Source organism: Staphylococcus sp. GDY8P126P (assembly GCF_017891965.1).
Classification (GTDB): domain Bacteria; phylum Bacillota; class Bacilli; order Staphylococcales; family Staphylococcaceae; genus Staphylococcus; species Staphylococcus saprophyticus.
This window is the reverse complement of record NZ_JAESKG010000006.1, coordinates 1-57,671: the sequence shown is the minus strand read 5'-3', so window position 1 is coordinate 57,671 and position 57,671 is coordinate 1. Positions and strand designations below refer to the sequence as shown.

Below are 57,671 nucleotides of genomic sequence, written 5' to 3'. Positions count from 1 at the left end.
TACCTGGGAAAATATAAGCATAAATATTAGTGAAATCAAAATCACGAATATTAAACACTAGAAAAATAATGATTAAAACGATATTTTGTTTGATTGCTTCGATCACACCCGTTATATATGAAATTGGATGTAATTTTTGAGGACTATACATCATAATCAGCTCCTCTCAAATAATCAAGACTTATCGCTTCAAATGTTTCTGCATCTTTAATGCTAAGTAATGGGAATGTTACATGATGACCAGCAGTCACTAATGATGCTTTAGCTAAACCTAACCTTTTCAGTATTGGATTATATTTACGTTCTATATATTGCATACGTTCTAATTTTACGAATTTTTGTGATTTGAAGAAAAAATCATATTTAACTTCTATATCATTTTCACCAATTCGATAATATGTATAATGGTACTTAATCCAAGGTCCAAATGCAGCATAAACTATATCTATTAAGATAAGAAAAATGAATATATAAATTAAAAAGTGCCACCAATTAAAATGGCTCCATAAGAATATTAATACCATCATAACGATCAAATGCACTATAAATTCTAGTCCTTCTGTTAAATAATAATATTTTATAGCTTCTTTTGGACTTTTTTTAAAGAGCTGGTCGTTTATCATAAATACACTCCTTCATTAAGATTTCCCCCATTATAACACAGGGTATAGTGCGCATTCATCCTCACTTCAAAATATGTATCAACACAATTAAAATATTAAAGTATTTTATTCTTTCATTCCCATCTAAACTCCATTTAACATAAAAAATCACCCCAAATAAATGGAGTGATTAAACCTAAATTTCATATATGATAAATCGTTTTATTTTTTATGGTCTGCAAACGTGCGACCTTTCATTGATTTCTTGTTATTGTTTCTGTCAGAAGAAGGTCTATCATTTTTCTTCTTATTGTTGAATCCGCCTTTACCTGAACGACGGTTCTTGTTATCAAACTTGCCGCCACCACGTTTATGGTTACCGCCACGTTTTGGTCCACCTTTACCTTGACGACCTTTACCGCGAGATAATGGTTTTTCAAATGTTAATTGAACATCAACTTCGTCGTTTGATTCGACTAGCTCTTGTAATAATGACGCGATTAAATCCACATCATTATATTCACCAAGTAACTCTGTAGCAATACGTTGTAATCTTGGTTCATTGTCTCTTGACATCCAGTTTTGTACTTTACCTTTAATATCGTTTTCACGTGCTTTTAACACTTCTTTACGATGAGGCGGTCTTAAAGCTGTCATTTGGCGTTTGTTTGCTTGTTCAATTTGACGAATATAATCCATCTCAATTGGATTTACAAATGTGATTGCAACACCTTTTTTACCAGCACGACCAGTACGACCAATTCTGTGCGTATAACTTTCAGTATCTTGAGGGATATCAAAGTTGTATACGTGACTTACACCTGAAATATCAAGTCCTCTTGCCGCAACATCTGTTGCAACTAAAATATCTAATTGATCATTTTTGAATTTTTTCAATACTTCTAAACGTTTAGCTTGAGTGATATCACCATGTAATCCTTCAGCTTTGTATCCTTTTGAGATTAACGCGCTTGTTAATTCATCAACACGACGTTTTGTACGTCCGAATACGATAGCTAATTCTGGTTGATGTACATCTAAGAAACTTGTAAAAGTATCAAATTTCTCTAATTCTTTTACGATAGTATAATATTCTTCAATTTGTGGATCTGACATTTCATTATTCATCGTTTTAACGATAACTGGTGATTTCATGAATTGTTGAACCAATGTTTGAATTGCTTTAGGCATAGTAGCTGAGAACAACATTGTTTGACGTTGTTCAGCTGGAATTTTGTCCATGATGAATTTCATATCATCAATGAATCCCATATTCATCATTTCATCCGCTTCATCTAAGATAAGCGTATGAATATCATTCGTTTTTAATGTACGACGGTTTAAATGGTCAATTACACGACCTGGTGTACCTACTACGATTTGTGGACCTTTTTTAAGTGCTTTAATTTGACGGTCGATTGGCATACCACCAAATACAGTAACAACTTGAATATTTTGTCCTTTAGCGAATGCTTTTAATGATTCAGCAACTTGCATTGCTAACTCTCTTGTTGGTGCAAGGATTAATGATTGTACACCTTCTTGGTCTGCCACTTTTTCAATTAATGGAATACCAAACGCACCTGTTTTACCTGTACCTGTTTGCGCTTGACCAAGAACATCTTTGCCTTCTAAGGCAAGAGGGATACTCTCTTTTTGAATAGGAGTGGCCTCATTGAACCCCATGGATTGTAGGGTTTCTGCCATCTTATCTGAGATCCCTAATTCTTTAAAATTTTGCAATATAATTCTCCTTTATTTATCTGTATTTCTATACATATATGTTCACTTAAGTTTCTTCAACTTCTTTATAGTACCACCTCAAGTGCATAATCGCAATAAACCAAATTAGAATAAATTGAGTGAATCTCTCGTAATCATCACGTTTTCTCAGCTTATAAACGCCGAAATACATAGGTTGTAAGCGTTTAATTTTATTTTTTCATATTACTTTTTACTTTCTGAAAAAAATTTGTTAATTTATTTATTCTGTTAATGATTAGATTATTCCAATTAATTATTATGACTTAAGCATTTTTATAAAATGATATTATGAAGTATGATTCATAAACCAAACTATTTTCCATACAAATCTTTTAGCCTATGCAAATTTTAAAGAAAATAATAATTAAGCATGACACTTTAATAAAATGAAATTTTTGATTCACCTTATCTTAGTAAAATAATAACTGATTAATATAAAAGCACTTAGTTTCATAAAATATCATTTTATATTTAAAACTGTCTACCGCATTATTCAGTTGATTTGGTCATTATCTCATATAATAAAGAACCCAAGACGATTGTACGTCCCGGGTTCTTTGAGCTCAATAATATATTGATTCCATATTTATGGTAGTTAATCGTTTTAAATTAACGCTTCTACCACTTCTTCTAATTTCATTCCTCTTGATCCTTTGACTAATACTTTGTCATTCGCTTGAACATAACCTTTTAATGAACGAATAAGGTCTGCTTTTTCTTTAAAAGCTTCAGACTTTTTAACGAAAGCTTTACCAGTATGACTAATGTGAGCCGCCTCATTACCAAACGTAAATAATGCGTCAATACCTTTGTCTTCAAAATATAGTCCTACAGCTTCATGCATGATTTGACTATCAGGACCTAATTCTAATACATCGCCAAGGACAATAATTTTTCTACCTTCCATGCCAGAAAGTGTGTCTATGGCCGCTTTCATACTCGTTGGACTTGCATTATAAGCATCATTAATGACAAGTATTTCATCTTTTGTATGATGTTGTTCCATTCTCATGCCAGTAAGCACGACATTTTTCAAATTATTGAAAATAGTTTGGTATGTTAAATTTAATCTCTTACCTACTGCAATAGCAATCGTAGCATTTTTCATATTATGTTCACCTAAGATAGGAAGTTCATAATGTTCATCATGATTAATTGTGAATGCAATACCATGATCTTTGATTGTTTCAATAGTACTTACCAGCGTATTATCAGAATTTTTACCAAAACTTACTAAATCAGCATTTTGTATTTCGTTAGCATACGGTTCTAGTAATGGTTCGTCACCGTCATAGATAAATAAGCCTCCTGGTTTTAAACCAAGTGTAATTTCTGATTTAGCTTTAGCAATACCTTCTCTTGACCCTAAATCTTGCATATGAGACTCACCAATATTAGTGATTATGGCAATATCGGGTTGAGCTAATTTAGATAATAATTCAATTTCGTGGAAACCTGACATGCCCATTTCAAGAATGGAAATTTCAGTATCAATATCTAATTGTAAAATAGTTAATGGCATACCTATTTCATTATTATAGTTTCCTTGCGTCTTTTTGACTTTGAATTGTGGTTTCAAGACGCTTTCAATCATATCTTTCGTTGTTGTTTTACCATTAGAACCAGTAACTGCAATGACTTGTGGATTAACAAATTCTAAATATGCTTTTGCTAAATGTTGTAAAGCTTCTAATGTGTCATCGACCCAAATAATAGGTCCATCAATATTTTCGTCTAACGGTTCACCTTTTTGATAAAATGCAGCACCTGCACCATCTTTAAGTGCTTGTGCTACATATTTATGACCATCTACATGTTCGCCTTTAAATGGAATAAATAAATTTTGATTGTGAATGTCACGTGAATCAATAGAAACACCTTTAATACCATGATCCATAAATTCATTTTCTATTTCACATGGAATCCATGTTTTAATTTGTTCTAACGTTACCTCTATCATAATTTATTCGCCTCAGTCAATTTTGTATTTATTTTGTTTTTTATCTTCATGTTTTTCTTTAGCTAACTCAATTAATTTCTTAATTAAATCAGAGTAACTCACACCCATATTTTCCCATAAGCTTGGGTACATGCTAAATGCAGTGAATCCAGGCATCGCATTAGTTTCATTTATAAAAATTTGATTATCGTCTGTTACAAAGAAGTCAGCTCGTAGTAACCCTGCACAGTCTGTTGCTTTAAAAGCTTCAACAGCCATATTTCTTAACGTCATTTGAACCTCTTCGTCTAAGTCAGCTGGAATATCTAATTTTATTTTTCCGTCTTTATATTTTGCCTTATAGTCATAGAAAGCTACTTCTTTGATAACTTCTCCAGGCCATGTCGTTTCTGGATAGTCATTTCCCAATACAGCAACTTCAATTTCACGCGCCTCAATACCCTGTTCGATAACTAACTTGCGGTCAAATTGGAAAGCTTCTTCTATACCGTTTTTAAGCTCTTCTTCATTATTACATTTACTAATACCTACACTAGATCCTAGGTTAGCTGGTTTTACAAATACTGGATATTCTAATTTATCATGTACTAATTTTAAGATGTTACCTTCATATTTGTGATACTCACTTCTTAAAAAGCTAACATAAGGTAATTGTGGTAAACCTCTATGCGCAAAGAGTTGCTTCATTACTAATTTGTCCATTGAACTTGAGGCAGCTAAAACGCCATTACCTACATACGGTATATCTAAAACTTCAAATAAACCTTGGATTGTGCCATCTTCACCATTAGGCCCATGTAATAATGGAAATACTGCACTATATGCATTTCCTGTACTTCCTTGACTTAATAATTTTGAAATTTCACCCGCTTCAACATCTATTAAGCGTAATGAGTCGATATCGTTGATCGTATCTACGATGTTTTCTTTCTTTTTCCAAGCACCATCATTAGTTATGTAAATAATGTCTATTTGATACCGTTCCTTATCAATTGCGTTCAAGACATTTTGTGCTGTTAATATTGAAACATCGTGTTCTGCACTTTTTCCTCCGTATACGATACATACATTTTCTTTAGCCATTTTTTAGCCTCCATATACAATTCTTAAACTACATCATATCACGATTTAATATTTTTTTGCATTTGTTAAGTGGTATAAAAAGCATTTATTTTTTGTTCTCTTTTATCATTCGTAAAGACATATCATAAAACTTCATATTTATAATTTTTTAAATCGACACCCTACTTCTAGCAAAATATGTTAAAGTTCGGTAAAATCTATATATAATACTAAAGATAGAGAAATCTAGCTGTTTAAAGGAGTAAGAAATGAGTACTTCACGTCAATTAAAAAACAATCATTGGATACGGCGGATTGACTGGGTTTTAATAGGCATCCTCGTATTATTAGCATTCGTAAGCGTCACGATTATCAATTCAGCTATGGGTGGCGGTCAATATAGCGCTAACTTTAGCATCAGACAAATTTTATATTATGTTTTGGGCGGTGCCATTGCATTACTCATTATGCTGGTTTCACCTAAAAAGCTCATGAAATATACATATTTATTATATTTTATCTTATGTATTGGACTGTTCATATTAATTATTATCCCTGAAACACCAATCACACCAATTATTAATGGTGCTAAAAGCTGGTATAAACTAGGGCCTATCAGTGTACAGCCTTCAGAATTTATGAAGATTGTGTTGATACTAGCACTCGCAAAATTGATTTCTAGACATAATCAATTCACGTTCAATAAATCATTAGAAACCGATTTTAAATTATTACTAAAAATTGTAGGTATTTCGATTGTACCTATGGGATTAATTTTATTACAAAATGACCTTGGTACTACACTAGTTATTTGCGCTATTATTGCTGGTGTCATGATTGTTAGTGGTATTTCATGGAAAATATTAGCACCGCTTTTTATTGCGGGTATCGTAATAGGTTCAACTTTAATATTGTCTATTATTTATAAACCTTCACTTATAGAAAACACATTGGGAATTAAAACATATCAACTAGGTAGAATTAATTCTTGGTTAGATCCTTATACGTACAGTAGTGGTGATGGTTACCATTTAACAGAATCCCTTAAAGCAATCGGTTCTGGTCAGCTATTTGGTAAAGGATTTAATCACGGTGAAGTATACATCCCAGAAAATCATACCGATTTTATTTTTTCAGTTATTGGTGAAGAATTTGGTTTTATTGGCTCAGTAATTCTAATATTAATTTTCTTAGCCTTTATATTCCATCTCGTACGCTTAGCAACTAAAATTGAATTACCTTTTAGTAAATTATTCATAATTGGATATGCTTCACTCATTTTATTCCACGTATTACAAAATATTGGAATGACTGTCCAATTACTACCTATCACTGGTATTCCACTACCATTTATTAGTTATGGCGGTAGTTCATTATGGAGTCTCATGTGTGGTATTGGTGTACTTTTATCTATTTACTATCATCAGCCCAAACAATACTCTGGTGATAAACAACAATTATGAACAACAGAATAATGTATGATGACCTGTCATACTAAAAAGCTGGGACATCGATGTCCCAGCTTTTTATATGTATACTATATCATTAAACAAATTAATCTATATCTTATGCGTTTTAAACATTTATAAAAGTTTATACTACACTTACACTAATATCTTACCCTTAAAAATTATTTCAATTTTTAAATGTGTATCATTATCTAATGTACCTTATACATTGGCTTTGACCTTTTTTCTAAACTATTATAAGGCAAAATAAAAAGTGACCAGAACAATGGGCTCTAATCACTTGATTGGGTAACTTGACTATTTCAATTCGTTAGCGGCTTTCACAGTCGTTGGTAAAGTGTGCATAACTTCTAATCTTGATTTGGTTTTCTTTATGTTTACCCCTAATGATGATAATAGTTTAACTACATTTTGAATTTTTTCGTTATCCTTACTCATATCATCACTCCTAATCTATTGCTTCTACTACATATTACCCTATTTAAATGTAAAATACCACATTATATTCAATTTTTTATTTTAATTCAAAAAAAACAGAGTTTTTAATGTGAAATTTCACTAATTATAAACTATCCTTTGTAATGTTATATATGAAGAATTAATTCATTACATTTTATATAGCCCTACAATATATACCCTTTAGATAGATTAATAAATTATTTTATAACCTAAATCGTACACTTCTTTTTCTAAATTATTCAAATTTGCAGGCGTTTCAAAATCTACAAAGATTGCGCCTTCTTCTATATCTATACTAACTTTAAACACACCATAAAGTTTCATTAGTCTTTCTTCAATTTGTAATTTTTGCTTCTCATTATAAAGTTCAGCAATATAAATAACTTTTGATTGCATATGTTTCACCTTACTTAATCCTTCATCAATTTTTGAAAAGTTACAAGTAGTTCTTCCATCGCTTCTTGTTCATGACCCTGTTCAACTTTATCCATAATACAACTTTTCATATGATGATCTAATAATTTAGTAGCGACACTATTTAATGCGGATCGCGTAGCTCTTATTTGTGTAAGCACATCGTCACAGTACACATCTTCCTCTACCATACGATTTATGGCTTTAACTTGACCTTCGATTCTATTAAGTCTTGATTTTAAATTTGCTTTTATTTCTTCTGAATGATGCGCTTTTTGTATTTCAGTCATTTCTCAAACGCCTCCTATTCTATACCCATCATATAATATACCCCTGTTAGGTATTAGTCAAGTGATAAAACATGTTCTCCATGTTACAATAGTGGAGACTTTTACATTATTTAATTACTGTGCTATTTGTTGGAGGTTTAATATGATAGATATCTTTTCAATTATGTTTAATCACACGAACGTCATCATTAATATTATATTAATTGGCGCGTTTATATTAAACCTAATCTTTGCTTTTACAATTATTTTTATGGAACGTAGATCTGCTGGTTCAATTTGGGCATGGCTACTAGTACTTGTGCTGATACCAATTTTAGGATTTATCATTTACTTATTCATTGGCAGACAAATTCAGCGAGACCATATATTTTCCTTAAATGATGAAGATAAAATTGGCATTGAAATGATTGTTAATGAGCAATTAGAAGCTTTAAAAAATGATGATTTTTCAAAAGGCAATCATCAAATTGTGAAATTTAAAGATATGGTACAAATGTTGTTATACAATAATGCTGCGTTCTTAACAACAGATAATGAAATTAGTATCTATACAGATGGCAAAGAAAAATTTGATGCACTGCTAAATGATATTAATAATGCAACAGACTATATTCATATCCAATATTATATATTTAGAAATGATAATCTCGGGAAAAAGATACTATCTGCACTTGAGCAGAAACTCGAAGAAGGCATTGAAGTGAAAATGCTATACGACGATATGGGGTCTAGGGGTTTATCTCTAAAACATTTTAAGAACTTTAGAAAAAAAGGTGGCCATGTTGAAGCATTTTTCCCTTCTAAATTGCCTTTAATTAATCTGAGAATGAATAATCGGAACCACCGTAAAATCGTGGTTATCGATGGTCATATTGGTTACGTAGGTGGATTCAATGTGGGTGATGAGTATTTAGGTCTTAAGAAAAAATTTGGTTACTGGAGAGACACACATCTAAGAATTGTTGGAGATGCTGTGAATGCCTTACAATTACGTTTTATGCTTGATTGGAATTCACAATCAACACGTGATCGCTTATCTTATGCTGAACGTTATTTCCCTGATGTTGATTCAGGTGGTACAACCGGTGTACAAATCGCTTCAAGTGGTCCCGATGAAACCTGGGAACAAATTAAATACGGTTATTTAAAAATGATTGCTTCAGCAAAAAAATCTATTTATATTCAATCGCCCTATTTCATACCTGATCAAGCATTTCTAGATGCTGTCAAAATAGCTGCACTGGGTGGTGTTGACGTAAATATTATGATTCCAAACAAGCCTGATCACCCTTTTGTTTATTGGGCGACTTATAATAATGTAGCTTCCCTTTTAGATGCAGGTGTCAATATCTTCCATTATAACAATGGCTTCCTACATTCTAAGACACTCGTTATAGATGATGAAGTAGCAAGTGTAGGTACAACTAATATGGATCATCGTAGTTTCACATTAAATTTTGAAATTAATGCATTTATCTATGATACATACATCTCAAAAGCATTAAGATCCGCTTTTGAAAGTGATTTACATGTATCTTATCAATTAACAAAAGAAATTTATGAACAAAGAAGTTTATGGATTAAATTTAAAGAAGGTATTTCACGACTATTGTCACCGATTTTATAAAAAATCAGGTCTAACGTAACAATTTCCCTACTGTTGCTTAGACCTTTTATTTTATGAATTTATTTAATATGACTAAACTGAGAGGTGTAGCTAATTTGAAAGAAACTGAAATACTAAACCGTGCATATAATCACATGTGTACATATCATAAAGATGACGCGACTGGCCATGATATTGCACATATTAATCGTGTATTGCGTTTAGCAACTTATATAGCTGAACAAGAACAATCGCAACACATGTTAACAATTCAACTAGCAAGTTTATTACATGACACTGTAGATAGTAAATTAACCAATCATGAAAAAGCGTTAACTAAGTTAAAAAGCTTTTTGAAAGACTTACAATTACCTAAAGAACAGCAACAACATATATTACATATAATTGAACATATAAGTTATAGACATGGTCAAAATAATGAAGTTTCATTAACACTTGAAGGACAAATTGTGCGTGATGCAGATAGACTAGACGCAATAGGAGCGATTGGTATTGCACGCACTTTCCAATTTGCGGGTCATTTTAATGAACCCATGTGGGTTGAGCATTCAACAAAGCATATAACAGAGACGGATGACACACATTATGATCAATGGTCGCCATCAGCGATCAAACATTTTTATGAAAAGCTTTTGAAATTAAAGTCATTAATGCATACAGAAACAGCAAAACAATTAGCAGCGCAAAGACATCAATATATGGAAAATTTTATCAATCAATTTTTCGAAGAATGGTATTTTTAGATAAAACATTGTAATCATACAAAAAAGCACAACCTACTGAGTAAATTGTGCTTTTTTAGTTCTTAAAAATAGCTTAACTTATTATTTCTTTTTATTTTTCTTAGAAACAACTTGCGTATTTTTACCTTTACCTGATGCTTCAGCTTTATTTTTCTCCATAGCTTCAATCATCGGTGCAACTTCTCTTTGTGCAAGTTTAGAGTAGTACATATTCGCTACTTGCGTTTGTACAATCAAGAATGCCGCACTGACTGACCAATATAGACCTAATGCTGAAACAGATGAGAATGAAATCCACACAATCATAATTGGTGAAATGACCATCATCATGTAACCCATTTGACGTTGTTCTGCTGGCATACTCTTACTTGATACGTATGCTTGTAAGAAGTATAAGATACCTGCAATAATTGTAATCCAAATGTCTGGTTTCGCTAGGTTAAACCATAAGAAATAAGGATGTTCTGTAAATCCACCGCTTGATGGATATTTCAATACGAAGAATAGTCCCATAATGATTGGCATTTGAATAAGGATTGGTAAACATCCTAACATGCTCTTCATCGGATTCATATCGTATTTTTTATAAACTTCCATCATTTCTGAGTTTGCTGCCATTTTTTCTTCTTGTGTACGCGAACGCTTAACCTTCTCTTGAATTGCATCAATATCCGGTTTTGCAACTTTCATTTTTTCACGCATCATATGACTATTTTTATAGTTTGATAACATGAATGGTAACAATACGATACGTATTACTAACACAAGTACTACGATTGCTAAACCATAGTCATTATTAAAACTAGTTCCCAACCAATGTATTAAATTATCCATTGGCACATAAAACGTATTATAGAAGAAACCGTCTCTATTTTCAGGTTTAGAATAGTCACAGCCTGCTAAAAAGACCATTACACCTAATAATAAAGGTAGTAGTGCTTTCTTTTTCATTTTTCCACCTCTAATGATATATTCACATAGAATTTATTTTATCATACTCAAAGGGAAGTAGAAAACAAAAAAAGAAATATTTATACTTTATTCAACATTTTGTAAGAATTGTCTAACTGTATTTGAAATATTTTCACTCTTTGTAATAGCTGAAATAATGGATATACCGTCTGCACCAGCTTGCATAACTTCCCTCGTATTTTCAACATTTATACCACCGATTGCTACGATTGGAAAATGATTAACATGCGCTCTTAATTTCGTTATCATTTCTGGCCCTACTGGTAAATTTGCATCATCTTTAGATGTCGTTGCGTACATTGGCCCAACACCAATATAGTCCACATGTGCTAAATTAGATGTTTTATATTCATCTATATTACTAATGCTTAAACCAATAATTTTTCCTTTAAATTGTTCAGCAAATACTTTAACATCCATATCATCCTGGCCAACATGAATCCCATCTGCACCAATCTTATTGGCTAAGGCAACATCATCATTAACGATAAATGGTACTGCATAATCATGACACAAAGCTAATAATTTCCGTGCTAAGTCTTCTTTTTCATCTCCAATTAATGCACCGTTACCTTTTTCTCTAAATTGGAACATGGTTATTCCAGATTCAAGTGCTTCAGTCACAACATCTATAATAGTTGTCTTACTTTCAATATCTTGCGTGCCACAAATAAAATACAGTTTCAAATTATTTTTATCAAACATTACTGCACCTCTTGTATATCACTTTGATTTGAATAATCATCATAAGTCACTTGATATAGTGCATCTAATAATAACGTCATAAACGTACCAGGACCTTTGTCTTCCGCAAGTTGCTCTGCCTTTTCCGCAGCGATATTATAAATTGAAGTGGCTTCAACTAACTGGCTGATTGAAGTTGTTTCATCTGTCGGTAAAAAACTAGCTATGACAGCACCTAATAAACAGCCTGCACCCGTTACTTTAGCCAACAAAGCCGATCCATTATTCAGTTGATATATTTGATTGTCTTGAATCACAACATCCTCTTTGCCAGTGATGACTATCGCACTATTTAATCGTTTATGCGCTTCTTTGGCAATTTCTATCGCATTTAAATTATCATCACTGTCCGTTCCTTTCATCTTAGCATCATTATTTATCAACGCTAAAATTTCAGATGCATTCCCTTTTATAACTGCTACATCTACAGTATTCAAAAAAGTTTTACAAAAATCCTTGCGATATTGGGATGCACCAACAGCAACTGGATCAAATACAATTGGCGTGCCTACTTCATTAGCTGTTTTAGCAATTTCTAAAATGTCCTGCTCTCTATCTTTAGTTAAAGTACCAATATTAATGAGCAGTGCATTAGCAGGTGTTAACATATCTATCGCTTCTTCAGGTGCTTGACTCATTGCTGGGCTTGCACCTAAACTTAAAAGTCCGTTTGCCGTAAAGTTCTTTACGACATCGTTTGTGTAACAAATAACGAGTGGATTATTCGTTCTTACATTATTTAAACTATTCATCATCTAGACCTACCTTTTTCATATATGCAAAGTGATTTACAGGTCCTCTACCTTGACCAATTTCTGGCGTATATTTAATGCTTAATGAAATAAATTTTTTAGCTTTTTTCACTGCGTCATAAATCGTTCTACCTTTTGCCAGTTCAGCTGTAATTACTGCTGAAAAAGTACAACCTGTACCATGGGTATGCTGCGTATCATAACGAGGTTCTTCAAACGTATAGACCTCATCTTTAGTAAATAAATAATCTTTAGCAGTTTCTAAATCTTCAGCATGTCCGCCTTTAATAACAACACCCTTACTCCCAATTTCATTAATAAATATGTTGCCTGCTTTATATATCGCTGCCTCATTATCAATCTTTAATCCAGTGATTTCTTCAGCTTCTGGTAAGTTTGGAGTCGCTACTGTTGCATAGGGTAACAATATATTTTGTAAATCTGCTTTCGCGTCATCATCCATCAATGAATCACCACTTTTAGCTAACATAACTGGATCAATAACATATGGTATCTCAGGATATTTCACTAAGTATTCTTGAATTAATTGCATCATTTCCTTTGAAGCAATCATACCAGTTTTAATGGCATGTGGTAATTCGTCATCAAACACACTTGTCAGTTGTTCAGATAACCACTGTGACTCAAGATTGTGAATATGTTGTACACCTTTAGTGTTTTGCGCAACAATGCTTGTAACAGCCGCCATACCATATACGCCACAAGCATGAAAAGATTTCAAATCTGCCATTACACCAGCACCTCCTGTTGGATCAGTACCAGCAATTGTCAATGCAATATTGGGTTTATTCATTTTTCATACCTCCATATGACCATGATTCTTCATTAAATGACATATTAAAAAAGTTTCTTTCATGTACTGTACTTTGTAAAAAGCATTGTTTTATCTCATTTTTTTCTTTTTCGCTACAATGTTTCGTCAATTTATCCATTAAATTATCAAATACAATAACTAATTCATCCATTTCAGTACTATAAAATTCAAACCATTTAGCTAAAATAGAATCTTTATTTAATTCTTTATCCCTTAATGCTTCTTGAGCAATGACTTGATAAACATAAGGACAAGGTGCCATTGCAGCAATTGTATAAGCGGCATTTTCTTTAGCATACGCATTGAAATACATATGTTTAATATAATGATCGCCACTCGGTGGCCAAACTTTCTCTTGTACGATTTCATTATAACTTTCTTGGACATAATCCGCTAAAATTTCATGTGCTTCCACTTCACCATCTACGATAAATTGAATTTGTTCAACCAAAAATCGAACATCATTTAAGTTCTCCATTTTTGGAATTAACAGCGCGTATATATTCGCAAATTCATTTAAATAAGAAGCATCTGCTCTTAAATAGAATTTGGTTGCTTCAATCGGTAAATTCCCATGTAACATACCTTGTATAAACGGATCGTGGTAGATTTGATTAATAATTGGTTTAGCTTCTTTTTTTAACTGTTCTGAAAATAACACAAAAATCCTCCTATAAATAAAAAAACTACATTCCCGACAGAAACGTAGTTAATTAATAGCGAGGATTTATACCCCAACTTTAGATTAAACTACTTTCCTACGTTGGTATTAACCAAATCAGGTTGTAAGGGTCTGAATTTAATCATCTCAGCCAACTGGCTCCCCTAGTAGCGTTTTTATATTTTGTTTAATTAAAAGATAACAAAATACTGACAAATTTGCAAAATAACTGACTATAAAAAAAGCTGAGACCTATATGTCCCAGCTTTAAATATTTATCTTAAGTTCATTACTACACTTAATTTTTTATGCAGTAACCCATTGTGAAGCGCCTTCTGTATCATAAAGTTTTTGCGCTGCTGCGTCTTGTACTGCTTCAGGTGCTTCTGTTGGTGATACACCTTGATATTCAGATGGTGCTACTGAATCCCATGTGCTTTGTAAGAATTGATATTTACCTGCTGCACCTGATGATGGGTTAACAGCTTTAAGGTCGCCGCCTGATTCACGTTGCGCGATTGCTTGTAAATGAGAGTTAACATTTACTGATGAACCTTCTGAAGCTTCACTTGAACTAGATTCATTTGAGCTTGAAGTATTTTGTGTAGTTGCTTCTTGTTGTGGTTGTTGTGTTTCTTCAGTTTGTGGTGCAGCTTCTTGTGCTGGTTGTTCAGTTGAAGCTTGCTCAGTTTGTTGTGGTTGCTCAGCAGTTTCTTGTGCTGGTGCATTAGTTGAACCTTGTCCATAGCTCCAAGTCCAATATTGACCGTCTGATTGGAAGCTATAATCAGTATTATTGTAATTAAAGTTTATATTATAAGCACCGTCTTGTACTGGCGCTTCATTTAATGATTCTGGATTAGTTTGAGCTTGTTGAGCTAATTGGGCATTGTCAACGCCTTGTTCTGAAGCGTCTACTGAATTTCCTGCTGCGAATCCTGTTACGCCAAGTCCAACTGCTAATGTTGATGCTACTACTGTTTTTTTCATTGTAAAAAAGTCCTCCTATAAGGTAATTAAGTTTATTTTTATTTATGATTAATTTGCAAATACAACTATAACATTCAAAAAATCGTTGTAGGTTACAGTGAAATAAAAAAAATCGACCTTTTTTACAATGAAATTACATTTAATTTATCTTTGAATATAATTTTTTATCCCTTTAAAAACTTCTGTGATAGTTTTTAAAGGCTATGAAAAGTAAAATTTCACGTAATATGATTGTAATATATCAGATTATTCAGTTTTATTTAAATTACTTATTAGCGATTTGATTGCTGATTCTATATTAAATAAGCTATCCCTCTTATAGGGATATTTTAAGAGGGATAGCCAATAGAAGTATAATTGATAGTAGGATTTAAATGTATATTAAAGTGGATGATTAGATTAGGGGTAGATTTAGGGTGGGTGGTTTATACAATTTCATATATATCATTATTTTGTACGTTAATGTCTTTAAATGCATTTTGGGAATGCTCTAGCGGGAATGGTTCAAAAAGTAAATCATTTTTATCTTTGTTTTGTGGAGACATGAATTTAATTGATTCAATAAGTATTTCTGATACAAAATGCGTCTGACCTTCTTTTTCATATTTATGTGATTGCATTTGGCCTGTTATACCTACAAGTGAGCCTTGCTTCGTATATTTCTCAATGTTTGTTGCCATTTTTCCAAATGCTTTACAAAATAAATAATCACATACCGGGGTTTGATTCTTATCTTTATAGTTCCTTGATACAGCTACACAAAATGTAGCTAATTTTTTCTCCTCCTTATCATATATTTTAGGGTCCTTAGTTAGTCGCCCTACGATAACAATGTTATTAATCATATGTCACCTCCTTTATAACTATATTCTATGAATTTTACACAATACCGTCAAAGTACAATAACACAGAATTCAAAAGATGTTTTAATACTAAATTCTACAAATTTTACCTTTCTCTTTTAAAATTACGTTATAATGATTGTATAATTCGAATAATTGTAGAAGTTAAATTTATTAATTGGATGTGAGAACGATGAAATCATTTAAAGCTGTTCGATTTCAAATCGTATCAGATAGTGGTGGCGTTACAGAATATGAAATAGAAGATGGCGTTATTATCAATAAAGAAAATAGTGGAACTGGTTGGTTATTAGAAATTGTTATTTCAGATTATCATTATGAAACAATGAAACAATATATGGATGATGAAACTTTATTAGATATACGCGTAGTGATTACACGTCCAGCAAATGATCCGGCTCTTTTTGATGCGACGATTAAAAACATAAAAAAACTGGAAAGTACAATCTCCATCGTTTTTGAATGTCATATTTATACATTAAGACAAGTATATGCAGAAAGTTTATTAGAACAACTTATTGATGAAGGTTTAACAGGAGACGAACTTAAAAAATCTTTCAATCGTATGATGCAATCTAAACCAAGATTAAAAGATGAAAAAATAGAAAAATAATTACTATAAAAAAGACCTCAAACCGTTGTATTTACAACTGAGCTTGAGGTCTTTTATTTACTTTGCTTGAATTGCAAACGTTAATTCACAACTACATGCTACTTCACCATCGACGGTAGCTTTTGCGTTACCTTTACCGATTGGCCCACGCATTTTTGTTATTTCAACTTCTAATTTTAAAGTATCTCCAGGAGTAACTTGTTTTTTGAAGCGACATTTATCAATTCCAGCAAAAAATGCAAGTTTCCCTTTATTTTCTTCACTATTTAAAATCGCTACTGCACCTGTTTGAGCAAGCGCTTCTGTAATTAAAACACCAGGCATAACTGCATATTCCGGAAAATGACCTTGGAAAAACGGTTCATTACCTGATACTTGTTTAATAGCCACACAACGTGTACCTACTTCATATTCAACAACACGATCAATTAATAAAAATGGTTGTCTATGCGGTATGATTTCTTTAATTTGGTTATAATCAAAAATTGTTTCCATTGTTTACTTCCTCCATCTTGTTCTTGAATCGCCACTTCAATTGCGAATCATGTATTAAGCTTGTGTTCGTTTTATATCTGCACCTAGTGCTTCTAATTTACCGTGTAAGTCAACATAACCTCTGTCTAAATGCTTTAATTCTGTTACTTGCGTCGTTCCATCAGCTACAAGTCCGGCTAATATAAGTGCTGCTGCTGCACGTAAGTCAGTAGCTTTTACTTGTGCACCTTGTAGTTCACTCTTACCTTCAATCTTAGCACTTCTGCCTTCGACAGAAATCTTAGCGTTCATACGTTTAAATTCAGCTACATGCATAAATCTATTTTCAAATACAGTTTCAGTTACTACTTTATGTCCTTCAGCTGTTAGTAATAATGCCATCATTTGTGATTGCATATCCGTAGGGAATCCTGGATGTGGTAATGTTTTAATATCTACGGGTTTTAATTCATCTTCTACTCTTACGCGAATTGCGTCATCTTGATAATCTAGATTCACACCCATTTCTTCCAATTTGTAAACAAGGCTTGTCATATGTTCTTTTATAGCACCATTTACAAGTACATCACCACGTGTAATCGCACCAGCAATCAGGAGTGTACCTGCTTCAATTCTATCAGGAATAATCGCGTGTTCCACACCGTGAAGTGTTTCTACACCATGGATAATGATCGTATCCGTGCCAGCTCCAGAAACGTTACCTCCCATTTCGTTAATATAATTTGCTAAATCAACGATTTCTGGTTCTCTTGCAACATTTTCTAATACTGTTTTACCTTCTGCTAGTGAAGCTGCCATGATAATATTTTGCGTTGCGCCCACACTTGGGAAGTCTAAATGAATGCTTGTACCTTTTAATCCATTTTCAGTACTTGCATAAATAAAACCACCATCCATGTGAATATCAGCACCAAGTTCTTCGAAACCTTTGATGTGCTGTTCAATTGGTCTAGAACCAATTGCGCAACCACCTGGCAATGCGACTTTAGCATGACCTAAGCGGGCTAATAATGGACCCATAACAAGAATACTGGCTCTCATTTTACTTACATATTCATATGGTGCCTCTTCATTTAATTCTTTCGTTGCATCTACAGTTACTGATTCTTCGTCTTTATCGTATGAAACTTCTGCATTTAATGTTGAAATCACATTATTAATCGTTTCTACATCACTTAATGCAGGTACATTCATAAGTTTACTGACACCTTCTGATGCTAAAAGTGAAGCAGTTAATACTGGTAATACAGCATTCTTGGCACCTGACACTTTAACCTCACCAGTTAATCTATTTCCACCATTAATTTCTATCATATCCATCTTAAATCCTCCACTTTGCTACTTATATATTTCATTTTAATTAAACTATTTTATGTACTTCTAAATTATTATATCTATAATTCAAAAAGATATACAAGTATTTGAATTATTGTGCTAAATATTTTATTTGCGTTGAGTATTGTAACAAATCCACAATAAAATTACTAACAGCTGTTCCAAGTAATATTGCTAAAAAAATCATACAAATTTGAACTTGTAAGGGATACCCCTTTTTAAAAAACTGCTCTAATCTCACTGCATTTAATGCCCAATAAGCAATACAAATACAAACCACATGTAAGATAAGATGTACAATTGAAAATTGTCCTAGATACTCCATACAATAACTCCTCACTTTAGACTGTCAATTTATTTTACACGAAATAATCATTAAAAGATACTTAAGAACTGCAGAATTTAATTAACTATAATGCTTTTGTTGTTTGAGCACTTCACTTATTATTTTTGTGTCTACTTTACTATACGAACTTACGTCTATAAAAAAAGAGTCTAAGACATTTTTCATGTCTTAGACTCCTTTTGGAGTGAGTAGTAGATGCCTAAATGGAAAAGTAACATCCCACTCACCAATGATATAATTTATTGTAAGTTCGCGACGCGAATACGGTTATTCGCTCTTTCTAAAGCACGTTTAGCTCTATTAACGTCGCTGTTATCTTCTTCATTATTCAAATGAGATTCTGCTCTAGATTTTGCTAATTCAGCTCTAGCAACATCTATTTCATTCGCAGGTTCTGCAGTTTGTACAATAATTGATAATTTATCTTGTCTAACCTCAACAAAACCTTCACTCACTGCAATATATTCTGAACCACCGTCAAAATTTATTTTGACATAGCCAATTTCAAGTGCTGCAACTGTTGGAATATGTCCATACATAACACCGATTTCTCCTGCAGTAGTTTGTAATACTGCAAGATTAACATCTTCTCGGTCGTAAACAGAACCATTAGGAGTGACAATATTTAGGCTTAATGTGTTCATTATCTTTACCTCCTAATTTTTAAACTTCAACACCCATATCTTTAGCTTTTGCGATTACTTCTTCCATACTACCTACAAGACGGAATGCATCTTCAGGGATATGATCATATTCGCCATCTAAAATTGCTTTGAAGCCTTCTACCGTTTTTTGAACAGGTACATATGAACCTTTTTGACCAGTAAATTGTTCAGCTACGTGGAAGTTTTGTGATAAGAAGAACTGGATACGACGTGCACGTTCAACAGTTTGTTTATCTTCTTCTGATAATTCATCCATACCTAAAATAGCAATAATATCTTGTAATTCTCTATATTTTTGTAATGTAGATTGTACATCACGAGCTATTTCATAATGATCTTGACCAACAATTGTAGGGTCTAATGCTCTAGAAGTAGATGCAAGCGGATCAACGGCAGGATAAATACCCATTTCCGTTAATTTACGTTCTAGGTTAGTTGTAGCATCTAAGTGAGCAAAGACAGCTGCTGGTGCTGGGTCAGTATAATCATCGGCAGGTACGAAAACTGCTTGGATTGACGTTACAGATCCTTTAGTTGTTGATGTAATACGTTCTTGTAATTGACCCATTTCAGTAGCAAGTGTAGGTTGATAACCAACGGCTGATGGCATACGACCTAATAGTGCTGATACTTCTGAACCAGCTTGCGTAAATCTGAATATGTTATCAATAAATAGTAAAACATCTTGTCCTTGTACATCACGGAAGTGTTCAGCCATTGTTAAGCCTGATAAAGCAACACGCATACGCGCACCAGGTGGCTCATTCATTTGTCCGAAGACCATAGCTGTTTTCTTAATAACACCACTATCACTCATTTCGTAGTATAAGTCATTACCTTCACGCGTACGTTCACCTACGCCGGCAAATACTGAAATACCACCATGTTCTTGAGCTATATTATTAATTAATTCTTGAATTAATACTGTTTTACCTACACCAGCGCCACCGAACAAACCGATTTTACCACCTTTAATATACGGTGCAAGTAAATCAATTACTTTAATACCTGTTTCTAAGATTTCAACTTTTGTTGATAATTGATCGAATGCAGGTGCTTCTCTATGAATTGGATCACGTTTGACAGAAGTATCAAGCTTCTCGTCTAAGTCAATTGTATCACCAAGAACATTAAACACACGTCCTAACGTAGCATCACCAACTGGAACACTGATGCTATCTCCGCTATCTCGAACTTCTGTACCACGTTTAACACCATCAGTAGAATCCATTGCAATTGTACGTACGACGTCATCGCCAAGTTGTAATGCCACTTCTAATGTAAGAGATACTGTACCTTCATCTCTTTCAACGTCTACGACTAAGGCATTGTTAATTTCTGGAACTTCATTGTGCTCAAAGCGAACATCAATTACTGGACCCATAACTTGAGTTACACGGCCTAATCCCATGTTTTTTTCCTCCTTTAATAATTATTCAAGCGCAACTGAGCCACCGACAATTTCAGTGATTTGTTGAGTAATTGCTGCTTGTCTTGCTCTGTTATATTGAATAGATAAGTCATCAATAATTTCTGACGCATTATCTGATGCATTTTTCATTGCAGTCATACGCGTAGCATGTTCACTTGCTTTTGCATCTAAAATCGTTCCATATATTAAACTTTCAACATATTGAGGTAAAATGACGCTCAATATTGCCTCTTTGTCTGGTTCGAACTCATATGATGACAATTGACCATGTCCTAAGCTAGAGTCCTCAGGAGACAATGGAAGCACAGTTTTGGTAGAAGGTGTATTTTCTAATACACTTACGAAATGACTAAAATAAATTTTCACCTCATCAACTTCTTCTTCACTATACAAATCTATAGCTTTTTTAGCTATTGCTTGTACTTCTTTAAAAGAAGGTTGATCTGGTACATCTATAAGTGAATCATGTATGTCATAACCTTTATTTTTAAGGAAATCCACACCAGTTTGACCTAATACTAGAATTGAATAATCATCTTTACTTGCATGTTTTTCTTCAATATCTTTTATAAGGTGTTTTAATACGTTTGCATTGTAAGCACCTGCAAGACCTTTATCACTTGTAATCACTAGGTAGGCACTTTTCTTCACTTTTCGTTGTTGTAACATTGGGTGACGTGAATTTTTATCTGCACCTGCAACTGCAGTAATCGCATCTTGCATTTTTTCCATATATGGTCTGAACTGTTTCGTGTTGCTTTCCGCACGGCGCAATTTAGAACTTGATACCATGTTCATTGCTTTCGTAATTTGCTTCATTTTTTTGGTTGATTTTATACGTGTATCAATCTCTTTAAGAGATCCCATTATCTCACCACCTTTTATTTAAGATTAACTATTATGCTTCTGATTTGCTAAAGCTTTTTTTGAATTCTGTAATTGCTGATTCAAATGCTTCATCTTTTGGTAATGCACCTGAAGTTTTAATTTCATTTAATAGTTCAGTCGCATTAGACTTAGCCCAAAGATTTAATTCTTCCTCGAAACGAGTAATATCTTCTACTGGGATGTCATCTAAATAACCTTTAGTCAATGCATAAATAATTAATACTTGATTTTCGACAGGTAGTGGTTTGTTTTTATCTTGTTTTAAGATTTCAACCGTACGTTTACCACGTTCTAATTTTTTAGCTGTAAACTCATCTAAATCTGAACCAAATTGTGCAAATGACTCTAATTCACGATAAGAAGCTAAATCTAAACGTAACGTACCAGCAACTTTTTTCATTGCTTTTATCTGTGCAGAACCACCAACACGTGATACAGATTGACCAGCATTAATGGCAGGTCTTACACCTGAGAAGAATAAATCAGATTGTAAGAAGATTTGTCCATCTGTAATTGAAATAACGTTAGTTGGTACATAAGCTGCGATATCGCCTGCTTGTGTTTCTATAATTGGTAAGGCAGTAATAGAGCCTCCACCTAAATCATCATTTAACTTCGCTGCTCTCTCAAGTAATCTACTATGTAAGTAGAACACATCGCCTGGGTATGCTTCACGGCCTGGTGGTCTACGTAATAATAGTGATAACTCACGGTAAGCTGCAGCTTGTTTCGTTAAATCATCATAAACAATTAAAACGTCTTTACCAGCAAACATGAATTCTTCAGCCATAGCTACACCTGAATATGGTGCAATATAAAGCATTGGAGCTGGGTCAGCTGCTGAAGCAGAAACAACAATTGTGTAATCTAACGCGCCTTCTTGGCGTAGCTTTTCAACATTAGCACGAACAGTTGAATCTTTTTGTCCAATAGCAACATAAATACAAATTGTATCTTGATCAGCTTGGTTTAAAATTGTATCAATAGCAACCGTAGTTTTACCTGTTTGACGGTCACCAATGATTAATTCACGTTGACCACGACCAATTGGTACAAGTGCATCAATGGCTTTAATACCAGTTTGTAATGGTTCATCAACTGATTTACGGTCCATTACACCTGTTGCTTTTTTCTCTACAGGTCTTGTGCTTGTTGTATTAACTGGACCTTGTCCATCAATAGGTTGTCCAAGTGGGTTCACAACACGACCAATAAGTTCGTTACCTACAGGAACTTCCATAATACGTCCAGTACGTTTTACTTCGTCCCCTTCTTTGATATCAGCGTATGGTCCTAAAATAACTACACCGACATTTGATTCTTCTAAGTTTTGTGCTAAGCCTAGAACGCCACTTTTGAATTCTATTAGCTCACCAGCCATAACATCGTTTAATCCGTGGATTAATGCGATACCGTCACCAATTTGTAGTACTGTACCTACATCAGTAACTGCCATTTCCGACTCATAATTTTCGATTTGTGAGCGAAGTAATGCACTGATTTCTTCAGCTTTAATGGCCATCTATGTCACTCCTTCAAATTTTATTTCACTCTAATAAATTGTCTTTCTAATTGTGCAAGATCATTTTTAATACTTGCGTCCATCACTTTCGTACCAACTTTAACTCTGATACCACCGATAAGTTCAGGATTAATTTTGTTAGTAATCATTATTTTAGAAAGTTTAGTTCGTGCTTTAATAATTTCTTCTATACTTGATAATTCTTCTTCTGACAATTGATATACGGATTCGATTACAGCATAGTCTTGATTATGCTGTTCATTATATAATGTTTCAAACGCGATATATATTTCATGAATGTGTCCTAAATGACGATTGCTAGCAAGTATTGTCAGCATATTCTGCAAGTATTGGTTCGTTTGTCCAAATACAATGCTTACGAAGCGACGACGTTGCTCAACATCTTTTTGTGGATCTGCATCCAATGCTTGTAGCTTTTTATTTTCAGATTGAACTGCTTCATTAATTGTTGAAAATTCATCGTACATGTCGTCAAGTATGTCTGCATCTTTAGCAGTATCAAATAATGCTTTGGCATATTTTTTTGCTATGTTTGCCATTACTTATCGCCTGCCTCTTTTATGTACTTTTCAACTAAAGCTTTTTGATCTTTATCTGAGATTTCTTTTTGCAGTACTTTAGAAGCGATTAAAACAGAAAGCTCAGAAACTTGGTTGTTAATATCTGCAATTGCACGTTCTTTTTCACTGTTGATTTCATTCTGTGCAGTTTCAATCATGCCATTAGCTCTGATATTTGCTTCATGAATAATTTCTTCATGTTGTTTTCGAGCTTGAACTTTAGATTCTTCTAAAATCTTTTGAACCTCATCTTGTGTTTCTTTTAGTGTTTGTTTATTTTGTTCTTCTAACTTTTGTGCATTTAATTTAGCTTGTTCAGCATCATCAATGTCTTTATTAATATCGTGTTCACGTTTATCCATTACATCTTTTAATGGACCCCATGCGAACTTTTTCAATAAAGCTAATAAGATAAGAAAAGTTACAAGCGTAACGATTATTGTCCCCCATTGAACGCCGCTAGTTCCAGCTGCACCAAGTACAAACATATTTGTCGTAGCAGTCACTTACATAGACACTCCTTTCATACATTATAATCATAAGACATTATTGATAAAAACGAACGGCGAAAGTCTTTCAGACTTCGCCATAATAATTAGTTGAATTATAGTGACATGAAAGCGATAACTACACCAATGATAGGTAATGCTTCAACTAAACCGATACCGATGAACATAATACCCATTAATTGTCCACGTGCTTCTGGTTGACGAGCGACACCTTCTACTGTTCTTGAAACGATAAGACCATTACCAATACCTGCACCTAATGCTGATAAGCCGATTGCGATTGCTGCTGCGATTAAATTCATTTATAAAATCCTCCTAGTTTTTCTTTAAAATTTAATTAATTAATGACTGTCCTGAACTTTATGGGACATGTAAACCATTGAAAGCATAACGAAAATATATGCTTGAATTGTACCGATGAATATTGAAAACCCTTGCCAAACAACTAAACCAGGTAACCCGATTATCCAACCCCATGCTCTAGTTGAATCACCTGTTACTAATCCTGCCAATAATCCTAATAGCAATTCACCTGCGAAAATATTACCGTAGAGTCGAAGACCTAACGTTAAAGTTGAAGTGAATTCTTCAAAGATATTAATTGGTAATAAAAAGATTGGTTTTGTATAGTTTTGGAAATAACCTTTTGTACCTTTCATTCTAACACCATAAAAATGTGTTAATAGAATGATGAGTGTTGACAGTGTTAAAGTAACTGTCGCATCAGCTGTTGGTGATTTCCACCACAACGTATGCCCTGAAATTAATTGAAATGGAAGTCCTAGCATATTACTCACAAATATAAAGAATATAAGTGTTACTGCCAAGAAATGGAATTGCCCACCTTTTGACCATGCCATGTTACTTTCAATAATACCTCTTACAAAGTCAAAAACCCACTCTATGAAATTTTGTTTACCAGTTGGTCGTTTTTTGAGGTTGCGTGTACAAATAATAGCAATGACAAAAACAATAACCGCTGTAATAATCAACATCATAATTGATGAAAGATTAAACACTATGTCTAGACCAAATACATTCCAACTGACTAGAGGGTCTTTATGATTCATGCTTTCTCACCTCTTTCGTTTTAAAATTTATTTCTTGTGTAAAAATGGTTTGAAAACAATTAAAACATATGAAATCATTAAACCAATAACCACACCAATGATATTAATTTCATCCTTATAAAAATACCAAATACAACATGCTAGAACCACTATTAAATATCTCCAAACGTTGCCCGTTGAAATATGTATGTTATCTTTTTCTTTTGCCTTTGCTAAATAATATTCGAAAGTAAAAGTATTAAAAAGTGATCCAATTGTACCTATTATAAGCCCTAATATAAATGGTGAGTATGTGAAAATAAACACAATTAATAGTACAACTATACCATATAAATAGTATTGAATGTATCTATTAAAAATGATGTTGAAACGTTCCATGACTATGCCTCACTTCATCTTTTTCATGCAATAATGAGAACCATTTCAATCATACAGTTTTAATAATAATATAGGGGTAGTTAACGTGTCAATTCTATACAAAATGTAGTTTAATTTTTTCTCAAATTGTCACAGAACCGACACATTCCCCCTTTTTAATTATTTGAATGATTCTGGCTTTTTGGAAATTATATGAAAATAATATTTGATATTCTCACAAATTCGTAAAGCGGCATTTCCATCTCCATAAGGATTTCGTGCATGGCTCATTTTGTCATATAACATTTTGTCATCTAATAATTGTTTCGTAGAATCAAATATGTTTTTCTCGTGGGTGCCTACTATTTTAAGCGTACCAGCATTCACACCTTCGGGTCTTTCTGTAGCATCTCTTAACACAAGTACAGGTTTACCTAATGAAGGCGCTTCTTCTTGCACACCTCCAGAATCAGTTAATATCAAGTATGATTGATGGGCAAAATTATGAAAATCCACAACTTCCAATGGTTCCACCAATTCAATTCGCTCGTGATTTGATAAATAAGTTTCTGCAATTTCCCTAACTTTAGGATTTTTATGCACTGGGTAAACCACAACGACATCTTCAAATGCTTCGACAATATCTCTAACAGCTTTAAATATATGCACCATAGGTTCACCAATATTTTCACGTCGGTGCGCAGTTAACAAAATGATACGTTTATCTTTATGCTTTGCTATAATCTCAGAATGATAGTGATCATGTATTGTCGTCTTCATAGCATCTATAGCCGTATTACCTGTCACAACGATTGATTCCTCTGGTTTGTTTTCTGCTAAAAGATTGTGAGCAGCATTATTGGTAGGGGCAAAATTCAAATCTGCCATTACCCCTACCATTTGTCTATTCATTTCTTCAGGAAATGGAGCATATTTATCCCATGTTCTTAAGCCAGCCTCGACATGACCTATAGGAATCTGATTATATAATGCTGCTAAACTACCAGCAAACGTCGTCATTGTGTCACCATGAACGAGTATCATATCTGGTTGTTCTTTCTTTATAACATCCTCTAGTCTCGATAAAATACGTGACGTAATTTCAGACAGTGACTGGCCTTGTTTCATGATATCCAAATCATAATCTGGTGTGATGTGGAAGCTAGTCAGAACTGAATCAAGCATTTCTCTATGTTGAGCCGTAACAACTACGATAGGTTCTAGCGCATCGTCATGTTTCAACGCTTGAATTAGAGGTGCCATTTTTACTGCTTCTGGACGTGTGCCGAAGACAGTCATTATTTTTTTCATTTTTCCTCCACTCCTGGGCGAAACTATTTTGTACCGAATAAACGGTCACCTGCATCACCTAAACCTGGTGTGATATATGCATGATCATCAAGCTTTTCATCTAATGCAGCGATAAATATATCCACATCTTCATGAGCTGCTTGTAATTTTTCTACACCTTCAGGGGCAGCGATTAAACACATAAAACGAATATTTTTAGCCCCACGTTTTTTTAATGAATTAATAGCTTCTATAGCTGAAGCACCTGTTGCTAACATTGGGTCTACAACTACAATTTCTCTTTCTTCAATATCTTGTGGTAATTTCACAAAATATTCAACGGCTTCTAGTGTTTCAGGATCTCTATAAAGACCCACATGACCTATTCTAGCTGCAGGTACTAATGTTAAAATACCTTGTGTCATCCCTAATCCTGCTCTTAAGATTGGTACAAACGCTAATTTTTTACCTGTTAATCTTTTAGCAATCATTTTTGTTACTGGTGTTTCTATTTCCACATCCTGTAATTCTAAATCTCTTGTAACTTCATATGCCATTAACATACCTACTTCATCTACTAGCTCTCTAAATTCTTTAGTCCCAGTATGTACGTCACGGATATAACTTAATTTGTGTTGAATAAGTGGGTGATCAAAAACATGTACTTTGCCCATAAATTTATTTCCTCCAATTTTAATTATATAAAGGATGTTTTGAAGTTAAAGTCTTAACTCTTTCTTTCCCTTCGGCTAATGCTTTTTCATTTTCTGGGTCTTTTAAAACTAAACTAATGATTTTCGCAACTTCTTCAAAAGCAGTTTCATCAAAACCACGTGTTGTTGCAGCTGGGGTACCTAAACGGATACCACTCGTTACGAAAGGTTTTTCTTGATCAAAAGGAATTGTATTTTTATTACAAGTTATTCCAATTGCATCTAGTGTTTCTTCAGCAACTTTACCTGTAATACCCACAGAACCTTTGACGTCTACTGCGACGAGGTGATTATCCGTTCCTCCAGATACAACTCTAAATCCTTCGTCAGTCAATGTGTTAGCTAATGTTTTAGCATTTTGAATCACTTGTTGTTGATAAACTTTAAAGTCATCTTGTAATGCCTCACCAAATGCAACTGCTTTAGCAGCAATCACATGCTCTAATGGGCCACCTTGGATACCTGGGAATATCGTTTTATCAATTTGTTTTTTATATTCTTCTTTACATAAAATCATGCCGCCACGAGGTCCGCGTAATGTTTTATGTGTAGTTGTCGTTACGAAATCTGCATATTCCACAGGATTTGGATGTAAACCAACTGCGACTAAACCAGCGATATGTGCCATATCAACCATTAATTTTGCGCCAACTTCATCAGCAATTTCTTTGAATCGTTTGAAATCGATTGTTCTTGAATAAGCTGATGCACCAGCAACAATTAATTTAGGTTTATGTTCTTTAGCAACTTTTAATACTTCATCATAATCAATTTGCTCATTTTCTTGGTCTACACCATATTCCACAAAGTTATAAAATTGACCACTAAAGTTCACAGGTGCACCATGTGTTAAATGGCCACCATGGCTTAAATTCATACCTAATACAGTATCACCGTGTTCTAATGCTACGAGATAAACAGCCATATTGGCCTGAGATCCTGAGTGTGGTTGAACATTAACATGTTCTGCGTCAAATAATTTTTTAGCACGATCAATAGCTAATGTTTCTGACACATCTACGTATTCACAACCGCCATAATATCTTCTATTAGGATAGCCTTCAGCATACTTGTTCGTTAACACTGATCCTTGGGCTTCCATAACTGCTTCTGAAACAAAGTTCTCTGAAGCAATGAGCTCGATATTGTTATTTTGACGGTTAAATTCATTTTGAATCACTTCATATATTTCTTTATCTTGCTTTTGAATAAATGACATTGGTAATTCCCTCGTTTCTGTATTAGTTATATTTTGCTCTTTCGCCACCAATTTTCTTAGGTCTTGAAGAAGCGATGGTTACAATTGCTTCACCAATTTGCTTAACACTTGTACGTTCTGGAATAGCGACATGCTTGATGTGCATTCCAATAAGGGTTTGACCAATATCAATACCTTTAGGTACCGATATATGTTCAACAACCATTGGTTCATCCATATGCTTGTATGCATAAGTGGCAAGACTTCCACCAGCATGAACATCTGGTACAACCGTAACTTCTTCCATCGTGAGGGGATTGAATTGTGCTCTTTCTATTGTTACCGCTCTGTTTATATGTTCACAACCTTGATATACAAAAGAAACGCCTGTTTCATTTTCGATTACTTTCAATGAATCAAATATTTCTTTAGCTACTTCCATAGAACCTACACTACCAATGCGTTCACCAATGATTTCTGATGTTGAACAACCGATAATGCATAATTCATTAGCCTTGAAAAAAGATTGTGATTTTAATTCATCTAACAATAACTTCAAATCTTCCATTCTTGCACCCCTTTTTATTAATGACATAAAAAGTAATTGAATCTCAAACCGCTTTAAAACATACAAAATTGACTGATAGCAAATTTGCTACACGTTTTTATTATAACGTATTTACTAACGTACTTATACTAATTTCACCAATTTATTAGTTTAATATTTTATTTTTTAAACTATCTATCAGTAAATTTAATTCATTATATATTTCAAGATATGCAGATTTACTCCCACCAAACGGATCGGAAACCTCTCCTATCTTGTCTACATACTCATTTAAAGTAAATACGTGATCGGTGTTATCATACAATTCCTTAATTATGCGCTTATGAGATGAACCCATCGTCAATATTAAATCTGCATTTATATCTGAAGCAGTAAAAGACTGGGCTTGGTATGGCACATTTAAATGACGCTCAAGTAAAATTTCCTTAGTATGATCTGATATCGGTTGACCATCTATAGCATACATACCACGTGACACAATTGTATGGTTAGGTAATTTGGACTGAGCGATACTTTCAGCCATAGGACTCCTACAAGTATTTCCTGTACAAACAAAAATGATTTTCATAAATCTGCTCCTTCAATAATAGATTGATTAGCCGCTTTCATCATTCTATTCATAATTGCCGTAGTGTTATCATTCAAATCAAATCCATAAATAAAGGCATGTTGAATTTGATCGTCTTGGTCTAACTGATGCAATATTTGATAAAGATTATGATTAGCCCCTTTAATATCATTTTCATCTTCGCATAAAGGTATAAATTTCGCAGCTTCTGGTATTAACGCTTGTTTGCTACGAGGTACGATAAACGCTGTTTGTGTCCAATTTGAAGTCGATGTAGGTAACGCATTAAAAGACTTCAATATTCTTACTGGTGTATCAGGTGAATAATGTTTATATTTCATACCTGGAGCAATTGGTTTTTCAGAATCTAATGTACCTATTGTTGTCACACTTTCTGGAATAACCGCTTCTATCATAGATTTTGTGATAGAACCGGGTCTAGCGATTTTAAATGGAAATTGTGTACAATCGAGCACAGTACTTTCTAACCCCTCTTCACTTTGGTCTCCATTCACAATACCATCGATACGCCCGTCCAAATCACGATAAACATGTTCAAATGTAGTCGGTGAGGGTCTGCCACTCAAATTTGCACTGGGTGCCGCAATTGGCATATCAACATATTTTAGTATTTGTCTTCCGATTGGATGACTTGGCATACGCACTGCAATGGAATCTAACCCACCACTAACACTTTCACATAAATAGCCTTTTTTTAATGGAACAATAAATGAAATCGGTCCAGGCCAAAATTCATTCATTAACATTTCAACTTCTTTTGACAGCTTATCTGTAAAAGCTTGTATTTGTTCAACTTTATAGATATGAACAATTAAAGGATTGTCAGATGGTCTACCTTTCGCACTATAAATGTGTTTAATTGCTGCTTCATTACGTGCATCTGCACCCAATCCGTATACAGTTTCAGTTGGTATAGCAATTAAACCGCCATTTTCAAAAATTACTTTTATATCATTCAGTTCATTATCTGTATTCAATTGATTATTAGATTGGCGTAAATCCCATATTTTTGTATTCACTTAGACTCACCCTTTCATCTTGTTATCTATTTTAAAACAAAATAAAAAGTTATGCACTCTCATGATTAATCATGTTTAGCACATAACTTATGATCACCAAACAAATGAAATTATTCGGTCGTTATTATTTATATCTTTAATGATTTGTACATCTAAACTTGGATATTTCTCAATAATACGTTGTTTCAATGTTTGTCCTTGATTAAATCCAATTTCAAACACAACTTTCGCATTTGGCAATAATACTTCGGGTAACTGATCTATAATTTTATCATAGATATCATAGCCATTGTTTTTTGCAAAAAGCGCAGTATGTGGTTCATAGTTTAACACTGTATTATCCATAATAAATGCATCATTATCATCAATATATGGCGGATTAGAAATAAGTCCATTTACTTTGATGCCGTGCTCAATCAGTGGCATTAATGTATCACCTTGTAGAAATCTAATTTCTACTTGGTGCATCTTAGCGTTAGCCTTAGCGACAGATAACGCTGAAGTATATAAATCTGTAGCATAAACTTCTAATGAAGGGTTCAATTTTTTTAATGAAATCGGTATATTCCCACTCCCCGTGCCTATATCTACAACACAATCTCCTGAATGAAGTTGATTATAAAAATGAAGCATTACTTCTTCTGTTTCAGGTCTTGGAATAAGACAATGCTTATTCACTTTAAAAACTTCACCATAGAATGTTTGTTTACCTAGGATATATTGTATTGGTTCATCATTTAGCATTCTTTGTGTTGCGTCATCAAATAAGTTTTTATGTTGAAGTGTTACTTCATCATCCATATGCATTAAGTAATTGGCTTTAGACCAATTAAACAAATCCAACATTAACCATTCGGCACGCGTTGATTCAATACCTTGTTCATTGCATTTCACTTTAGCTTGATTTAATAATGTTTTATAATTCACCATTATTTAATTCTTTCAATTTATCAGTTTGTTCCGCTAAAGTTAAAGCATCAATAATTTCATCCAACTTACCTTCCATAATTTGGTCTAATTTTTGTAAAGTTAAACCAATACGATGATCTGTTACACGGCTTTGCGGATAGTTATAGGTTCTGATACGTTCTGAACGATCTCCTGTACCCACTGCTGATTTACGTTGGGCAGCATATTTTTGTTGCTCTTCTTGTAATTTCATATCAAATAAGCGTGCTTTTAATACTTTTAGTGCTTTTTCACGGTTTTGGATTTGCGATTTTTCTGAAGAAGTCGCAATAACACCGGTTGGAATATGTGTAATACGCACAGCTGAATCTGTTGTATTAACGTGCTGACCACCTGCACCACTTGAACGGTATGTGTCAATTTTCAAATCTTCGTTGCGAACTTCTATTTCAACATCTTCTACCTCAGGAAGTACTGCAACTGTAGCTGTTGATGTATGGATACGTCCGCCTGATTCAGTTTCAGGTACACGCTGTACACGGTGTGCACCATTCTCATATTTTAATTTACTAAAAGCACCATTACCAGAAACAGAAAAACTTATTTCTTTATAACCACCATGATCACTTTCGGTAACTTCTACAATATCTGTCTTATAATTTAACGTTTCAGCATATTTGGAATACATTCTAAATAGGTCACCAGCAAAAATTGCTGCCTCATCTCCACCTGCTGCTGCACGAATTTCTACAATAACGTCTTTGTCATCATTAGGATCTTTAGGGATCAATAAGAACTTAAGTTCTTCTTCTAACTTAGGTACTTTATTTTGAAGTGTTTGATGTTCCTCTTTCAACATTTCAATTTCATCATTATCTTTTGTATCACGTAACATTTCTTCTACTTCAGAAATATCTTCTTTTGTTTGTTTATAATCGCGATAAACGTCCACTGTTTTTTGTAATTCTGCCTGCTCTTTAGAATATTTACGTAAATTATCTGGATTATTTACGACATCAGGATCACTTAACATTTCATTTAATTGTTCATATCTTTCTTCTACTATGTCTAATTGATCAAACACTACATTTCCTCCTTCTCAGTATTGCTAGGCGCTACTATATGATGCGCTCTGCATCTGGGTTCATAGCTTTCATTAGCACCAACTAAAATGACTGGGTCGTCGATTTTTGCTGGGTTACCATCAATTAATCTTTGCGTACGACTTGACGATGCACCGCAAACCGCACAAACTGCTTGAAGTTTAGTTACATCCTCACTCACAGCCATCAATTGTGGCATTGGCTCGAAAGGTTGTGCTCTAAAGTCCATATCTAGACCAGCAGTAATGACTCTATGTCCTTTTTCAGCTAACTGTTCAGCTATATGTACAATACCATTTTCAAAAAATTGCACTTCGTCTATTCCAATTACATCTACTTCTGATAAATCGTGCTTTAATATCTCAGCTGCTGTCGAAATATTAATTGCTTCTATAGCATTGCCATTGTGAGAAACAATCTTATCTTTATGATAGCGGTCATCTATAGCTGGTTTAAATACAACTACTTTTTGTTTAGCATAAAGCCCTCGTCTTAATCGACGAATAAGCTCTTCAGATTTGCCACTAAACATACTTCCAGTAATACATTCAATCCACCCGGAATGATAAGTTTCATACATTATGCGTTCCACCTTTTTTCAAAACATAATCGATTCATTATATCATATTTTCCACTACAAAATAGAATATATTTTCAAGTTACTGCGTTAATTTTATGTAACAATTTGGGATATACAAATAGAACTATCGTTAAATTCTCATTGAACTGCCTACTAACAAAACTGATCCACTTTGTTTCAACATTGTATACAAACTTAAATTTAATGCTATACTTGCAGCCAGTATCGTTACTCATAAAATAAAGGAATTTCAACATTGTTTATGATATCTATTTGTGATTAGGAAGTGCTTTTTAACATAAAAAGGCATTCTCATAAAATGAGAATGCCTTATACCAACAATTATTCGTTGCTTGATTTGAATCCGAATTTTTTGTTGAAACGTTCCACACGACCATCCGCCGCAGCGAATTTTTGACGTCCTGTGTAGAATGGATGTGAATCAGATGAAATGTCTAAACGAATAACTGGGTATTCATTACCATCTTCCCATTCCATTGTCTCTGATGATGTTTTAGTTGAACCACTTAAGAATTTAAAATCTGTAGTAGTATCTAAAAAGATAACATTGTGATATTCAGGATGAATATTTTGTCTCATTATTTTCAGCTCCTTTGCCCTGAACCATCTGGAACAGAGTTTTTTGTGAGTTTTTTACCCAATACTTGATAATTATAATGTCTATAAATATAAAACGCAACCCTAAATCTCATATTGGTATTATATCTATGAATCATTTAGTAATTAAATGATTGGTTTACCCGTTTTTGTGCTTTCTTTAGCAGCTTTTTGTAACTGTTCAAAGAATTCTTGGTTATTGTCTGTTCGTTTGAGTTTACGAACAAATCTTTCTGTAAAGTCCGTTGAATCTGTAAACATATTGCGTAATTGCCATAATGAATCCAGTTCTTTGGGATCAATGAGCAATTCTTCTTTACGTGTTGAACTGCGTCCAATATCAATTGCTGGAAATACTCGACGTTCTGCTAATTTACGATCTAAATGTAACTCCATGTTTCCAGTACCTTTAAATTCTTCGTAAATCATGTCATCCATACGCGAACCAGTTTCAACTAAAGCTGTAGCTAATATAGTCATACTGCCACCCGCTTCAATATTTCTTGCTGCACCAAAGAATGCTTTTGGTTTGTGTAAAGATGCTGGATCTAACCCACCAGATAACGTACGACCACTTGGCGGAATAACAAGGTTATAAGCACGTGCCAATCTTGTTATAGAATCCATTAGTATAATGACATCCTTACCAATTTCAACTAAGCGTTTCGCACGTTCTAATAATAATTCTGCAACTTTGACATGGTGTTGAGGTGGCTCATCAAATGTAGAATGAACTACTTCTGCAGTTTCTACAGATCTTTCTATATCAGTAACCTCTTCTGGTCGTTCTCCTACTAATAATACAAATAATTCTGCATCAGGTTTATTCGTTGCAATTGCATTTGCAATTTCTTTTAATAAAGAGGTTTTCCCTGCTTTAGGCGGTGCGACGATAAGTCCACGTTGTCCTAATCCAATTGGCGTGATTAAATCCATGATTCGAGTTGAAAAATTCTGCTTTGTAGTTTCTAACACAATTCTTTCTTCTGGATATAACGGCGTTAACGCCTGGAAATGAGGACGTTTTTTTACTTCTTCTGCATTCTCATCATTAACAAAATCAACCTGTAATAAACCATAATACTTTTCATTATCCTTTGGCTTTCTAACCTTACCAGTCACTTTATCTCCTCGTTTAATTTCAAAACGACGAATTTGACTAGCTGAGATATAGATATCTTTTTCTCCCTTAGAATAATTAACTGTTCTTAAAAAGCCATAACCATCTTGTTGGATATCATCTAGAATGCCTTCCATATAATAGTTACCATCTTTTTCCATTTGCGCTTCCATAATCGCGAGAACAAGTTCTTTTTTATTCAATTTACTATAGTTTGTTAGCTTAAGAGATTTTGCTTTTTGAGTGAGATCTTTTGTAGTGTAATTTTTGTATAACTCGTGGAACGATTCATACTGAGGTGATGTTCGTACTTTTTCAGGCATTATCTTGCACCCATTTCATAAATAAGTTTTTTAAATAACATAGTAACTACGCTACTACTTTTATAACTATAGCAAATTTCCTATTTAATTACAAAATGTATTTCGATATATAAATTATAAAAAGAGAGTAGAACAGAAATCTAATTTCTCTTAAAAAGATTTCATTGTTCTACTCTCATATAGATTCACATTACCTATTAAATTAACTTATTAATTGTAGTAACCTGCAATTGATTTAACTTCTAAGAATTCTTCGATTCCGTAGTCGCCCCATTCACGGCCTATACCAGATTGTTTATAACCACCGAATGGTAAATCAGGTTTACGTCCAGCTTCGTTAATTTCAACTGTACCTGCTTCAATTGAACGTGCTACTTTATGAAGTGTATCTTTATCACTACCATAAACGTAACCAGCTAAACCATATTTTGTATCATTTGCAATTTTGATTGCTTCATCTAAATCATTATATGTGATCACAGACATTACTGGTCCAAATATTTCTTCTTGGGCAATTGTCATGCTGTTATCTACATTATTAAAAATAGTTGGTCTTGCAAAGTAACCTTTGTCTAATCCTTCAGGTTTACCAGGGCCACCATATAATAATTCGGCACCTTCTTCAATACCTTTGTCAATATAGGCTTGTACTTGGTCAAATTGTTTTTTGCTTATAATTGGTCCAACTTGTGTACCTTCTTCTCTAGGGTTACCTACTTTTACTTGACTGAATTTTTCTTTTACAGCTGTTAAAAAGTCTTCTTTTATACTTGCTGGAACGATTGTTCTTGTACCTGCAGTACAAACTTGCCCTGTGTTGAACACTACTTTATTAGCAGCTGCACTTGCTGCACCATCGATATCAGCGTCATCTAAAATAATATAAGGTGATTTACCACCTAGTTCAAGTGATACTTTTTTGAAATCTTCTGCAGCTTTTTTCATAATACTTGAACCTGTTGGGCCAGAACCAGTAAATGACATCATTCTTACTTTTGGATGTTCACTTAATGGATTACCTACACCTTGTCCATCACCATTGACTAAGTTAAATACACCTTTAGGTACACCCACTTTATCAAAAATTTCTGCTAATATAATAGCTGCAAATGGTGTTTCTTCTGAAGGTTTTAATACTACCGGACTACCAGCAGCAAAAGCAGCAGCTAATTTCAATGACGTTTGATTTGTTGGGAAGTTCCATGGTGTAATAAGTCCTGAAACACCGATTGCTTCTTTGACAACTAAATCATCGCCTCGACGTTCTTCAAATTGGAAATCATTTAATGCATCACGTGCTGCTTCAAAATGATCTAAGCCCATTTGATAGTGTACATTTTCCGCTACAGATAGAGGTGCACCTAATTCGTCTGTAATTGCTTGAATTAAGTCTTCTTTTCTATTTTTATATTCTTGTACTATTTGATCTAATAAATCTTGTCTTTCTTTAACTGAAGTGTGTCTGAATTCTAAATATACGTTATCTGCTGCTTCTACAGCTTTTTCCACGTCTTCTTTATTACCTTTAGCAATCGTACCAGCAACTTCTTCTGTTGCAGGATTAATTACTTCAAGTGTTTCTCCACTTGTACTTTCAACCCATTCTCCGTTGATATATTGTTTAATGAAATTTCTCATCAATAATTCACTCCTTAACTTGTGTTGATAATACCATTTTAACCGAGATTTCATTTTTTTAAACATAAGTGCTCACGCCAAATCGTAGCAAACGTTGTTATAAAGCGTTTTCCATTCATTTTATACAATTTTTTTAACCCATTAAATTTCAGCGCCATTTTGTTATTCAGTGAATAACTACATGTACACTCCAATTCATATACAAAAAGAGACCAAGACATCGATTTATGTCTTGGTCTCTTTAAAAATTCAGAGCAATCGAAAATGATTAAATTATACTTCCACTTTAATACGCTACTTTCCAATCACAACTAATAGAATTGATTGTCTTTAGAAATACCTAATTAAGACTGTGTGCTCCATTCTCTTTTAGTAATATTTTGAATTTCGCTTTTACTTTAGAATTTAATTACTATTTATTTTCGAGTTCAATATAATCTTGAGCCCATTTTTCCATTGGCACTAATGCTGCTGCTAAAGCATCACCTTTATCTGTCAGTTGGTAAAGAATATTCATTGGACTGGTAGAAACCACTTTCTTTTCAACTAGTCCCCATTCACTAAGATCCGTTAACTTTATGCTAAGTGCACGTGGTGTAATTGTCTTTAAATCACGTTTCATATCTGAAAAGTGTGCAGACTTTTCCGTACATCTAGATAAATAATTAATAATAAGACCATTCCAACTTCTACCTACTATTTTAAAGGTTTCTTCTAGATAAGGGCAAACTTTCATGGTCATCACCTCAATATCGATTTATTCTATTATCATTTAAACTAAGTACACTTTGGTTACTAAGTATATTTATTATACCACATTTTCTATACTTCTTCAGTCCAAATGTCTGCACCTAAAGATTTTAAAGTACTAACGATATTAGTATAACCACGATAAATATGCTTTACATTATAAATTGTTGTAACACCTTCAGCGAATAAACCAGCTACAATAAGGCAAGCACCTGCACGTAAATCACTAGCATAAACTTCTGCGCCAGTAAGTTTAGATGGCTTAATTGTTGCTGTACCATTATCTGCCGAAATATCTGCACCCATGTTTTTCAATTCATCTACATGTCTAAAACGTGCTGGATAAATCGTTTCGGTAACAAATGATACACCATCAGCCATAAACAATAATGGGGTAATAGGTTGTTGAAGATCGGTAGCAAATCCAGGATATACAAGTGTTTTAATATCAACACTAGCATATGGTGTACTACGTTTGATTACGGCGCTATCATCACCAACTTGAATATCAACACCAAGCTCTTTTAATTTCACTGTTAATGGTTCTACATGCGTTGGAATAATATTATTAATTGTTATATCTTCACCACATGCTGCGGCAATACACATATATGTACCAGCTTCAATTCTATCTGGAATGACCTGATGATGTGAACCGTGTAAATGTTCTACGCCATTAATCTTAATCGTACTTGTGCCAGCGCCTTTGATATCTGCACCTAAGCTTGTTAAGAAATTAGCTACGTCAACTACTTCTGGCTCTTTTGCAGCATTCTCAATGACAGTTTGACCTTCAGCACGAACTGCTGCAAGCATAATATTGATTGTTGCACCAACACTTACAATATCTAAAAAGATATTCGCACCTGTTAATTTGTCAGCCTCTATCTTCATTGATGTAGAACTTGATTCATCAATTTTAGCACCTAAAGCTTTGAAACCTTTAATGTGTTGATCAATGGGTCTCGGTCCTAAAGGACAACCACCTGGTAATCCAATCACACATTTTTTAAACCTACCTAACATAGCGCCCATCATATAATATGAAGCACGTAACGATTCTACTTTATTATTAGGTAATGGTGCATTTTCAATTTCATTTGGATCAACATTTAATGTCATACCATCTAATTCAGTCTTAATATTTAAATCTCCAAGTAAACTTACTAAAGTTTCTACATCAGAGATTTCTGGAAGGCCTTCAATAGTTACTTTGTCTTCAGCCAAAATTGCGGCTGGAATAATTGCTACTGCACTATTTTTAGCACCGTGGTTGTTCACTTCACCTTTTAGTGTTTGACCACCTCTAATTTTAATCACTTCTTGAGCCATTCGTATGTTCTCCTTTGCCTTTCAATCAATATTTCTCTTCCATAACATCATTTGCATTATAAATTAAATTATTACAGTTTGCAAAGCACATCAGTTTATTAAAATTTATTTCATATAAAATAAAGTGTCTTCTCTTGTATATAATTTTTTTACTATTGTTTTCAATTCCCATTATTTACCAATTCAAATCATAATTATAAGGATTTATTATTAAAATTTTATGTTATCCGTGCTTTCCTGATTGCTTTTTTACACAAACCTAACAAATTATAACATAAAAAAGAGAGCGAAGCAGAAATCAAAAAAATGAATTTGATTTCGACGTCTCGCCCTCATAAATCGATACAACATATATAAAGTATCAAAAGTTATTCGTTAACTTATTTTGCTTGGTTAGATGTACCAAACTCTTTAATTTTACCAATAACAGTAGCTTTAATTGCTTCACGTGCAGGTCCTAAATATTTACGAGGATCATACACTTCTTTATCATTGTCTAAAGCTTCACGAACAGCTTTAGCTGAAGCAATTTGGTTTTCTGTATTTACATTGATTTTAGCAGTACCAAAAGTAATTGCTTTTTGGATATCTTTCGTTGGGATTCCTGTACCACCGTGTAATACTAATGGTAATCCTGTAGAAGCACCAATTTCTTCCATTTCTTTAAATCCTAATTTTGGTTCACCTTTATAAGGTCCGTGTACTGAACCTAATGCTGGCGCTAATGTATCGATACCTGTTTTTTCAACAAGTTCTTGACATTCTTTAGGATCTGCATAGATTACGCCGTCAGCAACTACATCATCTTCTTGTCCACCAACAGTACCTAATTCTGCTTCAACTGAAACACCATGTTCATGAGCATATTCTACAACTTTTGAAGTGATTTCAACATTGTCTTCGAATGAACCATGTGAAGCATCAATCATTACTGATGTAAATCCAGCGTCAATTGCTTCTTTACATTTTTCAAAGCTTGAACCGTGGTCTAAGTGAATTGCAACTGGTACAGTAATTTCTTTGTCATGCATTAAACCTTCAACCATTTTAACAACTGTATAGAAACCACTCATGTAACGAGCAGCACCTTCAGATACACCTAAAATTACAGGAGCGTTCTCTTCTTGAGAAGCTTCTAAAATTGCTTGAGTGAATTCTAAGTTATTAAGGTTATATTGACCTACTGCGTAACCATTTTCTTTTGCATCTATTAACATTTCTTTCATTGAAACTAAAGGCATGAAAGTTCCTCCTTGGTGCTTTAAGCACATATTTTTACAATCTAATTATATCAAAGTCGTATACCTTTTGCATTCTTCAATATATTTGTAAGCGTTTTTATTTTATATTTTTATTCTAGATGTATAAAAATCGCCTAAATTTCAAATTTTAATAATCATTTATACCCCATTTTTATATACATACATTTGAACGAAGCACTAAATAAAAAAAGACACACATCTCGACGTAATAGTTCGAGTATGTGTGTCTTAACATATTATTTAGATTGCTGATGGTTCAATGATGCTTCTATAAATGCTTTGAAAATCGGTTGAGGGCGATTAGGTCTTGATAAAAATTCTGGATGGAATTGACATGCAACGAAAAAGTCATTGCTTGGAATTTCTACCATTTCTACTAAACGACCATCTGGACTTGTTCCAGAAAACACCATTCCGTTTGCTTCGAGTTGTTCTCTATATTCATTATTAAATTCATAACGATGACGGTGTCTTTCTTCAATTTCAGTTTCATTATAAATTGAATTTGCTAATGTACCTTCTTTGATATGACATGGGTATAAACCTAAGCGTAGTGTACCGCCTAAATCTTCGATATCTTTCTGTTCTGGTAATAAGTCGATTATAGGATGTGGTGTATTAGGATCTAATTCTGCTGAATGCGCGTCATCTAGTCCAATGACATTTCGAGCAAACTCAACAGTTGCTAATTGCATACCTAAACAAATACCGAAATATGGCACATTATTTTCACGTGCATATTTAATAGCTGATATCTTACCTTCACTTGCACGGAATCCAAATCCACCAGGTACTAATATACCATCAACTTCTGCTAATATTTCAGCAACGTTTTCATCGGTAACTTCACTTGAATCAATCCATTTCACTTCGATATCTTTTTTGAATGGATAGCCAGCGTGTTTTAATGACTCGACAACTGACAAATATGCATCTTGTAAGCTTACATATTTACCTACTAAACCAATTGTTATCTTGCCATCTAAACTGTTAACCGTATCTAATAAATATTGCCACTCATCTAATTGCGTTTCGTATTTTGGATTTAATTCTAAACGCTTAATCACAATATCGTCCATATCTTGTTTACTTAATTGTAAAGGTATCTCATATAATGAATCAGCATCACGACATTCTATAACGCTTGCTTTATCAATATCACAGAATAGCGCAATTTTATCTTTTAAATCTTGAGTAAGTTCATATTCTGTTCTAACAACAATTAAATCTGGTTGGATACCAAGACCTCTTAATTCTTTCACACTATGTTGTGTTGGTTTTGTCTTCATTTCTCCAGCAGCTTTGATATATGGTAACAAAGTACAGTGAACATACATTACATTTTCGCGTCCTAAATCACTACGGATTTGTCTAATTGCTTCAATAAATGGCAATGACTCTATATCCCCTGTTGTACCACCAATTTCAGTAATAACTACATCTGCATTTGTACTTTCCCCAGCTAATAATAAACGCTCTTTTATTTCATTCGTAATGTGCGGGATAACTTGAACTGTACCACCTAAATAATCACCACGACGCTCTTTTTTTAAGACATGAGAATAAACTTTCCCAGCCGTTACATTTGAATATTTATTTAAATTTATATCAATAAATCTCTCATAATGTCCTAAGTCTAAGTCAGTTTCAGCACCATCGTCTGTCACAAAAACTTCACCATGTTGATATGGACTCATTGTGCCTGGGTCAACATTTAAGTATGGATCAAATTTTTGAATCGTGACTTTTAATCCTCTATCTTTTAATAATCTTCCTAAAGATGCTGCCGTGATACCTTTACCCAATGAAGAAACAACTCCACCAGTTACAAAAATGAATTTTGTCATGTTCTGCCTCCTATGATTAAAACCGTATTTTCTTACAATACGTTTTGATTCGTATCAAATCTCCAAATTAGTTGCTAAATTTTGTGATACAACATTTACATATTTAAATGCTTCATCATTATATGTATTAATTGTCGTAACAAGTACTTTCAAAATATAAAATACTATAAAACTGATATATTATTTAAAACAAAAAAATCGCTCCCTCTCACATGGTTGTAAGGGGGAGCGTATAATATTTATACACGTCGTCCTAATTAAAGGAGCCCGAATAAAATTTTATCATGTTCACGAAAAAAGTCAATTAAATCTCAAAGAATTATTCTTCTGTTTCTTCTTCGTCTTCAAATTCTTCTTCTTCATCTTCTTCGTCTAAATCTTCATCATCTTCATCGATAACGATATCTGTTTCATTAAGATCTTCATCAACATCGTCATCTTCTGGATCTTCTGGATCATTCAAAGTCTCTTGGTCATCTGTAACTGCTGGAATATCATCATCATCATCAGCCTCATCTTCACCAAGTAATTTTAAGTTTTTATCTTCTTCATCATCGTCGTCCAGAATATCAAATTTTTGAATCGTAGGCGCAATTTTTTCTTCAATATCTGCAACTGAATACCAATCACGTAATCCCCAAATATTTTCACCAACATTTAAAAAACGACCATCTGTGTTTAAATCTGTATAGAATTGAACAATTCTATTTTCGATTTCGTCGTCTTCATAATGTCCAAGTGCTTTAAATTCATCAATAATATCATATAAGTTCATTGTGTCATTTTTTTCATTTAATAACGTATATGCCATATCGATAAATGATTTCTCATCAACCATTTCTTTTGTGTAATCTTGAATTCTCATTATTTATTCTTCCTTTCAAAGGCGTTTATCCAAATCAGTACTAAGTTTAACATAAGTAATAATAACAAATGTAAATTATAAATGACAATTCCTGATTTCGCAATCGCATTTAGTAATTTATATATTTTTCAAAGACAATATAATCATCTGCGGCATCTATTTCAACAAAATTACTGTTTATACATAACGGTTTTAATTCATTATTTTCACCATACAAAGTGATTGTCAATAACTTTACACTATCAAAATGTTTACGTACATATGTAGATAATTGTCTCAATGCGCTTTCAGCAATACCATGGTGCCGTTCTTCTTTGTTAACTTCAACCGAAGAGATATTCATTCGATCTTCATGTCTTTCAATAGCAATAAATCCCACTTTATTATCATCTTTAATTAAATCAATGATATGAATATTGAATGGTTGTTCTTCTGTGTTCGGTTTTAATTTTAAAGAAGAAACATGTTTAGAATCTAGATCAAGGTAATATAACCTTTCTTTTCCAATAGGTCCTTCTTCTTTTGTAGCTGCATGCATAAAGCCCGCACGTTCATAAACATTCCAAGCGCCTTTATTTTCAGCGTCGACCACTAAATATAAATGGTTAAAATTTGGAAAAAGTGTCTGTACATACCTAGGCAGATACATCATCATTTTCGTACCATAGCCATAACCTTGAAAATCTTCATTGACTGATAAGGATCTCACATATATAACTTGATTTGGCGTGTCATATCCTTCATGTTGATAATACTGATGCAGTACAAAGAAGCCAACAACTTCACCTTCATCATTTAGTGCAATATTTGGAATTCTATCTTCATCAATGATCGCATCATCCAATACATCTTTAGGTAATGATGAATAAATTTGCTGTCTTTCACTTAATTTGAAATCATATAAAGATTGTCTATATTTTTCTTCATAAACTTGTACCGTAATATTTTCAAAATTTTCCTTTATAAACATGTTTTAATCCCCTATTAAAAACGTAGTCGTTATTTATTCATACCACTTCTGAATCAAATCAACCTATAAATTTACATATAATTTAGAAACATACCTAATTAATTAACAGCCTTAATTGTGAACTATTCTATCAATCCTATTAAATTCATATTTGATTTTCCTTCATTTTATTATACTATAAGTTATAATGGAAATTTTTATTAGGGGGAATACAGATGAAGATAGGTGTCGATGCTGGTGGCACGCTCATTAAAATTGTTCAAGAAAAAAACGGTGAACGAACATACAGCACAAGATTAACTACTGAAATTGAGGAAGTCATTCAATGGTTAAATCAACAAGATTGTAACAACATTAATCTGACGGGTGGGCAAGCTGCCATGATTAATGAACAACTCAATTGTGAATCTCGTGTATTTGTTGAATTTGATGCTGCAGCTAAAGGGCTAGAAATTCTATTAGAAGAACAAGGTCACTTCTTAGATGATTATATTTTCACTAATGTTGGTACTGGTACTTCACTTCATTTTTCAAATGGCAAAGCGCAAAAGCGTGTAGGCGGAATAGGCACCGGTGGCGGTATGATACAAGGCCTTGGATACCTACTCACAGGTATCAGTAACTATAAACAGTTAACTGATACAGCTCAAAATGGTAACCGTGATATTATAGATTTAAAGGTAAAACATATATATAAAGATAGTGAGCCTCCTATTTCTGGCGATTTAACTGCAGCTAACTTTGGTAATGTGCTACATCATTTAGATGAATCATTTACAGATGCAGATAAATTGGCTTCTGTAATTGCAGTCGTCGGTGAAGTCATTTCGACAATGTCAATTACTGTCGCAAGAGAACATAATACAAAAAATGTTGCCTATATCGGTTCTTCCTTCCACAATAACGATTTATTAAAGGAGGTGGTCAAAGACTATACTGTTTTACGTGGGTGTGAACCTTATTATATTGAGCATGGTGCATTTTCTGGTGCTCTAGGTTCTATACATTTATAATGCTTATATTCATTAAATTATATAATGTATAGACTGCTCATTAAGCACGTTTATCTGCCACAATGTGACATATTAAAAACAGGACATTATATGAGTTATCTAAATGAAAAATGATTTTGTAGGATTTTATACAATCATACTGAATGGGTATAAACAAAAAACAGTAATTTCTAGTTTAAAACACTAGAAATTACTGTTTTATTTATAAATATGAAATTGAATAATACAGATACTAATCATGTAACTGTTTAAAATAAGCAGTTGGACTTTACACCAATTGTTTAAATTGACAAAAAGCCTAGACGCCTAATTATGTTCCAGACTTTTTGACATTATCTATTTATGACTCAATCTCTTTATTTCAACTAGTTATTACTCCAAACAAATCTATAACTATTTCGATACGATAAAATTTGTGCTCTAAATTATAAATATTATAAATACATAACTCATAAACAGCTATATTGTTGATAACCTTTAATTAAAATGTTAACTGGTCAATTACTTTTTGAGCAGGCACAACGGTTCCGACTACGCCTGACTTCAAGTCTATTGCAACTGCATGGTCATCATCACGTAACGTATCTAACCATTCAGCAAATACTTCCCCTTCAATCTCAATAATTTCACATTCTTCAAAATCTTGATTTCTCACCTTTTCAGCTCTATTTTTAATACTCCATACAGGCATAATATGTGGTTTTTGGTGTGCTTCATCACTGATCATGATAAATTGTTTTTCATTCTTATTAGTTAATCCAAACACAGCATCTTCTTTAGCAACATCTTTAACAAATTCTTTCAATCTAATACTATCCAAATCAGACATCAATTCATTTGAAGCTGCAACGATACGAACGCGTTCACCATCTTTATGTGAAGTTGGGTTCATCAATACCTCATCATCTTGATCAAAAATATCGTCAATTTCATAAGTTACAAAACGATCAATATCAACCGTTTTTACTTTGTCATATTCAATTTGCTCTTTATTTAAATAACTTTCTGCTGTTGCTTTATCTGTCCAAGCACATACTACATTTTGTTCAGATATTTCTTGTCTAATCAAATGCTTTGATTTAGTTCCGACATAAAAAACTTCATTTATTAAAATATCTTGAAAAAATGAACTTTCTTTGTAAGACATATTTTCACCTTCAATTCATTTATAATAATTACTTATATTTAAAATATAAATGACTGTATGTTTCTAGTCAATCAACGAATGTTCCTTATAAATTTAGAAAGTATTAACAGGAATCAAATTTTTTAATAAAAATTAAAGAATAAAAGTCATTCTCTTCCTTGGCTAATATTCTAATCGTATACATAACCACTACGCATTCGCATAAAATATATCAATAGTACTTTGGATCGCTGGTAGTAATTCACATCTATTGTCCAATTAAAAAATCTGAGACACCTATTTATGTCCCAGACACTTTACATTTTTAGCTTTTAAATTATTATCTACTGAGTAGAACCACTAATTTTAATTCCACATTTTATTTTTCTTGAATCTCTTTTAGAAATTGTTGCTCCAATGTATCAACCGTAGCTTTGTTTTCAGCATGCCATATACAACCAAATCTAGATTGCACCGTATCATTTTCAAACCATTCACCATCATAATAAGAAAGTGGAAATAATACGCCCAGTCGCACATATTTCAAAATTGTCGCAAAAAATTGTTCGTTATCACCAGGCGAAATATAACTATAAAATTTATGATAGCCTTGTTGAAGTATAGGCTCTAACAACAACATACTTGTCGAACCATTTTGTCTAAAATTCAAATCAATCGCATATACATCATTTTTGTCGTCTAATAACAAGTCAAAGCCCGCTACGCCAAAGTAACCTTTAGATACCCCAATTTCCATGATTTCTCTACCAGCTTCTATCACGTGTTTAGGTACATCCGGCGCATTTTCATTTCCACTATAATGGCCGTAAGCATCTGTGAGTTGAGCTGAAGTACCTATATATCGTATGCCTTCATTTTCAGAATATGCAAATTGTACACAATAATTAGCAATCGCTTCTATCTTTTGCTCTATAATCATTGTGTCTGTTTCTGATTGAGCTTGAGCAATTCGTGTTTTTGCTTTTGTTAAATCTTCTTCTGAATAACAAATCATTACACCATACCCGCCAGCAGTTGGTAAGTCATCCCCAGGTTTTAATACAAATGGGAACGACCATTCAGACACCGCCGCCTCAAAATCTTCAATGTTTACAACTTCTCGACGGGGAAGGAATTGATTGTTCGTCCATTCAGGAATTCTTGCTTTATTATTTAATGCAACAAAGATATCTTTATCTAGTGCATAATGCGCTTTAGTTAATATATCTTCACCATGAATATATTGAAAATAAATTTTCTTATTCTCTTCTTGCGCTAACACTTTTAAAGTTTGTTCATAACTTTGTTGATCGTTGAATTGAATGATATTTGTAGGCATTGTTTTCCCTACCGCTTCAAATAACTGCTTTAATTTATCAGTGACGCTCGCTTCATGAACGATTACTGGCATATGATTAGCAATTATCAGCTCTCTACCTGTTAAAAAATTCGATTGGTGTTCTTCAGGTTCCAGCCATGGATTTGAAATATAAGACGGTCTAGAAGTATAGACAACGCGAGAATCGTAAAGATCACTAAGTGTTAATTTGGGTCTATGAGAGCGTTCTTTAGTCATTTTTTATGCCCCTTTATAAATTGATGTTGTTCAATAATCTCATCAAACAACGCTTGATTCGTTAATAATTCTAATCCCATAAGCGAGAGAATCTTAGCACCTCTAATTAACGCTTGGTCCCCATGGGTACTTGCTGCAGCCTCTCTAAATCTATGCGTATGACCTACTAAATTACGTGATCCAATTTTAATATGTGGATGTATCGTTGGTACAACATGACTCACATTTCCCGTGTCAGTAGAGCCATAACCAAAATCATCATCAATGACAGCTTCACCCATTTCTGTTGCATATTTAGCAAATAAATCATCTAGTTTTGAAGATTTTATAAACTCGTTCACGCCATTTTGTATAGGTCCAAATTCATAATCACATCCAGTTTGCAATGCCGCACCTTTAGCTATTTGACCAACTCGTTCAGTTAAAATGTCTAACTCATGGCGACTTGTTGCTCTAGTATAGAATCTCGCATGTGTAAAATCAGGTATAATATTGGCTGCTTGTCCACCATCCAATATAACGCCATGGACACGTTGACTACTTTTTATATGCTGACGTAATTGCGCAACCCCATTAAAATATGAAATCATTGCATCAAGTGCATTTTTCGCTTCATCTGCATTTTCAGATGCATGCGCACTTTTACCAAAAAATTTAACATCTAGTACATCTACAGCCAAAGTATTGATTGTTCTGTATGTTTCATTACCAGGATGCACCATTAAGGCGATATCTAAATCATCAATAATACCTTCTTTAACATAAGTCGCTTTAGCACTACCGTTTTCTCCACCTTCTTCTGCAGGACAGCCTAATACAATTACTTTTCCGCCGACTTTATCAATGACTTGCTTTAAGGCTATACCCGCAAATGTACTAGCGGTACCAATAATATTATGACCACACGCGTGACCTAACCCTGGCAATGCATCATATTCGGCCAAGTAACCTATAGTTGGTCCCGTTTGTCCTGAATCATAACTTGCTATAAAGCCAGTCGCATGTCCTGCTATATTTGTTTCGACTTCAAAACCATGTTGCGTTAACGTTTCCGTTAACGTTCTAGATGCAAATATCTCCTCATTACCTAATTCAGGTCTTTGATGGATTTGATGGCTCATTTCTAAATATTTATACTTTTCATTTTCTATATAGTCCAATACAATTTGTTTATTCTCCATAATTCAACACGGCCTCCTAAATTACTTGGCATTATGTTTATACTCAATTTATAAAATAAATCAAATGCAATAAGTAATTTATTAAATAACACAACATATGATTCATAATGCACAAAACATGATTTAATTATTACTTATTCTATCGGGTTTATTGAATTCTGTCATTCATTTTCTGAAATTTATAAAAATAACTTTCATACGCCTTTATACCACATTTCAAAAATTGTAAATCCTCTTTTAACTTGTTACAATTAATTTAAGTTATATATGAGGAGGATACACCATGCCAAAAATGAACGTAGAAAGTTTTAATTTAGATCATACAATCGTTGTAGCACCTTTTGTGAGATTAGCAGGGAAAATGGAAGGCGCTAACGGTGATGTAATTCATAAATATGATATCCGCTTTAAACAACCAAACAAAGAGCATATGGATATGCCTGGGTTACATTCATTAGAACATTTAATGGCAGAAAATATTAGAAATCATTCAGATAAAGTCGTTGATATTAGTCCAATGGGTTGCCAAACAGGATTTTACGTTTCATTTATCAATCATGATGACTATGAAGATGTGTTAAATATTATCGAAGCAACAATTAAAGATGTATTAAATGCTACAGAAGTGCCAGCATGTAATGAAGTTCAATGTGGTTGGGCTGCTAGCCATTCATTAGAAGGCGCCAAAGAAATAGCCCAAACATTCTTAGACAAAAAAGCTGAATGGCATGATATCTATGGTGAAGCACAATAATTTATAATGTGAGTTAGCATTTTATAAATATATAAAATAAGAGAGCACAGCGTCATTTCAAACGCATGTGCTCTCTTATTTTAGTTTAGTAAGTTATAATTTTTTGATTAATTTCATCATCACAAATTGCAATGGAATACGTCCGTATAAAGCCCATTTCGGAAGTTGTTGACCAGCAATTGGAATTTGTTTGCGCGCCATATAAATATTCGCTGGTAAGACCGCCCATAAAAACGCTATGAGTGCATTTTTTTGACCCTTAGTAGGTTGTTTCATTAATAATATGACACCAAACACGATTTCCATAACGCCTGTGATTAACACAGCTGCTTTTCGAAATGGTAAGTACGCTGGTACAATACGTCTAAATTGTTCTTCATCTTTAAAATGGAGTACCCCTGCAACACTAAAGACAATTCCAAATAGCATTCTTAAAATACGCATTACTTTTCAACACCCATTTCTTTCAAATAGCTTTTGCCAAATTCAGGTAATTTCACACCAAAATTATCAGCAATCGTTGCACCTAAAGAACTAAATGTGCTGTCTATCGTTAGCTCATGATAGTCACTCATTTTAGGGCTAAACATAAGTACAGGAATGTATTCTCTAGTATGATCCGTACCATCTGCAGTTGGATCATTACCATGGTCTGCTGTAATAATAACTAAATCTTCTTCTTGTAAGTGATTCATAAGTTCAGGTAAACGTTCATCAAAATCTTTAATCGCTTGTGCATATCCTGGTTTATCACGACGATGGCCATAAAGGGCATCGAAATCAACAAGATTTAAAAAGCTTAACCCATTAAAGTCACGTTGCACAGTTTCAATTAATTTATCCATACCATCCATGTTATCTTTGGTACGTATCGATTCAGTCACACCTTCACCGTCAAATATATCATTAATTTTACCAAGGGCAATGACATCATAACCATTATCTTTTAATTCATTCATTACTGTTCTACCAAATGGTTTTAATGCATAGTCATGTCTATTAGAAGTTCGTTTAAATGAACCTGGCTCTCCAATATACGGTCTAGCAATGATTCTGCCTATTAAATATTTAGGATCCTTGGTTAATTCTCTTACTTTTTCACAGATGTCATATAGTTCCTCTAAAGGAATAATATCTTCATGAGCTGCAATTTGAAGTACTGGGTCTGCAGAAGTATAGACAATTAGATCACCCGTCTTCATCTGATGTTCGCCCCATTCATCTATGATTTGCGTACCGGATGCAGGACGATTGGCTACAACTTTACGTCCTGTTAACGTTTCGATTTCATTAACCAGTTCTTCTGGAAAGCCTTCTGGATAGACCTTAAATGGTTGCATGATATTTAGCCCCATAATCTCCCAATGGCCAGTCATGGTATCTTTGCCGACTGAAGCTTCACTCATTTTTGTGTAAAAAGCTTGTGGTTCCGCTTCTTTATCAATAACCGGAAGAGGTTCAATATTACCTAAACCTAATTTTTGTAAGTTAGGTAATGACTGTTCAAATCCTTCGAGCGTATGCTTTAAAGTGTGACTGCCTTCATCATCAAAAGCTTTTGCATCAGGTCCTTCTCCAATACCAACAGAGTCCATGACAATTAAATGAACTCGTTTAAATGGTGTAGTCATAATATTCCTCTCCTATTCAGTAATTATTTTATGAATCAATGTTGGTTCATTACCAGTGTCACTAATCGTAATACTTTGCAATAGTTTATCTTTTACGTTATCAATTTGTTCTTGATTGCTGTGGATTGTTAACAAAGCCTCTCCTTTGTTGACGCTATCTCCAACCTTTTTATGCAATACGAGACCCACACTTAAATCTATTTCGTCTTCTTTAGTTTGTCTGCCTGCACCTAACATCATAGAAGCTACACCGACTTCATTTGCAATAATTTCAGTTACAATGCCTTCACTTTGTGCGGGTAGTTCAATTTGATATTTGGCTTGTGGTAATTTTGATACATCGTCTACAACAGAACCATCGCCATCTTGGTTTTCTAAAAATGTTCTGAAACTTTCTAACGCTGAACCATCTTGAATTGCTTGTTCTAACATTTTACGTGCTTCATCAAGATTTTGAGCTTTTCCACCGACGACTACCATCTGTGAACCTAGCGTCATAACTAACTCTGTTAAGTCTTCTGGTCCATTACCTTGCAACGTTTCAATCGCTTCTTTAACTTCTAAAGCATTACCTATTGCATTGCCAAGTGGTTGGCCCATATCCGAAATAATTGCCATTGTATTTCTACCTACATTATTACCGATACGAACCATGGCATGCGCTAATGCTTCTGCATCTTCTAACGTTTTCATAAATGCGCCATTACCGGTTTTAACATCTAATACAATTGCATCCGCGCCAGCAGCAATTTTTTTACTCATTATAGACGATGCAATCAGTGGAATTGAATTCACCGTACCGGTAACATCACGAAGTCCATATAGTTTTTTATCAGCGGGTGTTAAATTCCCAGTTTGACCAATGACTGCAACTTTCGCCTCATTAACCAATTTAACAAATTGTTCTTCGCTAATTTCAACATGGAAACCTTCAACTGATTCTAATTTATCAATGGTACCACCAGTATGGCCTAGTCCGCGACCACTCATTTTCGCTACTGGCACACCTACCGCAGCCACTAATGGTGCAAGTACTAGTGTTGTCGTATCACCAACACCACCCGTTGAGTGCTTATCCACTTTAACCCCATTAATATTAGATAAATCAATGACATCACCTGAATTAACCATCGCCATCGTCAAGGCAGCTCGTTCATCATCATTCATATCTTGAAAATAAATCGCCATCGCTAAACTAGAAGCTTGATAGTCAGGAATATCTCCATTTGTATATCCATCAATAAAGTATTCAATTTCTTGTTTCGTTAGCGCTTGACCATCACGTTTTTTTTCAATAATATCTACCATTCTCATATGAGTTGGCCTCCCCTATTTTTCAAGTCAATACATAACTATATTCAGACAAGATTTCAGTTATTTATTAATAATCTGAGTCACTTTCTAAACCTTGTACAATTTCAACGCCTGCACTAGCGCCAATACGTGTGGCACCTGCTTCAAGCATATGATTGAAGTCTTCAAGATTTCTAACGCCACCAGAAGCTTTGACTTCTAAATCATCGCCCACTGTATCTTTCATTAACTTAACATCTTCAGGTGTAGCACCACCACCAGCAAATCCTGTTGATGTTTTAACAAAATCAGCACCAGCTACCTTGCTTAATTCGCTTGCTTTGACTTTTTCCTCATCAGTTAATAAGCATGTTTCAATAATAACTTTAACTGTTTTACCGTTCGCTGCACCTACGACACCTTCGATATCTTTTTGAACGTCTTCAAAGCGTCCATCTTTTAAAGCACCAATATTAATTACCATATCTACTTCTGATGCACCTTTATTAATAGCATCTTCTGTTTCAAATATTTTTGTTTCAGTCGTTGATGCTCCTAATGGAAAACCTATAACTGTACATACTAATACATCTGAACCCTTAAGTTGTTCAGCAGCATATTTTACATGTGTTGGATTAATACAAATCGATTTAAAATTAAACGCTTTCGCTTCCTCGATAATTTTATCTATTTGATTTCTCGTAGATTCCGGTTTAAGTAATGTGTGGTCTATATATTTTGCGTAATTCATATTAAATCCTCCTATTATTTTGTTTATTAGCATATGGTGTTTTAACCCACTCATAATTATATAGTAAAATTTAACATATATGTTTATAAACATTCTCTCTTTACCTCTATACTACAAAAATTCGCAAAAATAATAAACAAATGTTATCTTTAATTTGATAAAGAATTTAAAGGAGAAGATGATTATGACAAAAGCAACACCTCATATTCAACCTAATGGGAAAAAAATAGCTAAAACCGTGTTAATGCCAGGGGATCCACTTCGTGCAAAATATATTGCGGATAACTATTTAGAAAACGTTGAACAATTTAACGAAGTACGTAATATGTTTGGTTATACAGGTACATATAATGGTAAAGAAGTATCTGTAATGGGATCAGGTATGGGCGTTCCAAGTATTGGTATCTATTCGTATGAACTATACAATTTCTTTGATGTAGACACAATCATCCGTATCGGCTCATGCGGTGCTTTACAAGAAAACGTTAACTTATATGATGTGATTATTGCACAAGGTGCTTCTACGAATTCTAGTTATGTGGAGCAATACAACATTCCTGGTCATTTTGCACCATTAGCAGATTTTGAATTAATATTAAAAGCTAAACAAAAAGCAGATGATATCGGTGCTACGACACATGTTGGCAATATCTTATCTTCTGATACGTTCTATAATGCCGACCCTACATTCAATGAACAATGGCAACGCATGGGTGTCTTAGGTATTGAAATGGAGTCTGCAGCACTATATTTAAACGCTACTTATGCAAATAAAAAAGCTTTAGGCATATTTACAGTAAGCGATCATATCTTACGTGATGAAGCGACAACTGCTGAAGAACGCCAAAACTCTTTCACTCAAATGATGGAAATAGCATTAGAAATTGCTGAATAACATTTTCTTTAGGTTTCAGATTGATATGTAAATAAATACATATAGAGCTAGTGTGCTAATTCATAACACTCAGCTAACATTTTTTATAAAGAAAGAGGCCCTGTCTATTTAAATAGACAGGGCCTCTTTTATACGTCTAAGCTATATGCCCAGACACTATTCTCTTTATCTTAAACTGAATGTATTATCTACCTAAATATGATTTTAACATCCAGTTATGTTTATCTATATTTGTTTGCATACCGATGAACATATCTTCAGTCACATCATCATCTGCATTTGAAGCAACTTCAATTGCTTCTTCTAATTGTTTAGATACATTATCGAAGTCTTGTGAAAGTTCTTCAACCATTTCTTCAGCTTTGTAACCTTTGTCTGCTTCTTTGATAATTGAAAGATCTAAACTTTCTTTTAATGTTGCAACTGGATTACCACCAGCAGCTAAAATACGCTCAGCTAAATCGTCAATGTATTGACTTGCTTCGTCATATAATTCTTCGAATTTTGTGTGTAGTGAGAAGAAATTAGGACCTTTTACATACCAATGAAAATTGTGTAATTTGGTGAATGCGACTGTCCAGTTTGCTACTTGTTGATTTAATACTTTTACTACTTCTTCATTACTTTTTGCCATGTAAAATCTCTCCTTTAAATTTCAATATTATCATTAAATGACAACAACGTTCTTGATTACAATAATTATTATATTATAATAATTCTAATCTGTAAAGAATATTCGTGCTCTAAATTAGAATTATTTTAATTTAGATGTCCATTTAACGACCTACACTTATTATAACAAATTGCACACTACTTATTCCAGGTCTTTTCTGTACGGCATTGCGCTTTTTGCACCTAAACCTGTCACTGAAAAACTACCAGCCAAATTAGCAAAATTCACAGCATCTTCCAATGACTTATTTTCAATTAATGCAACTGCTAGTGCACCATTAAAAGTATCTCCAGCTCCTGTTGTATCTATGACTTCCTTTTTATAACCTTCAATCAGTTGTTGCGTATCGCTATAAAACAATGCGCCTTTTGCGCCTTGCGTAATAATAAGTTTACGTGGATATGCTTTAAGTGCTTGTTCTACTTGATGGTCAAATAGTAATTCACTTTCTGATTCGTTCGGCGTTATCCATGTTACTTTTTCGATTACTTCTTTATCCAATTCACGATAAGGCGCAGGATTTAAAATAACTTTGATACCATGCTTTGCTGCATATGTGACAACTGATTGAACCGTTGCTTCAGGAATTTCATGTTGGAGCAAAATAATGTCATCTTCACCAAAGTTTTCCAACTTTGGCAAAACAATATCTGGTGTAATATAGTTATTGGCAGCCGGAACGACAATAATACGATTATCATCTTCAAATAATGTAATGTGTGCTGTACCTGACTTCTCATTGTCAATGATGTCCATATAAGTGGTATCAACATGGTTATCTTTCAAGTTTTCCAAAATTTGTTTGCCGTATGCATCATCGCCCACTGCACCTATCATATACACTTCATTACTTAAGCGTGCAGCCGCTACCGCTTGATTTGCGCCTTTGCCACCAGGATTAGTAAAAAATGAAGTGCCCATTACTGTTTCTCCTGCTTCGGGCAATATATCAGTTTTTACAACTAAATCTATGGATGCACTACCAATTACAATAATTTTTCCCATGTTTGTTTCCTCCGTATTTTCAGTAAAAAATAATCAGTCAATAAAAAATGATTTTTCATAATCATTAGGTTCATGCCAATGGGTTTTCCACATATGATTTCTATTATCAGCAAATAATTGATAACCAAAATCTCTGATTATATTTGGCACGAAACGCAACAATATACCTAACCATTTGTAGTTAGTCAACGATGTGATTAAGGTTGTAATTGCATCAGATTTATATTTCAACTGGTCACCTTCTTGTAAAATCACACTATCGTATTGTTGCGCTTCTGGATAATTTTCTAATAAATTTTGTGCTACATCACCCTGTAATTTGGCAAATTGATAACGTGTAGAAAGTCCGTGTTGAATTAACCAGATCGCATAGTTATAACAATAAACACAGTTACCATCATAATAAATTATTGGCATATACAACGCTCCTAAAATGATATATTTAGTCTACCATTATCATTATATAATGGTACTTACTTTTATTATATCCTAATTTCCTTAAAATAAACCATAAGTGCTTATATCTGCCTATTCCTATCAGTGCTCGTCGATTAAAAACATTATGTCTTTTTTACGCTTCTGTTTTAAAAGTATCCACTATAATTTAAATAATTAATAGACATTTATATTGTCATACTTTGCATAAAAAAATGACCAATCCAATCTTGAAGGATTGATCATTTCATATGCTTTCATAATTACTTATGCTTCATCATAACGTATAAGTTCAATTACTCTAAACTCTTTTTAATCTTGGTTCACTTTAACAATTCTAGTATATTTTAGAAACTGTTCTGTGTATTTTTGTTTAATTTCATTTAAACTGTCATACGTGATAGCGACAATATGCCAATTCGGATTAAAATGATAAAACGAATCTTTTTTTCTAGACCATTTAACCATAGTACCATCTTTATTATAACGTGGTAACGTCATCTCATAGCCTTCCAACACATTGATATATGTTTGAAAAATATCAGGATCTATACGGTTAAAATTATCTATAACTAAATAACTTTTATCTTTTCGAGGCATGAGATTAGTCAAGTCCAGACTCCT

The 57,671-nt window shown here is 33.5% G+C and carries 62 protein-coding genes, 1 pseudogene and 1 riboswitch (1 of these 64 running past the window's edge); of the genes and pseudogenes, 7 read left to right on the top strand and 56 right to left on the bottom strand.

Annotated features, from left to right (window positions below; all coding sequences use genetic code 11):
* The 5 genes from KA893_RS10755 to KA893_RS10735 form a co-directional block, all read right to left on the bottom strand.
* Positions 1–151, bottom strand: partial view of a PH domain-containing protein gene (locus KA893_RS10755; RefSeq protein WP_002482748.1) — the start only. 1,388 nt of this gene lie to the left of the window's left edge; only the first 151 of its 1,539 coding nucleotides appear in the window; the start codon lies at positions 149–151; its stop codon lies off the left edge, out of view.
* Positions 144–623, bottom strand: a complete 480-nt coding sequence (locus KA893_RS10750) for a PH domain-containing protein (protein WP_002482747.1) — start codon at positions 621–623, stop codon at positions 144–146. Before KA893_RS10750 ends, KA893_RS10755 begins: the two co-directional genes overlap by 8 nt.
* A gap of 201 nt (positions 624–824) precedes the next feature.
* On the bottom strand, positions 825–2,345 hold the full coding sequence (gene cshA / locus KA893_RS10745) for a degradosome RNA helicase CshA (RefSeq protein ID WP_011302697.1): 1,521 nt from the start codon (positions 2,343–2,345) through the stop codon (positions 825–827).
* Between the two features lie 625 nt (positions 2,346–2,970).
* Entirely contained in the window at positions 2,971–4,326 is a 1,356-nt protein-coding gene (locus tag KA893_RS10740; RefSeq protein WP_002482745.1) for a UDP-N-acetylmuramoyl-tripeptide--D-alanyl-D-alanine ligase, read from the bottom strand.
* Between the two features lie 12 nt (positions 4,327–4,338).
* A complete protein-coding gene (locus KA893_RS10735; RefSeq protein ID WP_002482744.1) occupies positions 4,339–5,409 on the bottom strand; it encodes a D-alanine--D-alanine ligase in 1,071 nt (356 codons plus the stop codon).
* A gap of 248 nt (positions 5,410–5,657) precedes the next feature.
* Here KA893_RS10735 and KA893_RS10730 point away from each other — a divergent pair, with 248 nt between their 5' ends.
* Positions 5,658–6,851: an FtsW/RodA/SpoVE family cell cycle protein gene (locus KA893_RS10730; protein ID WP_041080781.1), complete on the top strand. Its 1,194-nt coding sequence runs from the start codon at positions 5,658–5,660 to the stop codon at positions 6,849–6,851.
* 303 nt (positions 6,852–7,154) lie between these two features.
* Here KA893_RS10730 and KA893_RS10725 read toward each other — a convergent pair whose 3' ends face one another.
* The 3 genes from KA893_RS10725 to csoR form a co-directional block, all read right to left on the bottom strand.
* Entirely contained in the window at positions 7,155–7,295 is a 141-nt protein-coding gene (locus KA893_RS10725) for an Lmo0850 family protein (RefSeq protein WP_002482742.1), read from the bottom strand.
* A 210-nt stretch (positions 7,296–7,505) separates the two neighbouring features.
* On the bottom strand, positions 7,506–7,712 hold the full coding sequence (gene csoZ, locus KA893_RS10720) for a putative copper chaperone CsoZ (protein WP_002482741.1): 207 nt from the start codon (positions 7,710–7,712) through the stop codon (positions 7,506–7,508).
* Between the two features lie 14 nt (positions 7,713–7,726).
* Complete coding sequence (gene csoR / locus KA893_RS10715) at positions 7,727–8,020, bottom strand: copper-sensing transcriptional repressor CsoR (RefSeq protein ID WP_002482740.1); 294 nt, start codon at positions 8,018–8,020, stop codon at positions 7,727–7,729.
* A 142-nt stretch (positions 8,021–8,162) separates the two neighbouring features.
* On the opposite strand from csoR, the gene cls reads away from it, so the two are divergent.
* A complete protein-coding gene (gene cls, locus KA893_RS10710; protein ID WP_011302692.1) occupies positions 8,163–9,647 on the top strand; it encodes a cardiolipin synthase in 1,485 nt (494 codons plus the stop codon).
* 68 nt (positions 9,648–9,715) lie between these two features.
* Positions 9,716–10,390 (top strand): HD domain-containing protein, encoded by a 675-nt coding sequence (locus KA893_RS10705; protein ID WP_052463706.1) that lies wholly within the window; start codon positions 9,716–9,718, stop codon positions 10,388–10,390.
* Positions 10,391–10,471: 81 nt separating this feature from the next.
* Here KA893_RS10705 and yidC read toward each other — a convergent pair whose 3' ends face one another.
* From yidC to KA893_RS10670, 7 genes are all read right to left on the bottom strand, one after another.
* Positions 10,472–11,341: a membrane protein insertase YidC gene (yidC, locus tag KA893_RS10700; protein WP_002482737.1), complete on the bottom strand. Its 870-nt coding sequence runs from the start codon at positions 11,339–11,341 to the stop codon at positions 10,472–10,474.
* 87 nt (positions 11,342–11,428) lie between these two features.
* Positions 11,429–12,067, bottom strand: coding sequence for a thiamine phosphate synthase (gene thiE, locus KA893_RS10695; protein WP_002482736.1), 639 nt, complete (start codon positions 12,065–12,067; stop codon positions 11,429–11,431).
* Complete coding sequence (gene thiM, locus KA893_RS10690; RefSeq protein ID WP_002482735.1) at positions 12,067–12,858, bottom strand: hydroxyethylthiazole kinase; 792 nt, start codon at positions 12,856–12,858, stop codon at positions 12,067–12,069. The genes thiE and thiM overlap by 1 nt, the downstream gene beginning before the upstream one ends.
* The gene (gene thiD / locus KA893_RS10685; protein ID WP_002482734.1) at positions 12,851–13,672 is read right to left on the bottom strand and encodes a bifunctional hydroxymethylpyrimidine kinase/phosphomethylpyrimidine kinase; all 822 of its coding nucleotides are present in this window, start codon (positions 13,670–13,672) and stop codon (positions 12,851–12,853) included. Before thiD ends, thiM begins: the two co-directional genes overlap by 8 nt.
* A complete protein-coding gene (gene tenA / locus KA893_RS10680) occupies positions 13,665–14,354 on the bottom strand; it encodes a thiaminase II (RefSeq protein WP_002482733.1) in 690 nt (229 codons plus the stop codon). Before tenA ends, thiD begins: the two co-directional genes overlap by 8 nt.
* Positions 14,355–14,431: 77 nt before the next feature.
* Positions 14,432–14,530: riboswitch (TPP riboswitch) on the bottom strand.
* Between the two features lie 130 nt (positions 14,531–14,660).
* Positions 14,661–15,344 carry a transglycosylase family protein gene (locus KA893_RS10675; RefSeq protein WP_210125772.1) on the bottom strand — a complete coding sequence of 228 codons (684 nt, stop codon included), beginning with the start codon at positions 15,342–15,344 and terminating at the stop codon, positions 14,661–14,663.
* A gap of 425 nt (positions 15,345–15,769) precedes the next feature.
* Positions 15,770–16,189, bottom strand: a complete 420-nt coding sequence (locus KA893_RS10670) for a single-stranded DNA-binding protein (RefSeq protein WP_011302684.1) — start codon at positions 16,187–16,189, stop codon at positions 15,770–15,772.
* A 190-nt stretch (positions 16,190–16,379) separates the two neighbouring features.
* On the opposite strand from KA893_RS10670, the gene KA893_RS10665 reads away from it, so the two are divergent.
* Complete coding sequence (locus KA893_RS10665) at positions 16,380–16,820, top strand: YwpF-like family protein (protein ID WP_002482730.1); 441 nt, start codon at positions 16,380–16,382, stop codon at positions 16,818–16,820.
* A 57-nt stretch (positions 16,821–16,877) separates the two neighbouring features.
* Here KA893_RS10665 and fabZ read toward each other — a convergent pair whose 3' ends face one another.
* The 30 genes from fabZ to KA893_RS10515 form a co-directional block, all read right to left on the bottom strand.
* Complete coding sequence (gene fabZ / locus KA893_RS10660) at positions 16,878–17,315, bottom strand: 3-hydroxyacyl-ACP dehydratase FabZ (RefSeq protein WP_002482729.1); 438 nt, start codon at positions 17,313–17,315, stop codon at positions 16,878–16,880.
* 54 nt (positions 17,316–17,369) lie between these two features.
* Entirely contained in the window at positions 17,370–18,635 is a 1,266-nt protein-coding gene (gene murA / locus KA893_RS10655; RefSeq protein ID WP_041080786.1) for a UDP-N-acetylglucosamine 1-carboxyvinyltransferase, read from the bottom strand.
* A gap of 106 nt (positions 18,636–18,741) precedes the next feature.
* The gene (locus KA893_RS10650) at positions 18,742–18,975 is read right to left on the bottom strand and encodes a DUF1146 family protein (protein ID WP_011302682.1); all 234 of its coding nucleotides are present in this window, start codon (positions 18,973–18,975) and stop codon (positions 18,742–18,744) included.
* Between the two features lie 260 nt (positions 18,976–19,235).
* Positions 19,236–19,640, bottom strand: a complete 405-nt coding sequence (locus KA893_RS10645) for a F0F1 ATP synthase subunit epsilon (protein WP_002482727.1) — start codon at positions 19,638–19,640, stop codon at positions 19,236–19,238.
* Between the two features lie 19 nt (positions 19,641–19,659).
* On the bottom strand, positions 19,660–21,072 hold the full coding sequence (atpD, locus tag KA893_RS10640) for a F0F1 ATP synthase subunit beta (RefSeq protein WP_002482726.1): 1,413 nt from the start codon (positions 21,070–21,072) through the stop codon (positions 19,660–19,662).
* A 21-nt stretch (positions 21,073–21,093) separates the two neighbouring features.
* The gene (gene atpG, locus KA893_RS10635; RefSeq protein WP_002482725.1) at positions 21,094–21,960 is read right to left on the bottom strand and encodes an ATP synthase F1 subunit gamma; all 867 of its coding nucleotides are present in this window, start codon (positions 21,958–21,960) and stop codon (positions 21,094–21,096) included.
* Between the two features lie 31 nt (positions 21,961–21,991).
* The gene (gene atpA, locus KA893_RS10630) at positions 21,992–23,503 is read right to left on the bottom strand and encodes a F0F1 ATP synthase subunit alpha (protein ID WP_002482724.1); all 1,512 of its coding nucleotides are present in this window, start codon (positions 23,501–23,503) and stop codon (positions 21,992–21,994) included.
* A gap of 20 nt (positions 23,504–23,523) precedes the next feature.
* A complete protein-coding gene (locus KA893_RS10625; RefSeq protein WP_002482723.1) occupies positions 23,524–24,063 on the bottom strand; it encodes a F0F1 ATP synthase subunit delta in 540 nt (179 codons plus the stop codon).
* Positions 24,063–24,590, bottom strand: coding sequence for a F0F1 ATP synthase subunit B (locus KA893_RS10620; RefSeq protein WP_011302679.1), 528 nt, complete (start codon positions 24,588–24,590; stop codon positions 24,063–24,065). Before KA893_RS10620 ends, KA893_RS10625 begins: the two co-directional genes overlap by 1 nt.
* A 98-nt stretch (positions 24,591–24,688) precedes the next feature.
* Positions 24,689–24,895: a F0F1 ATP synthase subunit C gene (gene atpE, locus KA893_RS10615; protein ID WP_002482721.1), complete on the bottom strand. Its 207-nt coding sequence runs from the start codon at positions 24,893–24,895 to the stop codon at positions 24,689–24,691.
* Positions 24,896–24,934: 39 nt separating this feature from the next.
* On the bottom strand, positions 24,935–25,663 hold the full coding sequence (gene atpB / locus KA893_RS10610; protein ID WP_002482720.1) for a F0F1 ATP synthase subunit A: 729 nt from the start codon (positions 25,661–25,663) through the stop codon (positions 24,935–24,937).
* 27 nt (positions 25,664–25,690) lie between these two features.
* Complete coding sequence (locus KA893_RS10605; RefSeq protein WP_011302677.1) at positions 25,691–26,041, bottom strand: ATP synthase subunit I; 351 nt, start codon at positions 26,039–26,041, stop codon at positions 25,691–25,693.
* Positions 26,042–26,200: 159 nt separating this feature from the next.
* The gene (wecB, locus tag KA893_RS10600; RefSeq protein WP_011302676.1) at positions 26,201–27,331 is read right to left on the bottom strand and encodes a non-hydrolyzing UDP-N-acetylglucosamine 2-epimerase; all 1,131 of its coding nucleotides are present in this window, start codon (positions 27,329–27,331) and stop codon (positions 26,201–26,203) included.
* Positions 27,332–27,354: 23 nt separating this feature from the next.
* A complete protein-coding gene (gene upp, locus KA893_RS10595) occupies positions 27,355–27,984 on the bottom strand; it encodes a uracil phosphoribosyltransferase (RefSeq protein WP_002482718.1) in 630 nt (209 codons plus the stop codon).
* A 19-nt stretch (positions 27,985–28,003) separates the two neighbouring features.
* On the bottom strand, positions 28,004–29,242 hold the full coding sequence (gene glyA / locus KA893_RS10590; RefSeq protein ID WP_002482717.1) for a serine hydroxymethyltransferase: 1,239 nt from the start codon (positions 29,240–29,242) through the stop codon (positions 28,004–28,006).
* Positions 29,243–29,264: 22 nt separating this feature from the next.
* Positions 29,265–29,789, bottom strand: coding sequence for a TIGR01440 family protein (locus tag KA893_RS10585; protein ID WP_002482716.1), 525 nt, complete (start codon positions 29,787–29,789; stop codon positions 29,265–29,267).
* Between the two features lie 145 nt (positions 29,790–29,934).
* A complete protein-coding gene (locus KA893_RS10580; protein ID WP_011302672.1) occupies positions 29,935–30,357 on the bottom strand; it encodes a low molecular weight protein arginine phosphatase in 423 nt (140 codons plus the stop codon).
* A complete protein-coding gene (locus tag KA893_RS10575) occupies positions 30,354–31,397 on the bottom strand; it encodes an L-threonylcarbamoyladenylate synthase (RefSeq protein ID WP_210125770.1) in 1,044 nt (347 codons plus the stop codon). Before KA893_RS10575 ends, KA893_RS10580 begins: the two co-directional genes overlap by 4 nt.
* Positions 31,398–31,490: 93 nt before the next feature.
* Positions 31,491–32,327 (bottom strand): peptide chain release factor N(5)-glutamine methyltransferase, encoded by an 837-nt coding sequence (gene prmC, locus KA893_RS10570; protein WP_002482714.1) that lies wholly within the window; start codon positions 32,325–32,327, stop codon positions 31,491–31,493.
* Positions 32,314–33,390 carry a peptide chain release factor 1 gene (gene prfA / locus KA893_RS10565; RefSeq protein ID WP_002482713.1) on the bottom strand — a complete coding sequence of 359 codons (1,077 nt, stop codon included), beginning with the start codon at positions 33,388–33,390 and terminating at the stop codon, positions 32,314–32,316. Before prfA ends, prmC begins: the two co-directional genes overlap by 14 nt.
* Positions 33,390–33,989, bottom strand: coding sequence for a thymidine kinase (locus KA893_RS10560; RefSeq protein ID WP_011302669.1), 600 nt, complete (start codon positions 33,987–33,989; stop codon positions 33,390–33,392). The genes prfA and KA893_RS10560 overlap by 1 nt, the downstream gene beginning before the upstream one ends.
* Positions 33,990–34,331: 342 nt before the next feature.
* A complete protein-coding gene (locus KA893_RS10555; RefSeq protein WP_002482711.1) occupies positions 34,332–34,589 on the bottom strand; it encodes a type B 50S ribosomal protein L31 in 258 nt (85 codons plus the stop codon).
* Positions 34,590–34,733: 144 nt separating this feature from the next.
* Positions 34,734–36,050 carry a transcription termination factor Rho gene (gene rho / locus KA893_RS10550; protein ID WP_037538023.1) on the bottom strand — a complete coding sequence of 439 codons (1,317 nt, stop codon included), beginning with the start codon at positions 36,048–36,050 and terminating at the stop codon, positions 34,734–34,736.
* A gap of 210 nt (positions 36,051–36,260) precedes the next feature.
* Positions 36,261–37,688 (bottom strand): aldehyde dehydrogenase family protein, encoded by a 1,428-nt coding sequence (locus tag KA893_RS10545; protein WP_002482709.1) that lies wholly within the window; start codon positions 37,686–37,688, stop codon positions 36,261–36,263.
* A 412-nt stretch (positions 37,689–38,100) separates the two neighbouring features.
* On the bottom strand, positions 38,101–38,424 hold the full coding sequence (locus KA893_RS10540; protein WP_011302666.1) for a winged helix-turn-helix transcriptional regulator: 324 nt from the start codon (positions 38,422–38,424) through the stop codon (positions 38,101–38,103).
* Positions 38,425–38,510: 86 nt separating this feature from the next.
* On the bottom strand, positions 38,511–39,770 hold the full coding sequence (locus KA893_RS10535; protein ID WP_002482707.1) for a UDP-N-acetylglucosamine 1-carboxyvinyltransferase: 1,260 nt from the start codon (positions 39,768–39,770) through the stop codon (positions 38,511–38,513).
* Between the two features lie 380 nt (positions 39,771–40,150).
* Positions 40,151–41,011, bottom strand: a complete 861-nt coding sequence (fdaB, locus tag KA893_RS10530) for a class IIb fructose-bisphosphate aldolase FdaB (RefSeq protein ID WP_002482706.1) — start codon at positions 41,009–41,011, stop codon at positions 40,151–40,153.
* 257 nt (positions 41,012–41,268) lie between these two features.
* Positions 41,269–42,879, bottom strand: a complete 1,611-nt coding sequence (locus KA893_RS10525; RefSeq protein ID WP_002482705.1) for a CTP synthase — start codon at positions 42,877–42,879, stop codon at positions 41,269–41,271.
* Positions 42,880–43,198: 319 nt separating this feature from the next.
* Positions 43,199–43,744 carry a DNA-directed RNA polymerase subunit delta gene (gene rpoE / locus KA893_RS10520; RefSeq protein WP_002482704.1) on the bottom strand — a complete coding sequence of 182 codons (546 nt, stop codon included), beginning with the start codon at positions 43,742–43,744 and terminating at the stop codon, positions 43,199–43,201.
* A 109-nt stretch (positions 43,745–43,853) separates the two neighbouring features.
* Entirely contained in the window at positions 43,854–44,714 is an 861-nt protein-coding gene (locus tag KA893_RS10515) for a GNAT family N-acetyltransferase (RefSeq protein ID WP_002482703.1), read from the bottom strand.
* A 215-nt stretch (positions 44,715–44,929) separates the two neighbouring features.
* On the opposite strand from KA893_RS10515, the gene coaW reads away from it, so the two are divergent.
* The gene (coaW, locus tag KA893_RS10510; protein ID WP_002482702.1) at positions 44,930–45,727 is read left to right on the top strand and encodes a type II pantothenate kinase; all 798 of its coding nucleotides are present in this window, start codon (positions 44,930–44,932) and stop codon (positions 45,725–45,727) included.
* A 481-nt stretch (positions 45,728–46,208) separates the two neighbouring features.
* Here coaW and KA893_RS10505 read toward each other — a convergent pair whose 3' ends face one another.
* From KA893_RS10505 to KA893_RS10495, 3 genes are all read right to left on the bottom strand, one after another.
* Complete coding sequence (locus KA893_RS10505; protein WP_041080791.1) at positions 46,209–46,874, bottom strand: DUF2750 domain-containing protein; 666 nt, start codon at positions 46,872–46,874, stop codon at positions 46,209–46,211.
* A gap of 358 nt (positions 46,875–47,232) precedes the next feature.
* Positions 47,233–48,429, bottom strand: coding sequence for an L-aspartate--L-methionine ligase LdmS (gene ldmS / locus KA893_RS10500; RefSeq protein WP_037538019.1), 1,197 nt, complete (start codon positions 48,427–48,429; stop codon positions 47,233–47,235).
* The gene (locus KA893_RS10495) at positions 48,426–49,610 is read right to left on the bottom strand and encodes a M20 family metallopeptidase (RefSeq protein WP_041080792.1); all 1,185 of its coding nucleotides are present in this window, start codon (positions 49,608–49,610) and stop codon (positions 48,426–48,428) included. Before KA893_RS10495 ends, ldmS begins: the two co-directional genes overlap by 4 nt.
* Positions 49,611–49,893: 283 nt before the next feature.
* Here KA893_RS10495 and KA893_RS10490 point away from each other — a divergent pair, with 283 nt between their 5' ends.
* Complete coding sequence (locus tag KA893_RS10490; protein WP_002482698.1) at positions 49,894–50,364, top strand: S-ribosylhomocysteine lyase; 471 nt, start codon at positions 49,894–49,896, stop codon at positions 50,362–50,364.
* 93 nt (positions 50,365–50,457) lie between these two features.
* On the opposite strand, the gene KA893_RS10485 is transcribed toward KA893_RS10490, so the two are convergent.
* From KA893_RS10485 to deoC, 4 genes are all read right to left on the bottom strand, one after another.
* Complete coding sequence (locus KA893_RS10485) at positions 50,458–50,808, bottom strand: DoxX family protein (RefSeq protein ID WP_002482697.1); 351 nt, start codon at positions 50,806–50,808, stop codon at positions 50,458–50,460.
* Positions 50,808–51,995, bottom strand: coding sequence for a phosphopentomutase (deoB, locus tag KA893_RS10480; RefSeq protein ID WP_069821671.1), 1,188 nt, complete (start codon positions 51,993–51,995; stop codon positions 50,808–50,810). Before deoB ends, KA893_RS10485 begins: the two co-directional genes overlap by 1 nt.
* Positions 51,996–52,007: 12 nt before the next feature.
* Positions 52,008–53,309 (bottom strand): pyrimidine-nucleoside phosphorylase, encoded by a 1,302-nt coding sequence (locus KA893_RS10475; protein ID WP_011302654.1) that lies wholly within the window; start codon positions 53,307–53,309, stop codon positions 52,008–52,010.
* A gap of 67 nt (positions 53,310–53,376) precedes the next feature.
* Entirely contained in the window at positions 53,377–54,039 is a 663-nt protein-coding gene (gene deoC / locus KA893_RS10470) for a deoxyribose-phosphate aldolase (RefSeq protein WP_002482694.1), read from the bottom strand.
* A 184-nt stretch (positions 54,040–54,223) separates the two neighbouring features.
* Here deoC and deoD point away from each other — a divergent pair, with 184 nt between their 5' ends.
* Entirely contained in the window at positions 54,224–54,934 is a 711-nt protein-coding gene (gene deoD / locus KA893_RS10465) for a purine-nucleoside phosphorylase (RefSeq protein WP_011302652.1), read from the top strand.
* Positions 54,935–55,118: 184 nt separating this feature from the next.
* Here the strand turns inward: deoD and KA893_RS10460 are convergent, their stop codons facing one another.
* The 4 genes and pseudogenes from KA893_RS10460 to KA893_RS10445 form a co-directional block, all read right to left on the bottom strand.
* Entirely contained in the window at positions 55,119–55,568 is a 450-nt protein-coding gene (locus KA893_RS10460; RefSeq protein ID WP_002482692.1) for a Dps family protein, read from the bottom strand.
* A gap of 180 nt (positions 55,569–55,748) precedes the next feature.
* A complete protein-coding gene (gene rbsK / locus KA893_RS10455; RefSeq protein WP_069826067.1) occupies positions 55,749–56,612 on the bottom strand; it encodes a ribokinase in 864 nt (287 codons plus the stop codon).
* 33 nt (positions 56,613–56,645) lie between these two features.
* Complete coding sequence (locus KA893_RS10450) at positions 56,646–57,029, bottom strand: thiol-disulfide oxidoreductase DCC family protein (RefSeq protein ID WP_002482690.1); 384 nt, start codon at positions 57,027–57,029, stop codon at positions 56,646–56,648.
* A 330-nt stretch (positions 57,030–57,359) separates the two neighbouring features.
* A pseudogene (locus KA893_RS10445) lies at positions 57,360–57,671 on the bottom strand (EVE domain-containing protein); the annotation flags it as partial.

What these genes read in the sequence shown, in the direction of transcription:
- KA893_RS10705 (WP_052463706.1), top strand. Translation starts at nt 9,716, where the DNA reads ATGACTAAACTGAGAGGTGTAGCTAATTTGAAAGAAACTGAAATACTA.
- KA893_RS10675 (WP_210125772.1), bottom strand. Translation starts at nt 15,344, where the DNA reads ATGAAAAAAACAGTAGTAGCATCAACATTAGCAGTTGGACTTGGCGTA.
- KA893_RS10560 (WP_011302669.1), bottom strand. Translation starts at nt 33,989, where the DNA reads ATGTATGAAACTTATCATTCCGGGTGGATTGAATGTATTACTGGAAGT.
- KA893_RS10650 (WP_011302682.1), bottom strand. Translation starts at nt 18,975, where the DNA reads ATGGAGTATCTAGGACAATTTTCAATTGTACATCTTATCTTACATGTG.
- KA893_RS10555 (WP_002482711.1), bottom strand. Translation starts at nt 34,589, where the DNA reads ATGAGACAAAATATTCATCCTGAATATCACAATGTTATCTTTTTAGAT.
- thiD (WP_002482734.1), bottom strand. Translation starts at nt 13,672, where the DNA reads ATGAATAAACCCAATATTGCATTGACAATTGCTGGTACTGATCCAACA.
- KA893_RS10490 (WP_002482698.1), top strand. Translation starts at nt 49,894, where the DNA reads ATGCCAAAAATGAACGTAGAAAGTTTTAATTTAGATCATACAATCGTT.
- rbsK (WP_069826067.1), bottom strand. Translation starts at nt 56,612, where the DNA reads ATGGGAAAAATTATTGTAATTGGTAGTGCATCCATAGATTTAGTTGTA.
- atpG (WP_002482725.1), bottom strand. Translation starts at nt 21,960, where the DNA reads ATGGGATCTCTTAAAGAGATTGATACACGTATAAAATCAACCAAAAAA.
- KA893_RS10735 (WP_002482744.1), bottom strand. Translation starts at nt 5,409, where the DNA reads ATGGCTAAAGAAAATGTATGTATCGTATACGGAGGAAAAAGTGCAGAA.
- KA893_RS10725 (WP_002482742.1), bottom strand. Translation starts at nt 7,295, where the DNA reads ATGAGTAAGGATAACGAAAAAATTCAAAATGTAGTTAAACTATTATCA.
- yidC (WP_002482737.1), bottom strand. Translation starts at nt 11,341, where the DNA reads ATGAAAAAGAAAGCACTACTACCTTTATTATTAGGTGTAATGGTCTTT.
- thiE (WP_002482736.1), bottom strand. Translation starts at nt 12,067, where the DNA reads ATGTTTGATAAAAATAATTTGAAACTGTATTTTATTTGTGGCACGCAA.
- KA893_RS10605 (WP_011302677.1), bottom strand. Translation starts at nt 26,041, where the DNA reads ATGGAACGTTTCAACATCATTTTTAATAGATACATTCAATACTATTTA.
- KA893_RS10625 (WP_002482723.1), bottom strand. Translation starts at nt 24,063, where the DNA reads ATGGCAAACATAGCAAAAAAATATGCCAAAGCATTATTTGATACTGCT.
- fabZ (WP_002482729.1), bottom strand. Translation starts at nt 17,315, where the DNA reads ATGGAAACAATTTTTGATTATAACCAAATTAAAGAAATCATACCGCAT.
- upp (WP_002482718.1), bottom strand. Translation starts at nt 27,984, where the DNA reads ATGGGCAAAGTACATGTTTTTGATCACCCACTTATTCAACACAAATTA.
- murA (WP_041080786.1), bottom strand. Translation starts at nt 18,635, where the DNA reads ATGGATATGATAGAAATTAATGGTGGAAATAGATTAACTGGTGAGGTT.
- KA893_RS10580 (WP_011302672.1), bottom strand. Translation starts at nt 30,357, where the DNA reads ATGAAAATCATTTTTGTTTGTACAGGAAATACTTGTAGGAGTCCTATG.
- KA893_RS10730 (WP_041080781.1), top strand. Translation starts at nt 5,658, where the DNA reads ATGAGTACTTCACGTCAATTAAAAAACAATCATTGGATACGGCGGATT.
- KA893_RS10740 (WP_002482745.1), bottom strand. Translation starts at nt 4,326, where the DNA reads ATGATAGAGGTAACGTTAGAACAAATTAAAACATGGATTCCATGTGAA.
- KA893_RS10670 (WP_011302684.1), bottom strand. Translation starts at nt 16,189, where the DNA reads ATGATTAATAACATTGTTATCGTAGGGCGACTAACTAAGGACCCTAAA.
- KA893_RS10545 (WP_002482709.1), bottom strand. Translation starts at nt 37,688, where the DNA reads ATGAGAAATTTCATTAAACAATATATCAACGGAGAATGGGTTGAAAGT.
- KA893_RS10750 (WP_002482747.1), bottom strand. Translation starts at nt 623, where the DNA reads ATGATAAACGACCAGCTCTTTAAAAAAAGTCCAAAAGAAGCTATAAAA.
- KA893_RS10460 (WP_002482692.1), bottom strand. Translation starts at nt 55,568, where the DNA reads ATGGCAAAAAGTAATGAAGAAGTAGTAAAAGTATTAAATCAACAAGTA.
- csoR (WP_002482740.1), bottom strand. Translation starts at nt 8,020, where the DNA reads ATGACTGAAATACAAAAAGCGCATCATTCAGAAGAAATAAAAGCAAAT.
- cls (WP_011302692.1), top strand. Translation starts at nt 8,163, where the DNA reads ATGATAGATATCTTTTCAATTATGTTTAATCACACGAACGTCATCATT.
- KA893_RS10485 (WP_002482697.1), bottom strand. Translation starts at nt 50,808, where the DNA reads ATGCGTATTTTAAGAATGCTATTTGGAATTGTCTTTAGTGTTGCAGGG.
- rho (WP_037538023.1), bottom strand. Translation starts at nt 36,050, where the DNA reads ATGCCTGAAAAAGTACGAACATCACCTCAGTATGAATCGTTCCACGAG.
- atpA (WP_002482724.1), bottom strand. Translation starts at nt 23,503, where the DNA reads ATGGCCATTAAAGCTGAAGAAATCAGTGCATTACTTCGCTCACAAATC.
- KA893_RS10585 (WP_002482716.1), bottom strand. Translation starts at nt 29,789, where the DNA reads ATGGAAGATTTGAAGTTATTGTTAGATGAATTAAAATCACAATCTTTT.
- deoC (WP_002482694.1), bottom strand. Translation starts at nt 54,039, where the DNA reads ATGAATTACGCAAAATATATAGACCACACATTACTTAAACCGGAATCT.
- thiM (WP_002482735.1), bottom strand. Translation starts at nt 12,858, where the DNA reads ATGAATAGTTTAAATAATGTAAGAACGAATAATCCACTCGTTATTTGT.
- glyA (WP_002482717.1), bottom strand. Translation starts at nt 29,242, where the DNA reads ATGTCATTTATTCAAAAGCAAGATAAAGAAATATATGAAGTGATTCAA.
- ldmS (WP_037538019.1), bottom strand. Translation starts at nt 48,429, where the DNA reads ATGACTAAAGAACGCTCTCATAGACCCAAATTAACACTTAGTGATCTT.
- deoD (WP_011302652.1), top strand. Translation starts at nt 54,224, where the DNA reads ATGACAAAAGCAACACCTCATATTCAACCTAATGGGAAAAAAATAGCT.
- atpD (WP_002482726.1), bottom strand. Translation starts at nt 21,072, where the DNA reads ATGGGATTAGGCCGTGTAACTCAAGTTATGGGTCCAGTAATTGATGTT.
- fdaB (WP_002482706.1), bottom strand. Translation starts at nt 41,011, where the DNA reads ATGCCTTTAGTTTCAATGAAAGAAATGTTAATAGATGCAAAAGAAAAT.
- KA893_RS10645 (WP_002482727.1), bottom strand. Translation starts at nt 19,640, where the DNA reads ATGAACACATTAAGCCTAAATATTGTCACTCCTAATGGTTCTGTTTAC.
- KA893_RS10535 (WP_002482707.1), bottom strand. Translation starts at nt 39,770, where the DNA reads ATGGCTCAAGAAGTGATTAAAATTAGAGGTGGTCAAACACTAAAAGGT.
- KA893_RS10495 (WP_041080792.1), bottom strand. Translation starts at nt 49,610, where the DNA reads ATGGAGAATAAACAAATTGTATTGGACTATATAGAAAATGAAAAGTAT.
- KA893_RS10665 (WP_002482730.1), top strand. Translation starts at nt 16,380, where the DNA reads ATGAAATCATTTAAAGCTGTTCGATTTCAAATCGTATCAGATAGTGGT.
- rpoE (WP_002482704.1), bottom strand. Translation starts at nt 43,744, where the DNA reads ATGAGAATTCAAGATTACACAAAAGAAATGGTTGATGAGAAATCATTT.
- KA893_RS10475 (WP_011302654.1), bottom strand. Translation starts at nt 53,309, where the DNA reads ATGAGAATGGTAGATATTATTGAAAAAAAACGTGATGGTCAAGCGCTA.
- wecB (WP_011302676.1), bottom strand. Translation starts at nt 27,331, where the DNA reads ATGAAAAAAATAATGACTGTCTTCGGCACACGTCCAGAAGCAGTAAAA.
- prmC (WP_002482714.1), bottom strand. Translation starts at nt 32,327, where the DNA reads ATGGTGAATTATAAAACATTATTAAATCAAGCTAAAGTGAAATGCAAT.
- KA893_RS10540 (WP_011302666.1), bottom strand. Translation starts at nt 38,424, where the DNA reads ATGAAAGTTTGCCCTTATCTAGAAGAAACCTTTAAAATAGTAGGTAGA.
- KA893_RS10525 (WP_002482705.1), bottom strand. Translation starts at nt 42,879, where the DNA reads ATGACAAAATTCATTTTTGTAACTGGTGGAGTTGTTTCTTCATTGGGT.
- csoZ (WP_002482741.1), bottom strand. Translation starts at nt 7,712, where the DNA reads ATGCAATCAAAAGTTATTTATATTGCTGAACTTTATAATGAGAAGCAA.
- KA893_RS10515 (WP_002482703.1), bottom strand. Translation starts at nt 44,714, where the DNA reads ATGTTTATAAAGGAAAATTTTGAAAATATTACGGTACAAGTTTATGAA.
- coaW (WP_002482702.1), top strand. Translation starts at nt 44,930, where the DNA reads ATGAAGATAGGTGTCGATGCTGGTGGCACGCTCATTAAAATTGTTCAA.
- KA893_RS10505 (WP_041080791.1), bottom strand. Translation starts at nt 46,874, where the DNA reads ATGTCTTACAAAGAAAGTTCATTTTTTCAAGATATTTTAATAAATGAA.
- atpE (WP_002482721.1), bottom strand. Translation starts at nt 24,895, where the DNA reads ATGAATTTAATCGCAGCAGCAATCGCAATCGGCTTATCAGCATTAGGT.
- deoB (WP_069821671.1), bottom strand. Translation starts at nt 51,995, where the DNA reads ATGACTACACCATTTAAACGAGTTCATTTAATTGTCATGGACTCTGTT.
- atpB (WP_002482720.1), bottom strand. Translation starts at nt 25,663, where the DNA reads ATGAATCATAAAGACCCTCTAGTCAGTTGGAATGTATTTGGTCTAGAC.
- KA893_RS10450 (WP_002482690.1), bottom strand. Translation starts at nt 57,029, where the DNA reads ATGCCAATAATTTATTATGATGGTAACTGTGTTTATTGTTATAACTAT.